54 protein-coding genes (1 of these 54 only partly in view) are annotated in these 57531 nt (G+C 50.1%); 28 read left to right on the top strand and 26 right to left on the bottom strand.

The genetic code is table 11. From position 1 onward, the window contains the following. The 3 genes in view from KG631_RS00400 to trxB are tightly spaced (at most 27 nt apart) and all read right to left on the bottom strand, a layout consistent with a single transcriptional unit that may run on beyond the window. Nucleotides 1-64, bottom strand: the start of a protein-coding gene (locus KG631_RS00400) for an arginyltransferase (protein WP_213994695.1). It extends 665 nt beyond the left edge of the window; the window shows 64 of its 729 coding nt (coding positions 1-64); it begins with the start codon at nucleotides 62-64; its stop codon lies beyond the left edge, outside the window. Further along, complete coding sequence (aat, locus tag KG631_RS00395; protein ID WP_213994694.1) at nucleotides 57-773, bottom strand: leucyl/phenylalanyl-tRNA--protein transferase; 717 nt, start codon at nucleotides 771-773, stop codon at nucleotides 57-59. The genes KG631_RS00400 and aat overlap by 8 nt, the downstream gene beginning before the upstream one ends. A 27-nt stretch (nucleotides 774-800) precedes the next feature. Further along, complete coding sequence (gene trxB / locus KG631_RS00390) at nucleotides 801-1757, bottom strand: thioredoxin-disulfide reductase (protein ID WP_213994693.1); 957 nt, start codon at nucleotides 1755-1757, stop codon at nucleotides 801-803. A 390-nt stretch (nucleotides 1758-2147) separates the two neighbouring features. Here trxB and KG631_RS00385 point away from each other — a divergent pair, with 390 nt between their 5' ends. Then, the gene (locus KG631_RS00385) at nucleotides 2148-3698 is read left to right on the top strand and encodes a S8 family serine peptidase (protein ID WP_213994692.1); all 1551 of its coding nucleotides are present in this window, start codon (nucleotides 2148-2150) and stop codon (nucleotides 3696-3698) included. A 345-nt stretch (nucleotides 3699-4043) separates the two neighbouring features. Here the strand turns inward: KG631_RS00385 and KG631_RS00380 are convergent, their stop codons facing one another. Continuing rightward, a complete protein-coding gene (locus tag KG631_RS00380) occupies nucleotides 4044-5009 on the bottom strand; it encodes a transposase (RefSeq protein WP_213994691.1) in 966 nt (321 codons plus the stop codon). A 169-nt stretch (nucleotides 5010-5178) separates the two neighbouring features. Then, nucleotides 5179-5826 (bottom strand): hemolysin III family protein, encoded by a 648-nt coding sequence (locus tag KG631_RS00375; protein ID WP_213994690.1) that lies wholly within the window; start codon nucleotides 5824-5826, stop codon nucleotides 5179-5181. A 167-nt stretch (nucleotides 5827-5993) separates the two neighbouring features. Here KG631_RS00375 and KG631_RS00370 point away from each other — a divergent pair, with 167 nt between their 5' ends. Then, nucleotides 5994-7244, top strand: coding sequence for a glycosyltransferase (locus KG631_RS00370; RefSeq protein WP_213994689.1), 1251 nt, complete (start codon nucleotides 5994-5996; stop codon nucleotides 7242-7244). Between the two features lie 28 nt (nucleotides 7245-7272). Here the strand turns inward: KG631_RS00370 and KG631_RS00365 are convergent, their stop codons facing one another. Then, nucleotides 7273-7671 carry a hypothetical protein gene (locus KG631_RS00365; RefSeq protein WP_213994688.1) on the bottom strand — a complete coding sequence of 133 codons (399 nt, stop codon included), beginning with the start codon at nucleotides 7669-7671 and terminating at the stop codon, nucleotides 7273-7275. Nucleotides 7672-7810: 139 nt separating this feature from the next. Between KG631_RS00365 and KG631_RS00360 the strand changes: the two genes are divergently transcribed. Further along, nucleotides 7811-8572 (top strand): Nif3-like dinuclear metal center hexameric protein, encoded by a 762-nt coding sequence (locus KG631_RS00360; protein ID WP_213994687.1) that lies wholly within the window; start codon nucleotides 7811-7813, stop codon nucleotides 8570-8572. After that, on the top strand, nucleotides 8569-9354 hold the full coding sequence (locus KG631_RS00355) for a methyltransferase (protein WP_213994686.1): 786 nt from the start codon (nucleotides 8569-8571) through the stop codon (nucleotides 9352-9354). Before KG631_RS00360 ends, KG631_RS00355 begins: the two co-directional genes overlap by 4 nt. Before the next feature lie 10 nt (nucleotides 9355-9364). Here KG631_RS00355 and KG631_RS00350 read toward each other — a convergent pair whose 3' ends face one another. Both KG631_RS00350 and KG631_RS00345 read right to left on the bottom strand, forming a co-directional pair. After that, nucleotides 9365-12997, bottom strand: a complete 3633-nt coding sequence (locus KG631_RS00350) for a translocation/assembly module TamB domain-containing protein (protein WP_213994685.1) — start codon at nucleotides 12995-12997, stop codon at nucleotides 9365-9367. After that, entirely contained in the window at nucleotides 12994-14706 is a 1713-nt protein-coding gene (locus tag KG631_RS00345; protein WP_213994684.1) for an autotransporter assembly complex family protein, read from the bottom strand. The genes KG631_RS00350 and KG631_RS00345 overlap by 4 nt, the downstream gene beginning before the upstream one ends. Nucleotides 14707-15043: 337 nt before the next feature. On the opposite strand from KG631_RS00345, the gene KG631_RS00340 reads away from it, so the two are divergent. Then, nucleotides 15044-16162 (top strand): beta-ketoacyl-ACP synthase III, encoded by a 1119-nt coding sequence (locus tag KG631_RS00340; RefSeq protein WP_213994683.1) that lies wholly within the window; start codon nucleotides 15044-15046, stop codon nucleotides 16160-16162. 70 nt (nucleotides 16163-16232) lie between these two features. On the opposite strand, the gene KG631_RS00335 is transcribed toward KG631_RS00340, so the two are convergent. After that, a complete protein-coding gene (locus tag KG631_RS00335; protein WP_213994682.1) occupies nucleotides 16233-16541 on the bottom strand; it encodes an isoamylase early set domain-containing protein in 309 nt (102 codons plus the stop codon). A gap of 484 nt (nucleotides 16542-17025) precedes the next feature. On the opposite strand from KG631_RS00335, the gene KG631_RS00330 reads away from it, so the two are divergent. The 4 genes from KG631_RS00330 to KG631_RS00315 all read left to right on the top strand — a co-directional run bounded on the left by KG631_RS00330 (nucleotide 17026) and on the right by KG631_RS00315 (nucleotide 23791). After that, the gene (locus KG631_RS00330; protein ID WP_213994681.1) at nucleotides 17026-18270 is read left to right on the top strand and encodes an efflux RND transporter periplasmic adaptor subunit; all 1245 of its coding nucleotides are present in this window, start codon (nucleotides 17026-17028) and stop codon (nucleotides 18268-18270) included. A 1-nt stretch (nucleotide 18271) separates the two neighbouring features. Further along, a complete protein-coding gene (locus tag KG631_RS00325; protein ID WP_301003505.1) occupies nucleotides 18272-21793 on the top strand; it encodes an efflux RND transporter permease subunit in 3522 nt (1173 codons plus the stop codon). A gap of 38 nt (nucleotides 21794-21831) precedes the next feature. After that, nucleotides 21832-23463, top strand: coding sequence for an L-lactate permease (locus KG631_RS00320; RefSeq protein ID WP_213994680.1), 1632 nt, complete (start codon nucleotides 21832-21834; stop codon nucleotides 23461-23463). A 67-nt stretch (nucleotides 23464-23530) separates the two neighbouring features. After that, entirely contained in the window at nucleotides 23531-23791 is a 261-nt protein-coding gene (locus KG631_RS00315; protein ID WP_213994679.1) for a DUF2007 domain-containing protein, read from the top strand. A 24-nt stretch (nucleotides 23792-23815) separates the two neighbouring features. Here the strand turns inward: KG631_RS00315 and KG631_RS00310 are convergent, their stop codons facing one another. The 5 genes from KG631_RS00310 to pabB form a co-directional block, all read right to left on the bottom strand. Next, nucleotides 23816-25198, bottom strand: coding sequence for an L-serine ammonia-lyase (locus KG631_RS00310; protein ID WP_301003504.1), 1383 nt, complete (start codon nucleotides 25196-25198; stop codon nucleotides 23816-23818). 458 nt (nucleotides 25199-25656) lie between these two features. Beyond that, complete coding sequence (locus tag KG631_RS00305; RefSeq protein WP_213994678.1) at nucleotides 25657-26169, bottom strand: hypothetical protein; 513 nt, start codon at nucleotides 26167-26169, stop codon at nucleotides 25657-25659. Nucleotides 26170-26209: 40 nt separating this feature from the next. After that, nucleotides 26210-26698 carry a hypothetical protein gene (locus tag KG631_RS00300; RefSeq protein ID WP_301003503.1) on the bottom strand — a complete coding sequence of 163 codons (489 nt, stop codon included), beginning with the start codon at nucleotides 26696-26698 and terminating at the stop codon, nucleotides 26210-26212. A 25-nt stretch (nucleotides 26699-26723) separates the two neighbouring features. Further along, nucleotides 26724-27326, bottom strand: a complete 603-nt coding sequence (locus tag KG631_RS00295; RefSeq protein WP_213994677.1) for a CoA pyrophosphatase — start codon at nucleotides 27324-27326, stop codon at nucleotides 26724-26726. After that, the gene (gene pabB, locus KG631_RS00290) at nucleotides 27316-28704 is read right to left on the bottom strand and encodes an aminodeoxychorismate synthase component I (protein WP_213994676.1); all 1389 of its coding nucleotides are present in this window, start codon (nucleotides 28702-28704) and stop codon (nucleotides 27316-27318) included. Before pabB ends, KG631_RS00295 begins: the two co-directional genes overlap by 11 nt. A 97-nt stretch (nucleotides 28705-28801) precedes the next feature. On the opposite strand from pabB, the gene KG631_RS00285 reads away from it, so the two are divergent. From KG631_RS00285 to bktB, 3 genes are all read left to right on the top strand, one after another. Continuing rightward, nucleotides 28802-30334, top strand: coding sequence for a fumarate hydratase (locus KG631_RS00285; RefSeq protein ID WP_213994675.1), 1533 nt, complete (start codon nucleotides 28802-28804; stop codon nucleotides 30332-30334). Nucleotides 30335-30403: 69 nt separating this feature from the next. Next, nucleotides 30404-32437, top strand: a complete 2034-nt coding sequence (locus tag KG631_RS00280; RefSeq protein ID WP_213994674.1) for a S9 family peptidase — start codon at nucleotides 30404-30406, stop codon at nucleotides 32435-32437. Between the two features lie 115 nt (nucleotides 32438-32552). Then, entirely contained in the window at nucleotides 32553-33740 is a 1188-nt protein-coding gene (gene bktB / locus KG631_RS00275) for a beta-ketothiolase BktB (protein WP_213994673.1), read from the top strand. An 18-nt stretch (nucleotides 33741-33758) separates the two neighbouring features. Here bktB and KG631_RS00270 read toward each other — a convergent pair whose 3' ends face one another. Both KG631_RS00270 and KG631_RS00265 read right to left on the bottom strand, forming a co-directional pair. Then, nucleotides 33759-34403, bottom strand: coding sequence for a DsbA family oxidoreductase (locus KG631_RS00270; protein ID WP_213994672.1), 645 nt, complete (start codon nucleotides 34401-34403; stop codon nucleotides 33759-33761). Nucleotides 34404-34501: 98 nt separating this feature from the next. Beyond that, nucleotides 34502-35371 (bottom strand): LysR family transcriptional regulator, encoded by an 870-nt coding sequence (locus KG631_RS00265; RefSeq protein ID WP_213994671.1) that lies wholly within the window; start codon nucleotides 35369-35371, stop codon nucleotides 34502-34504. Between the two features lie 313 nt (nucleotides 35372-35684). Here KG631_RS00265 and KG631_RS00260 point away from each other — a divergent pair, with 313 nt between their 5' ends. From KG631_RS00260 to KG631_RS00240, 5 genes are all read left to right on the top strand, one after another. Further along, nucleotides 35685-36797 (top strand): S-(hydroxymethyl)glutathione dehydrogenase/class III alcohol dehydrogenase, encoded by a 1113-nt coding sequence (locus tag KG631_RS00260; RefSeq protein ID WP_213994804.1) that lies wholly within the window; start codon nucleotides 35685-35687, stop codon nucleotides 36795-36797. Nucleotides 36798-36937: 140 nt separating this feature from the next. After that, nucleotides 36938-37789 (top strand): S-formylglutathione hydrolase, encoded by an 852-nt coding sequence (gene fghA / locus KG631_RS00255; protein ID WP_213994670.1) that lies wholly within the window; start codon nucleotides 36938-36940, stop codon nucleotides 37787-37789. A gap of 128 nt (nucleotides 37790-37917) precedes the next feature. After that, the gene (locus tag KG631_RS00250) at nucleotides 37918-38331 is read left to right on the top strand and encodes an HIT family protein (protein WP_213994669.1); all 414 of its coding nucleotides are present in this window, start codon (nucleotides 37918-37920) and stop codon (nucleotides 38329-38331) included. 41 nt (nucleotides 38332-38372) lie between these two features. Then, a complete protein-coding gene (locus KG631_RS00245; RefSeq protein WP_213994668.1) occupies nucleotides 38373-39815 on the top strand; it encodes a diguanylate cyclase in 1443 nt (480 codons plus the stop codon). Nucleotides 39816-39954: 139 nt separating this feature from the next. After that, on the top strand, nucleotides 39955-41967 hold the full coding sequence (locus tag KG631_RS00240; RefSeq protein WP_213994667.1) for a 5'-nucleotidase C-terminal domain-containing protein: 2013 nt from the start codon (nucleotides 39955-39957) through the stop codon (nucleotides 41965-41967). Here KG631_RS00240 and chrA read toward each other — a convergent pair. Further along, complete coding sequence (chrA, locus tag KG631_RS00235; RefSeq protein WP_213994666.1) at nucleotides 41964-43316, bottom strand: chromate efflux transporter; 1353 nt, start codon at nucleotides 43314-43316, stop codon at nucleotides 41964-41966. The genes KG631_RS00240 and chrA overlap by 4 nt on opposite strands. 10 nt (nucleotides 43317-43326) lie before the next feature. Next, entirely contained in the window at nucleotides 43327-43791 is a 465-nt protein-coding gene (locus KG631_RS00230) for an Lrp/AsnC family transcriptional regulator (RefSeq protein WP_365867947.1), read from the bottom strand. A gap of 159 nt (nucleotides 43792-43950) precedes the next feature. On the opposite strand from KG631_RS00230, the gene KG631_RS00225 reads away from it, so the two are divergent. From KG631_RS00225 to KG631_RS00195, 7 genes are all read left to right on the top strand, one after another. Next, nucleotides 43951-45174 carry an aspartate aminotransferase family protein gene (locus KG631_RS00225; protein WP_213994664.1) on the top strand — a complete coding sequence of 408 codons (1224 nt, stop codon included), beginning with the start codon at nucleotides 43951-43953 and terminating at the stop codon, nucleotides 45172-45174. Between the two features lie 3 nt (nucleotides 45175-45177). Continuing rightward, complete coding sequence (astA, locus tag KG631_RS00220; protein WP_213994663.1) at nucleotides 45178-46218, top strand: arginine N-succinyltransferase; 1041 nt, start codon at nucleotides 45178-45180, stop codon at nucleotides 46216-46218. Between the two features lie 78 nt (nucleotides 46219-46296). Then, nucleotides 46297-47100, top strand: a complete 804-nt coding sequence (locus tag KG631_RS00215; protein ID WP_213994662.1) for a DUF1338 domain-containing protein — start codon at nucleotides 46297-46299, stop codon at nucleotides 47098-47100. Between the two features lie 149 nt (nucleotides 47101-47249). Then, a complete protein-coding gene (locus KG631_RS00210) occupies nucleotides 47250-47672 on the top strand; it encodes a hypothetical protein (protein WP_213994661.1) in 423 nt (140 codons plus the stop codon). A 56-nt stretch (nucleotides 47673-47728) separates the two neighbouring features. Beyond that, nucleotides 47729-48982: a serine hydrolase gene (locus tag KG631_RS00205; RefSeq protein ID WP_213994660.1), complete on the top strand. Its 1254-nt coding sequence runs from the start codon at nucleotides 47729-47731 to the stop codon at nucleotides 48980-48982. A gap of 56 nt (nucleotides 48983-49038) precedes the next feature. Beyond that, entirely contained in the window at nucleotides 49039-49839 is an 801-nt protein-coding gene (locus KG631_RS00200) for a transporter substrate-binding domain-containing protein (RefSeq protein WP_213994659.1), read from the top strand. Nucleotides 49840-49970: 131 nt separating this feature from the next. Continuing rightward, nucleotides 49971-51434 (top strand): VCBS repeat-containing protein, encoded by a 1464-nt coding sequence (locus tag KG631_RS00195; protein WP_213994658.1) that lies wholly within the window; start codon nucleotides 49971-49973, stop codon nucleotides 51432-51434. A 37-nt stretch (nucleotides 51435-51471) separates the two neighbouring features. Here KG631_RS00195 and KG631_RS00190 read toward each other — a convergent pair whose 3' ends face one another. Genes KG631_RS00190 through KG631_RS00180 form a run of 3 tightly spaced genes read right to left on the bottom strand, consistent with a single transcriptional unit; the run spans nucleotide 51472 to nucleotide 53699 of the window. After that, nucleotides 51472-51867 (bottom strand): CBS domain-containing protein, encoded by a 396-nt coding sequence (locus tag KG631_RS00190; RefSeq protein WP_213994657.1) that lies wholly within the window; start codon nucleotides 51865-51867, stop codon nucleotides 51472-51474. Between the two features lie 9 nt (nucleotides 51868-51876). Beyond that, nucleotides 51877-52227 carry a transcriptional regulator gene (locus KG631_RS00185; protein WP_213994656.1) on the bottom strand — a complete coding sequence of 117 codons (351 nt, stop codon included), beginning with the start codon at nucleotides 52225-52227 and terminating at the stop codon, nucleotides 51877-51879. Then, nucleotides 52224-53699 (bottom strand): DUF1538 family protein, encoded by a 1476-nt coding sequence (locus tag KG631_RS00180; protein WP_213994655.1) that lies wholly within the window; start codon nucleotides 53697-53699, stop codon nucleotides 52224-52226. The genes KG631_RS00185 and KG631_RS00180 overlap by 4 nt, the downstream gene beginning before the upstream one ends. 191 nt (nucleotides 53700-53890) lie before the next feature. Between KG631_RS00180 and KG631_RS00175 the strand changes: the two genes are divergently transcribed. From KG631_RS00175 to KG631_RS18670, 4 genes are all read left to right on the top strand, one after another. Further along, a complete protein-coding gene (locus KG631_RS00175; RefSeq protein WP_365867943.1) occupies nucleotides 53891-54292 on the top strand; it encodes a CrcB family protein in 402 nt (133 codons plus the stop codon). Then, on the top strand, nucleotides 54286-54693 hold the full coding sequence (locus KG631_RS00170; protein ID WP_213994653.1) for a CrcB family protein: 408 nt from the start codon (nucleotides 54286-54288) through the stop codon (nucleotides 54691-54693). Before KG631_RS00175 ends, KG631_RS00170 begins: the two co-directional genes overlap by 7 nt. A 7-nt stretch (nucleotides 54694-54700) precedes the next feature. Further along, on the top strand, nucleotides 54701-55282 hold the full coding sequence (locus KG631_RS00165) for a hypothetical protein (RefSeq protein WP_213994652.1): 582 nt from the start codon (nucleotides 54701-54703) through the stop codon (nucleotides 55280-55282). Between the two features lie 130 nt (nucleotides 55283-55412). Further along, entirely contained in the window at nucleotides 55413-55535 is a 123-nt protein-coding gene (locus KG631_RS18670; RefSeq protein WP_301003502.1) for a hypothetical protein, read from the top strand. 51 nt (nucleotides 55536-55586) lie between these two features. On the opposite strand, the gene KG631_RS00160 is transcribed toward KG631_RS18670, so the two are convergent. The 5 genes from KG631_RS00160 to KG631_RS00140 form a co-directional block, all read right to left on the bottom strand. Then, complete coding sequence (locus tag KG631_RS00160; protein ID WP_213994651.1) at nucleotides 55587-55865, bottom strand: hypothetical protein; 279 nt, start codon at nucleotides 55863-55865, stop codon at nucleotides 55587-55589. Between the two features lie 97 nt (nucleotides 55866-55962). Next, nucleotides 55963-56283: a hypothetical protein gene (locus KG631_RS00155; RefSeq protein WP_213994650.1), complete on the bottom strand. Its 321-nt coding sequence runs from the start codon at nucleotides 56281-56283 to the stop codon at nucleotides 55963-55965. A 92-nt stretch (nucleotides 56284-56375) separates the two neighbouring features. After that, nucleotides 56376-56645: a hypothetical protein gene (locus KG631_RS00150; protein ID WP_213994649.1), complete on the bottom strand. Its 270-nt coding sequence runs from the start codon at nucleotides 56643-56645 to the stop codon at nucleotides 56376-56378. Nucleotides 56646-56733: 88 nt separating this feature from the next. After that, nucleotides 56734-56961, bottom strand: a complete 228-nt coding sequence (locus KG631_RS00145) for a hypothetical protein (RefSeq protein WP_213994648.1) — start codon at nucleotides 56959-56961, stop codon at nucleotides 56734-56736. Nucleotides 56962-57067: 106 nt separating this feature from the next. Further along, nucleotides 57068-57531: hypothetical protein (locus KG631_RS00140; protein ID WP_213994647.1), on the bottom strand; the 464-nt coding region annotated here is incomplete at its 5' end.

Genomic DNA, 57531 nt, shown 5'->3' with positions numbered 1-57531 from the left:
AAGGGCTGGGTTGGGTTAAGCCAAACCGTAACGGACGCTTTATTAACGAGGAAGACTCAGTCACGCTGTAAGCTCAGCAGCTTTGGCTGCCAGTGGCCTGTTGGGCTGTTAATCGTTGCCTGTTGCTGCAACAACTGTAAATAGTGGGGCCGGCTAATAGCTTCGGCGCCTAATTGCAGTAGAAAAGGGTTGGGCATCTGACAATCTATCCAGCCAGGGGCATAGTGCCGAAGATGTTGTTGCAACGCCAGTAACGCAAATTTAGCAGCATCGGTCACCCTGTTAAACATCGACTCGCCACAGAATAAGCCGCCGACCACAACACCATACAAGCCGCCGACCAGCTTATTTTCCTGCCACACTTCAATGCTATGGGCGTGGCCTTGCTGATGCAGCCGTTGATAGGCTTGCTGCATAGCAGGTAATATCCAGGTCTGAGGTTGGTTTTTTCGTGGCGCGGCGCAGCCCTGAACGACGTCAGTAAAGGCATGATTGAGGGTCAGGCGCAGCCCGCCGCGCTGCCATTGTTTACGAAGGGTACGGTTAAATCGCAGGCTGGCCGGCGGAAATACCGCCCGGACGGCCGGGCTCCACCATAACAAAGGGTCTCCCTCGCTGAACCAGGGGAAGATGCCACTTCGATAGGCCAGGGCCAGACGGTCAACCGATAAATCGCCGCCCATCGCCAGTAAGCCATCTGGCTGCTCAAGCGCCTGCTCAACCGGCGGAAACGACAGTTGTGCAGGGTCAAGTTCAGGCAAATAAATGGCCATATTAACTGGCGTAAGCAGCGACGATAATTATTTAACCAGGCCGTCCAGATAACGTTCAGCGTCCAGAGCAGCCATACAACCAGTACCCGCAGAGGTTATCGCCTGACGATAAATATGATCAGATACATCGCCGGCGGCAAATACGCCGGGAATACTGGTTTGGGTCGCGTTGCCTTCAGTACCACTGACCACTTTCAAATAGCCGCCGTTCATTTCCAGCTGGCCTTTAAAGATATCAGTATTGGGCGAGTGACCAATGGCGATAAATACCCCCTGCAGTGCCAGTTCAGTTGCGGCTTCGCCTTTGGTTGAACCTAAACGGACGCCAGTTACGCCCATTTCGTCGCCCAGCACTTCTTCCAGCACGCAGTGGGTGTGCAGCACGATTTTGCCTGAGGCGACTTTTTCCATTAAACGGTCGACCAGTATTTTCTCCGCTTTAAAGGTATCACGGCGATGGACCAGATGGACTTCACTGGCAATGTTCGACAGATACAATGCTTCTTCTACTGCGGTATTGCCACCCCCGACAACGGCTACTTTCTGATTCCGATAGAAAAAACCATCGCAGGTGGCACAGGCAGATACGCCACGGCCGCTGTATGCTTCTTCTGAAGGTAAACCCAGATATTTAGCAGAAGCACCGGTACAGATAATCAGCGCATCACAGGTATAGCTGCCATTGTCACCGGTCAGGGTAAAGGGACGCTGCTGTAAATCAACCGTATGAATATGGTCGAAGATAATTTCGGTATTAAAGGCCTCGGCGTGAGCCTGCATCCGCTCCATCAGCACCGGCCCGGTTAAGCCATGAGCGTCTCCCGGCCAGTTTTCAACTTCGGTGGTGGTGGTCAGCTGGCCACCCTGTTGCATGCCTGTTAGCAGCACCGGTTTTAAATTAGCTCTGGCAGCATAAACTGCGGCGGTATATCCGGCCGGGCCTGAACCCAGAATTAGTAACCGACAATGCTTGCTGTTTGACATCTTTTACTCCAAAAAACGACTTAGTGAAAACGCAATGGGGATGATTCTAAAAGAATGCAATGACCATAGAAAGATCTGCTTGCTAATTAGTTCGGTGCTGGCTGTAAACTTCGCGTGCAAAATGATATTTCTTAAACATATAAGTCAGACGTTTTAGTTATATGAGAGGCTGTTAATTTTCCTGAAAAAGGGTATTTGTTTCTAATCGTTGAATTTTTTTTCTGAAATAGGGTGGGTGTTTTTTTTTATAATGACTTTGTAAGATTTTTGTAATTGTTGTTTTTCTGAGCAGCTGGTTAGTTAGAGGCCGCAGGACGCAGCCAATGAACAGGGATGTCTGTTAATTAATAATTGAACAACCAAATTATTAAAAAATTAAAAGGTACCACAATGAAAACAACTAAAACCCTCTTAGCACTTAGCGTTGGTAGTTGCTTCGCATTATCTTTAACCGCTCCGGCAATTGCCAACAGTCTGGTCGACGCCGGCGATGAGAGTAGCCGTTATATTATTAAGTTCAAGCCAACAGCCGCGGTAATGAGCAGCAATAATGGCCAGAGCGAATTTTCAACTCAGCAGGCTGAAACTGTATTACGTGGCCACCGGGTTGATGCTGTTATGCACTTAAAATCGGCCAATGCCAGTGTGGCGAAGTTATCAGCCAAGCAGTTAAAAGCATTGCAGGCTAATCCAAATGTCGAGTATGTGGAAGAAGACACCAAGCGCTATCTGATGGATGTTATCAGCCCAATGGCACAATCAACACCCTACGGTATTAATATGGTGCAGGCAAACCAGGTTAGTGATGGCAGTGCCGGTAATATTAAAGTTTGTGTTATCGACACTGGCTATACTTCTGGTCATGAGGATTTACAGAGCTCAGGTGTTACCGGTTACGCGTTCTCAGGCCATGGCAACTGGTATTCCGATGGCAATGGCCACGGTACTCATGTAGCAGGCACTATGGTGGCGCTGGACAATAACTCTGGCGTAGTAGGAACAATTGGTTCAGGCCAGGCTGGGGTACATATCGTTAAAATATTTAATGATTCAGGTAACTGGACTTATGCATCCAACCTGGTGCAGGCGATCCAGTCCTGTCAGGATGCAGGAGCGAAAGTAGTAAATATGAGTCTGGGTGGTGGTTCGTCAAACCAGACTGAAAATACTGCGATGAATAACTTCTACAACAACGGCATGTTGCTGGTTGCTGCCGCGGGCAATGCTGGCAACACCAGTTTGTCGTATCCTGCCTCCTATAATGCGGTAGTGTCAGTAGCGGCAGTAGACTCTAGCCGTAACCTGGCCAGTTTCTCGCAGCGTAACTCGCAGGTAGAAATTGCCGGCCCGGGCGTGAATGTCAGTTCAACCTGGAACAATGGCGGCTATAACAGTATTAGCGGTACGTCAATGGCGTCACCGCATGTTGCTGGTGTTGCCGCGCTGGTATGGAGTAACCACCCGTCCTGTACTGCCCCCCAAATTCGTAACGCCTTAAATGTGACAGCGCAAGACCGCGGTGCAGCTGGTCGCGACAACTCTTACGGTTTTGGTATCGTCCAGGCGAAAGCGGCAACTGACTGGATCACCAATAATGGCTGTGACGGCGGTGGTGATGGTGGCGATGGCGGTGACGGTGGCGATGGCGGCGGTGCAACCTTCCCGAATCTGTCGGCTTCAACCGGTCAGTGGCTGCGTGGCAGTTATGATATACCATCAGGCGTCTCGCAAATTACCTTCCAGATCTCCGGGGGTACTGGTGATGCTGACTTATACGTGCGTTATGGCAGCCAGCCAAGCACCAGCGCTTACACTTGCCGGCCATACTTAAATGGTAATAACGAAGTCTGTACCATTAACAATCCGCAAGCCGGTACCTGGCATGTCGGCATCCGCGCTTACAGTGCCTTTAGTGGTGTTACGTACAGTTATCAGTACTAAGCTGTAACTAACAACCAGTAAAGTTGTTAACAGGGTTGCGCCAGCAGCCCTTTTTATTGTCAATCTTAAACCACCTCCTATGGAGGTGGTGCCGAAAATTGGACATGCACAACATGGAGAATGCCTAAAAAATGAAAATTGGACAGGCACAACATGGAAGATGCGAGCAGTCTATCTATCCAGCGACATAGGTGCAGCACTAGTGGGGTAAAATAGCGGCTCAGGGTGTTATAGCGTTAAATGACCGCACCTGATGTGTCTTTTACGATATTGTCAGGCATAGCAGTTCCCGGATTTCAGATTGCTGTCCGCTGAGTGTGCCAGAAAGGGATTGATAGCAATAAGTCAGGCTGTGTCGCGATGGGCGCGTCGGCTAAAAAGAGTGGTGTAACGCGCTTCGAATTGAGTAGCGCGTATTAGCAAGTCCTGCTGGCTGAGATTAAGTCGCCGCAGGATGGGCGGCAGTTGTCTTTTAATGGCGCCGCGTTTTTCAGGACGGATAGTACGACCAGTATAGTCCACCAGTTGCAGATAGTCGTGTAGGCTGAACTGAATACCGTGTTGTTGCTGGTCAACCAGCGCGCCCTCAAAGTGAAGCAGTGGCTTGAGCGGGTGGCCGAAGTGATGCAGATTGCCTTGACGAGTTTGTTCGGTAATAGTGTGTGCTAAATCGAATGTGGGCGTCAGCCGCTCTTTGATGCTAGTGTAGTCTGAGCCTTCCGGTGTTTCGGCGATATTGGCGCGTATAGGGTTTAAGTCGACATAAGCCATGCAGGATAGCAGCGCCTCTTCAGTCAGCAGTGCCTGAGATTTGAATCTGGCTTCCCAGAAGTGGCCACTGCAGCCGTCTTCCTGATTGGCTTGGCGGGCAATGGGCTCGTTAAGGCATTTCATAAACCAGCTGAGGCTGGTAAGGCGCTGGCGGTATACGTCAATACAGCTGTGAACAGTATCGAGCTCAGCTGCACTGAGCGCACCACCGGCAAGATAACGCTGCACCAACAGCGTCCCTTTGTGAAGACTGGTCCAGCGCAACAACACGTCTTGTGTGCTCCAGTCTTTTGCCTCTTGCGGATGAAGCTTAACCACTATGTGTAAGTGGTTGGACATAACCGCATAGGCACAGATGTCGATAGCAAACAATGAAGCCAGCAGTCGAATGCGCTGCTCAATCCAGGTCCGGCGGTGCTCAAAGCTTTTGCCGGTATCGGTGTCAATGCCACATAAAAAAGAGCGGCGCACACAGCGGGATACGACATGGTAGTAGGGTGTGTCCTCGATGGCGATAAGGGCTTTGCGGGGTCTGGGCATACCACACCTGGTTACTGTTTAAATATACAGTAAAACTAGTTGCAGATTGGCAGGCTGTCAAGATTTTGATGGTTGTGCCTGTCCATTACTTTTCCCGTTTTGCCTGTCCATTACCTTTCTCCTTTTGGTTATCAGGGCTGCGCCAGCAGCTCTTTTTTAATAGTACATGCTACGCATGCGGCATAACATAAAGATATACCGCCAAAAAGTGCAGTATGCTGCCGGTGAGGACGAACAGGTGCCAGATCATATGGTGCAGATACAGGCTGCGCCAGATGTAAAACAGGACACCACCGGAGTAGGCGAGGCCACCGGCCAGCAACAACCACATTGCCGGCGCAGGCACGTTGGCCAGCATTGGTTTAATCGCCACGACGACTATCCAGCCCAGCCCCAGATACAGCGCCAATGACAACTTTTTATATTTAAGGCCGGTGGCAAGTTCTAACACCACGCCGACAATAGCGATTAACCAGATTATAGTAAATAACGTCAAGCCCCAGTCACCGCGCAGGCTTATCAGGGTAAAAGGCGTATAGGTACCGGCGATTAAAATAAAAATAGCGGCATGATCCAGCTGGCGCAGCCGGTATTTAATAAGCGGGTTGTGAATGCTGTGATACAGCGCTGAACTGCTGTACAGCAAAATAATACTGCTGCCATATATCAGGGCGCTGGCCAGCTGCCAGTTATCACCGTAGCTCAGGCTAAGGCGCAGCATCAGCACCAGACCCACCACGCCCAGTATTGCGCCAATGGCGTGACTGAGTGCATGCAGCTGTTCTTCGAGCAGGGTATACCGGCTTACACTGGACATAGCTTTTTCAGTTTCAATAACTAACAATGTTGAATATGGAGCATATCTTAACAACAACCAGCCTCAGGTAAACAACAACCTTAGCCTAAACGGTAAAAGCATTGGTATTTACCGGCAGCGGCGGTAAACTGCGTTTTTCAGCAAAACAGTCCAGCACCGCTAGTCTTATGCCACTACTTATAATTCTGGGTTATGTCTGGCCCGAACCCAACTCTTCTGCCGCCGGCAGCCGCATGCTCAGCTTAATTAAACTTTATCTGAGCTACGGCTGGCAGGTGCAGTTTGCCAGCCCGGCTGAGCTGAGCTCGCATCGTTTTATGCTGGCTGAGCTTGGTGTAGCTGAGCAACAGATTAACTTAAACTGCGATAGTTTTGATAGCTGGATAGCGAGCCAAAACCCGCAAGCGGTGCTGTTTGACCGGTTTATGCTGGAGGAGCAATTTGGCTGGCGGGTAGAACAGGCGTGCCCGGCTGCGATGCGTATTCTGGATATGGAAGATTGTCATGCGCTGCGTCAGGCCAGGCAAAGCTGTCATACTTTACACCGACCGGTTGACGCTGAGGCGCTTAATTCTGAGCTGGCACTGCGGGAAATTGCCGCCATTTATCGCTGTGACATAACACTGGTAATTTCTGAGGCAGAAATGCAGATACTACAGCGGCACTATGGCGTGCCTGCGACGCTATTGTGTTATTGCCCTTTCTGGTTAGATAAGCTGCCGGCGACTGACAGCCCCGGCTTTAGCGAACGCCAGCATTTTATTGCCATTGGCAATTTTCGTCATGCACCAAACTGGCAGGCGGTGTTGTGGTTAAAACAACAAATATGGCCACAGATCCATAAACAGCTGCCAGCTGCTGAACTGCATATTTACGGTGCCTATCCGCCCCCAAAAGCCACGGCATTGCACAACCCGAAACAGGGCTTTTTAGTCAGAGGCTGGGTTGAGGACAGCGGCCAGGTGATGCGTCAGGCCAGGGTATGTTTAGCACCACTGGCATTTGGCGCTGGCTTAAAGGGTAAGCTACTGGAAGCAATGTGCCACGGTACGCCCAGTGTTACCACGGCGATTGGTGCTGAGGGTATGAGTATTGACAGCGGCTGGAGTGGCGCCGTTGCTAACGATAGTGCTGCTATTGCCAAGGCGGCGGTAGCGTTATACCAGGATGCGCAGGGTTGGCAACAGGCGCAGCAGCAGGGCTATAAGATACTTAACAGACGATTTGCACCACAGCAGGCGCTGCGGGTCTGGCGGCAGATGGAGCAGGTACGGGCAGATCTGGATAAACAGCGTCAGGCTAATTTTACCGGGTTAATGCTCAGGCATCATGCTTATCGTAGTACTAAGTTTATGGGGCAGTGGATAGAGGCGAAAAGTAAACTGGCGCAACTTGCGCCAGTATCGGGTAACGAATAACTAACTGTTAATACTAAAGGAAGTAGTATTAACGCGAACCACGTGGTGGCCGTTGCTTGCTATCGTTAATTTTTTCAGCCCAGAACGCAGCCGCTGCACCTGGGGTGGTTTTTGCCGGTTTGGCCGCCTTGGCTTTGCTTTTTACTGCGGGTTTAGCCGCCGCTTTAGCTGGTTTTTTCTCAGCTTTGGCAGGCTTGTCGGCTTTTTCAGCCTTGGCGGGTTTTTCTGCTTTCGCTGCAGCAGCCTTGGCTTTGCCACCTTTACTGTAGCTTTGGCCTAATTCTGCCAGCTCAGCCAGACGGATGTTCTTACCACCATCAACACTGAACCAGCCCGGCTTTTGCTCCAGCTCGGGTTCTTTACCAAATTTCGCTTTGTAAGCTGCGGTAAAATCAGCGACTACCTGATCTTTATCCAATTTTGTCATGCTCGGTACCTGTGCGTGAAAATTAATCGTTGCCCGCTATTTATACATCAAAACACAGGTAATAGACAAATCTGCCTGCTTTTTAACAGTTTTTAAGTACAATAGTGCCAATAACCGACGATATTTACCGGAGACTTCTATGCTGCAACGGCAACAACTGGCCAGCCTGTTATCAGAATTGCTGCAAACCGAGCGGGTTCGCGACTATTGTCCCAATGGTTTGCAGGTAGAAGGCAAACTGGAAATCAGACGGATAGTTACCGGGGTAACGGCAAGCCAGGCACTAGTGGATGCGGCAATTAGCTGGGGCGCGGATGCCATTCTAGTGCATCATGGTTACTTCTGGAAAAACGAAGCGCCAGAGATCACCGGCATGAAGAAAAAGCGTTTACAGGCGTTATTGGCCAATGACATAAACCTGTTTGCCTATCATCTGCCGTTAGATATTCACCCTAAGCTTGGTAACAATGCCCAGCTGGGCAAACTGCTGAAAGCTGAATCAATCACACCGCTAGCAACTATTGAGCCGGTTGGGGTGCTGATGCAGGGTGATTTTATAACGCCCAGAAGGTTAAGTGAGGTAGCCGCATTGTTGCAGCAGCAGCTGAACCGGGATGTGCTGACGCATGATGCCGGCAGTAATAAGCCGGTGCGCAAGCTTGCCTGGTGTACCGGCGGCGGTCAGGGCTACATTGAGCAAGCGGCCGCAGCCGGTGCTGACCTGTTTATCAGCGGTGAGGTGTCTGAACAAACCATTCATGTTTCTCGTGAGCTGGATATTCATTTTATTGCCGCTGGCCATCACGCCACCGAGCGTTATGGGGTTAAAGCGCTGGGTGAATACCTGAGCGCTAATTATCCGTTAGAAGTGCAGTTTATTGATATCGATAACCCGGCATGAACAAAGAAACCGATCGCAGTTTTGACGGTATTGCCGCCAAGTTTCAGCGCAATATTTACCAGAGCAGTAAAGGCGCTATTCGCCAGCATGTTTTATTACGTGATTTAACCACCTTGCCCGTGTTGCAAAGCCAATGTCAGGTGCTGGATGTCGGTGCAGGGCAGGGCCAGCTCAGTCTGGCGCTGGCAAAGATGGGGCACCATGTCCATTTAACTGATATTTCCGCTGAAATGCTGGCCATTGCTGCTGAGGCGGCCGCAGCACAAGGGCTGGCGGTTTCGGGGCCGGCAGCACAATTACGTTTCAGTAAACTGAGCCTGGCCGAATTAAGCCGGCAAACTCAGCAGCAGTATCCGCTGGTACTGTGCCATGCCATGCTGGAATGGCTGGCTCAGCCAGATGCTGCGCTTAATCAACTTTACCAGTTGGTAGCGCCGGGCGGCGTATTATCACTGATGTACTACAACAAAGACGCCAAGCGGCTGAGTAATATTTTGTATGGTAACTTTGACTATGTGGCGGCCGATTTTAAGGTAAAAAAGAAAGTCAGTTTAAGCCCGCAAAATCCACTGGAGCCAGTAATGGTTGAGCAGTGGTACCAGCAAGCCGGTTTCAGTTTGCTCAGTAAAACCGGGGTGCGCTGCTTTCACGACTATCTGCAAAATCGCAGTATGCAGCAAAGTCACTTTGCTCAGCTGCTGGAACTGGAGCTTCAGTATAACCGGCAGGAGCCGTACGCCTCGCTGGGACGCTATACTCATCTTATGCTGACCAGGCGCTGATCAACAGCGCTTAGTCAAACTCAAAGCGATACAGTAAGTCTACCGCGTTATCCAGCCCCGACACGGCTTCCAGATATAAACTCTGCATTAAGCGATAACGCAGCGTAAATTCACCAATCGGCTCAAAAATGCCAATACCGTATTTAATCTGTAAATCCCGGTTTAAATAACCACTAACTGTTACCTGCGAGCTGTCGCCGGAGCCGGCAGTGTCGAGCGTAAGATCGCTTACCCCGAACGCCTCGCCAATTTCGCCTACGAGGCTGCCGCTGGACGCGATGCTCATACCAATCAGGCTGGTGGTAACCGCATTGGCGGCGCTGCCAGATTCGCTGTCCAGATCGCGGCCGACCAACAAATAGGACAGGGCATTCGCCTGCGGCATTGCCGGTTCAGAAAAAATGTTAATTTGTGGCCGGTCTGCCGGGCCGGTCACCCGGATCCCTGCTATCACGTTATCTTCCATATTGGCCGGGTTACGAATGGCTTCCACATTCAGATAAGGTTGATCCGGTGGTCCACTGAAGGTCATTTTGCCCTGGCGGATCAGTAAATCCTGGCCGTAAGAGCGGAAAGTGCCATCAACTAACCGGACTTCGCCATTAATGGTTTGTTTATTTTGCTTTTGCCGTACCTGCAGGCTGCCACGCAGCAAGGTTTCCAGGCCAAATGCATCCAGCTGAACCTTGTCCCCCAGTTCTACCCTGATATCGGCCTCAAGCGGGATAGCTGTGGCCTGTTGCTCTGTTACCGGTTCGCGTTCAGCAGTCAGAATAATGGTATCATTTGATAAGCCAATGGCATTTGGAGGCAGCTCGTCGATACTTAGCTGCGCACTGGGGATATCAATTTTGCCTGTCAGCCGGGTCAGTTTGGGGCTGGCGCTTATTTCCAGATCAGGTTTAACCTGCAACTTGCCCTGTGCAATCTGAACGCTCAGCGGATCGCCTTTCATTGCCAGTTGCGCCCGCCAGTCGTCCAGTTGCTGCCAATCAGCGTTACCTGTCAGCTTTACCTTGCCCTGTGGCGTGACAATATCACCCTGCAGATCAGCCTGTTCGCCGTTAAAATTTATCTGCAATGTGCCATCGTTAACATCGGTTGGCGCCAGTTTGCCTTTTACCCGCAGTTGTTGCAGTGCCAATTCGCCGGCCAGCAGCGGGCTTTCCACCGTGCCCTCGGCCGTAATATCAGCCGTTAGCACGCCTGCCAACTCACTGTATTCATCTAGTAAAGGTCGTAAAAATTCCAGGGTGAAGTCACTAAGCTGAACGCGGCCGGTTAATGGCCGGTCGCTGCTGCTGACATCATTAATTCCCAGCTCAGCGCTTAACTGCGCCTGTTCATTCAGACTGGCCTGCAGGGTAGCGCTTAGCTGGTCATCTTTTAACTGACTGCTCAACGTCAGCTGTTGCCAGCTTAATTCAACAGGCGGGTTCGTTTGCTCGGTTAACGCACCACTATTACTTTGTACCCTCAGCTCAACTTGCGGCGGCTGACCCGGTTGCCAGTTTGCGCTGGCGTCGGCACTGAGCTCACCACGTAAACTTACCGCAAGTGGCATAAACTCATTCAGACTGGCCAGGTTTAACTGTCGCAATTCAATATTTGCCGCCATACTTTGCGCGCTCAGCGTGGCGTCGTCGGTTAAACATAGCGACCCCGGGTCTTGCAGCCAGCAATGCTGGCTGATCTGCAGTTGTTGTTTGGCGTGGTTATAGTTTAATGCTACCGCTTGTTGCAGCTGCCAGGCGCCCAATGGACTACCTAATTCAGCACTGCTCAACTCGCCCTGCCAGATATTGCGATCAGTCAGTTGGCCGCTAAGCTCAAGATTGATATCGGATAGTGCGGATTGCAATGCCAGCTCAAGCTGATGCTGACTTTCATTGCCCGAGCCAGTGACAGTCAGCTCATCTATCTGGTAGCCTCGTACCCGGCCATCGCTGGCCCTTAGATCAAAGCTTGCCTGCAGTTGTTCTTTCACTTGTAATTGCAGCTCACCGGTAAGCTGCTCCAGCCTGTCAGCGCCATAGCGTAACGTTTTACCGTTAATACTGGCCGATAATTCCGGCTGGCGTTGTGGCCCACGAATGGTGATGTCGGCAGTTAGTTCGCCATTGGCTGAGGGCAGGCTGCTGCTTAAGTCCGCAATAGCGATTTTTGCATCCAGCTGCCACTGTTCAGCCAGTGAGCCGGTTAAGCTGATCTGGTTGTCACCATGTTGCAGAATCAGTTGTTCACTGCTGAACTGATAGCGATTGGCGGCCTGACGAAAGCTGGCCGTAACGTCGCCACTAACGTTAATGATTTCATCCCTTAGGCTGCCGTCAATCGCCAACTGGCTTAATTCAGTTTGCCAGCTGCCATCGCTACTGAAGGAACCCCTGTTTATCAGTTTGCCACTTAACTCGCCGCTCAGCTCTCCGTCAAGCGAGGGCCAGAATGTGGCGGGTTTAATTGCGTCCAGGTTAAGTTCTGCCTGCCAGCTTAGCGTTGGCGCCAACGCCACTCTGGCGTTGCCAGCGATAGTGCCCTGCAGCGTAGTAAGGTTAAAGCGGCTGAGCGTCAGCAATGATTCTGCTAACTGGTAATGGCCCTCGGCAGTCAGCTCAGTTGCTGGCACGGTGCGGTGGGACACGCCGGCATCAAGGCTAAACTGCAGCTGCTGTAAATCACCACTGGCAGTGATTTCACCGCCACTAAGTTGCCAGGCTTCAGTCTGTTCAGGCGGCCAGCTAAAAGCATCATATTGTATTGCAACGCTCAGTGGCAGCTGCGCCGTCAGTAGGGCCAGCTCCGCGTCGGCATTGGCATTGATAGTCCCGACCGCGCGGGCGTTAACTGCCAAATCAGCCAGGCTGCCACTCAGGCTGAGGTTCACTTGTTGCTCAGCCAACGGCGCCTGGTGGAATACGCTGCTCACGCGGCCACTGAGTGGATAATTGCCTTGCAGGGTAATTTCGGCGGTGGCACTGAGACTCGCTTGTTCATGGCTAGCCTGTAAGTCGAGCAACCGAATATTATGATCGCGCGCCTGCAGGCTGAAGGTGACATCTGGCAGTACTGTCTCGGTGTCCTGTTGCAGCAGGCTGGCATCGGTCAGGCTAAAGCCATTTATAAACACTGAGACGGGCAAGCTGATATCGTTTAGCTCTGGCGGCTGATAGTTAAAAGGTTCTGTTGCAGGCTCGCTGCTTTGGGCAAGTTTAATATTCAGCTGTTGCAACTGACTGTCGTTAAGTTGTACCTGTCGGCCCCATGCTTCAATAGCCGTGCTGAACCGGTTAAAACGCACAATCGTGTCGCCAAGCGTTAACTGAGCGTTGTTTAGTTCAACGTCGGTCAGGCAAAGTTTAAGCTGGAACAAGCAGGCGTTGTTGATGTCCAGTTTTAACTGTGCCAGCTCTAGTGTGACAGCGTCATCCTGCCAGCGGATATTGTCCAGTTGCATGCCACCCAGCAGGCTGCCTTTGTGTTCGCTGACAGCAAGCTGTGGCACATACTTTTCGCCCAGCCATAGTCCCAGCTTCAGACCGGTTGGCGTGTACAGCAAAATGACCAGCAGCAACACCACAACTAACAATGGCAGCAGCAACGTCCAGTTCAGCCATTTCAGTGTTTTACGCATAACCGGGCTCATAATTCAGGCCCCAGCGCAAAGTGAATTTGAAAAGCGTTGCGCTCGCCGCTGTCCAGGCCATAACCAAAATCAAGCCGCACCGGCCCTACCGGCGATCCCCAGCGAATACCCAGGCCAACCCCGCGCTTAAATTTGGGGCTGTCATTCCAGGCGCTGCCGTAATCAAAAAAGCCGGCTACCCACCAGTTACCTTTAACCCGGTACTGATATTCCAGTGAGGCGGCTGCCATATAGCGGCCACCAATCAGTTCATCATCACTATTTACCGGCGCAATGGTCTCATAACCATAACCACGAATATTATTGTCGCCGCCAGCGAAAAAACGTAACGAAGGTGGGATCTCAGTAATATCGTCAATCATCACAGCACCGGCATCCAATCGGGTAACAAACCGATGGTTGCGCTGATAACTACCAATCCAACCGGCGCGACCACGTAGTCTGATAAACGGCGTGTCAGAGCCCCAGGCGGGTTCAGAAAACTCTACTCCAAATAATAAGCGATCAGCGGAGCGAGGCATATTCCCCCAACTTTGTCTGGAGCGGCTAAAGCTGATCCCCGGCATAATCAGGCTGGAATTGGCGTCCTGATCAGCCTGAATAAAATCTTCATATAAGTAGCGTACTGACGCGGTACGATACCATTCATTGTCCAGCAACCAATGGCGTTCAAGGGCGATGTTAATTTCTTTACTGCGGGTATCGAGATTATCCCGGTTGCGTAAGCCCATTTGTAATTGGTAGTAGTCGCTGGGGGCGCTGCTCAGTGGCATCCGGTACGCTGATTCAATCGTTTGTTCAACGTCGGATATTTCAAATTTGTTTTGCAGGCTATGGCCACGATCATTTAACCAGGGTTTTAACCAGTTTACTTTCAAACGCGGACCAACCACATCAGAATAGCCAATACCGGTTTCCACACTATTGCGCAGCCTGGGTTCTAGTTTGACAATAATCGGCAGGGTATAATCGTCAATTTGCTCAGTATCACCTTCAATTGAGATTGAGGAAAACCAGTTGGTATTGGCCAGGGTCTGATTAAATTCACCCAGCTCACTAGCCAGATAAGGATCACCTGGTTTAAAAGGAATAAGAGATTGCATCCATTCATCGCGAATTTGCTGGCCACTGAACTGGACCTTGCCAAATTTGTAGCGGTTGCCACTGTCAAAATGCAGATGAATGTTGGCCTGGTTCAACTCGGGAATAACCTCTAAAGTACTGCGACTGAACTCAGCATCAAAATAACCCTTACGAAGCGCTACGCTGCGTAATTCGCTTTTTAAATTTTCATAGTTGCCGTGATGCAGCACATCACCAACTTCAGGTGCCTGGCGCCTTAACAACCAGCCGAACTGCCGGTCTTCAGTCGCATCGCCGCTAAGCTGAATATCCGCAGTGCTAATTCGGGTCGGCTCGCCAGCGATGACATCCACCTGTAGTATCGTTTTGTCAGATGTTTCTGTCAGGGTAAATTCAATTTCACTCTGGTAATAGCCCAGTGCCTGTAACGCTGTTTCAATATCTTGTTGTATTTTCAACTGAAAACGTAAAGAACCGGAAATATCCGCTTGATCATACGTAGCAATGTGGTTTTTAACATTTTGTTCCAGATCACCGCTCAGACCACGGATCTGCAGCTCAGTTTGTGCCTGAATACTGAAACTTGTCAGAAATAAAATACTTATTATGGTTCTGAATAGCGACATGCGGTTATTCTGGTATCCTGTTAACAATAGCAACTGTCGATATGTAACTGACAGGGTAAGGCTAAAATCTGTGAGAAATACTATTATGGCGTACAAGTAACGACAGTGTATACCGTCTTTACCGGATCCTGGCTTAACAAGCCTGCCATTGGCCAGGGTTTGGGTAATCCGCTAAACCTGATCTGGATTTTTCGTTATACTAGACGCCAGATACTACAGGCGGTCACAACGTAACAGCTTAACGTAAAGACGTAACTCAGGTAAAACTATAGCAAACGACCACCGTGGTATGACAACCCGATAATAAGATCGTTGCAACCGGACAAGGTGTAATTTAATGCAAAATATTGTAATAAGTGGCTCAGGGTTGTTTACCCCCAGCGCTATCATCAGCAATGCAGAGCTGGTTGCCAGCTACAACCAGTATGTCGATTTATTCAACCAGCAATATGCGAGCGAAATCAGCAGCGGCCAGTGTCAGGCTCTGGAGTATTCCAGCAGCGAATTTATCGAAAAGGCCTCCGGTATTAAAGCGCGGCATGTATTGTACAAAGAGGGCATTCTTGACCCGGCGATTATGCATCCGGTTTTTGTAAAGCGTGATGAAAACACGCCGCCGGAAATGGTTGAAATGGCCGTTGCTGCTGCCCGTGAAGCAATGGCGCAAGCTAATAAAACGGCAGCTGATATTGATTTAATTATTTGTGCCGCCTCAAATATGCAGCGGCCCTATCCGGCGCTGTCAATTGAGTTACAACAAATTCTCGGGGTCGACGGTTATGCTTTTGATATGAATGTGGCCTGTTCTTCCGCAACTTTTGCTATCAGTAATGCCGCCAATGCTATCCGCGGTGGCACCGCTAAGGTGGTGCTGGTGGTTAACCCGGAGTTTGCTTCACCGCAGGTCGATTATAAAAACCGCGACAGTCATTTTATTTTTGGTGATGTCTGTACCGCAACCATTATTGAAGCCCAAAGCAGTTGTACTGCCGACAACGCCTTTAATATTCTGGGCATGCGACTGAAAACCAGTTTTTCTAACAACATTCGCTGCGATATTGGCTATACCGAGCACTGTTTTGCCGAAACCGATCCTAAAGTACCATTTTTTAAACAACAGGGTCGCAAGGTTTTCAAGGAGCTGTTGCCCATTGTCGCAGACGTTATTCAGGAGGAGATGGCAGCCTTGAATATTGGCCCGGATCAGTTAAAACGACTCTGGTTGCATCAGGCTAATATTAATATGAATATTTTTGCGGCAAAGAAAATCCTGGGGCGCGATCCGTTACCAGAAGAGGCGCCACTGGTGCTTGACAGCTATGCCAATACCGCCTCTGCCGGTTCTATTATTGCTTTTCACAAACATAAAACCGGGCTGAGCAGCGGCGACAAAGCGGTGCTGTGCTCGTTTGGCGCCGGATACTCGGTTGGCTGCCTGATGCTGGAGCGCTGCTAAACCGGCGATGTCGAACGAACAGGCAGCAATGCTAAGGACAACTGCCTGTTTTTTGGCAATGGGTTAACCGTTATAAACGGATAACGGAATTATGGTCATACGATAGCGGCGATGGCAGATAGGCATCTGCTGCGTCGTCATTTAACCAGGTTCCGCCATTTACCAGATAGCGGAACTGATATTCCCGATCATTGTCCAGCGTTAGGCTGGCACTGAAATCACCTTTCTTACTTTTTTTCATCGGTAAGGCGCTGGGATCCCAATTGTTAAATTCGCCTAACAGGGCCACCGACTCGGCGTCTGCCAATTGTTCTGCGCTAAGTTTAAAGGTGACTTTGCAAACTGGCTTTGTCTTTAAGTATTGTTTGGTAATGCTCATGTTTATTCCCTCAATCTGGCTAGGTTGTTAGCCATTTTTAGCATGGTGCTGGTGCGATAGTGAGTACAACCAATAATACTAGCCGCAATTTATGACTGAAAAATGACCAATCTGATCACTACTGCTACCATAAATCAGTAGGGTTTAATCGGCAAATAACTTTAAGTTGTAGGGTTATAACTGGTAATCAAACAGCCGTTTTAATTATCTGGCTGTCCTGCGTTTGTAACAAAATATTATGCTGGCTGAATAATGCAGTTGTTACAAGCAGCCTGATTTAAAATGGCCGGCTACCCATCGCCTGAGGTTAAGCCCTGTTATTGCTGGCCTGAAGCTTAACCTGATGACTTTACCTCAGTTCAGTTCAGAAATTGTGCCAGTGTTAATTTGCTATTTCAGGATACAAAGATTAACAGTCGCGGCAATACAATTGCTGCAGTAACGATTATGATGCAACAAGTTAAAATTGACAGGTAGGTAAGTCATGTCGTCTTTCTTTGTAAAAGTAATACTTCCGGTAATTGTTGTCGTAATAGCCGTTGCAGCTGCAGTGGGCTTGGCGAAATTACGTCAGCCGCCGGAAAAAAACGATGAAAGCAGGCCGGCCATTCTGGTCAATGCCGCCCCCATCCAGCCAGATAATATTGTCTACCAAATTAAGTCGCAGGGCATGGTAACGCCCAAGCTGGAAACCAGTCTAATTTCTGAAGTTAATGGCCGGGTTGTCGCTGTGGCTGAGCAATTTGTTGCCGGCGGCTTTTTTAATAAGGACGATTTGCTGGTAACGGTGGAGCAAAGCGATTATCTAACCAACGTTAAAGCCGCGCAGGCCGCCCTGGCGAATGCGCAAGCGATGCTGGCAGAAGAAAAAGCCCGGGTAAGAGTAGCCGAGGAAGAATGGCGCTCGTTCACCGATGGTACCGCCCCTGCGCTGGGCTTGCGCCAACCTCAGTTAGCCAGTGCACTGGCCAGTGTTCAGTCCGCAGAGGCGGAACTGGAGCGCGCCCGGCGCGACCTGGCCCGCACTGAAATTCGGGCGCCTTATGATGGCATGGTACGCAACCGGCAGGCCAATCTTGGTCAGTTTATCAGCCGGGGCACGGTACTCGGTTCTATTGTTGGCACCGAAGTGGCTGAAATTCGTTTACCTCTGACCGATACCGATATGGCATTCTTGGCGATGCCCGGCGCGGTTGATGCAGACAGTAATAAAGTGACGCTAAGCAGTAACGTGGCTGGCCAGCAACTGGAATGGCCGGCAAAGCTGGTCAGAACCGAAGGCATGCTGGATGAGCGGAGCCGGGTAATTTATGTGGTGGCGGAAGTCACCGACCCTTACCAGCGTAACAGTCAGAGCAAGCCAGTACTCAACTTTGGCCGTTTTGTTGGCGCGACTATTCGCGGTAGCCAGGCCGAGCAGGTGGTAAAAGTGGCCCGGCATTTGTTATTACCGGGTAATCAAATTCTGGTTGTTGATAATGACAATACCCTGCAATTTCGCCAGGTCACTGTTGATCGGGCGACCAATGAGTTTGCCTATATAAAGGCCGGTCTGGAGCCGACGGATCAACTGGCTTTATCTGCTATTTCTAATCCACTGGCGGGCACGGTAGTGCGGGTAGCGGGGGCAGACAATGCTGAAGATGATAGCGCAGCGCCAACCCAGCTGGCAGATGCAGCTGCTAAAACAGCTGAAGCAGCCAAGCCAGACAGCGTGAAGGGGCAATAATATGGATACCAACACAGGTATTATTGCCTGGTTTACCCGCAATAGCGTTGCGGCAAATTTGCTGATGGCTATTATTCTGGTGGCGGGCATTGCGTCGGTGTTGACCATCAAAAAGCAGGCTTTTCCGGAAATAGAACTGGAAGTGGTGAATATCCGGGTGCCATATCTTGGTGCCGCGCCACAGGAAGTGGAAACCGGGGTAATTGATAAAATTGAACAAAGCCTGCGTGGGGTTAATGGCATTAAGCGTATTCGCTCCACTGCCGTTGAGGGGCTGGCGACTGTGCGGGTCGAAGTCGCGTCAAACTATGACGTACAGGAGGTCATGGATGAAATAAAAACTCAGGTGGGGTCTATTTCATCGTTGCCCGAGCAAACGGAGCGGCCGGTGGTGTACCGGGTCAGGTTTCAAAGCAATGTAATGTGGTTATCGTTATATGGCGATGCTCCCGAGCGCACCTTAAAGGAACTGGCCAAAGATATTCGTGATGAGATTAAAAAACGGCCCGGGGTCAGTAAGGTTGACGTGATAGCGGCCCGGGATTATGAAGTCGCCATTGAAGTATCCGAGCTGACATTAAAAGAATATGGTTTAACCCTGGATCAGGTGGTAGCGGCTATCAGGGCCAGCTCAGTCGATTTGCCAGGCGGAGCCATTCGCTCTGAAAGCGGTAATATTTTGCTGCGGACCAAAGGTCAGGCCTATAACCAGGCTGATTTTGACAATATTGTATTGTTAAAGTTTGCTGATGGCAGCCGGCTGACCCTGGGTGAAATTGCTAACGTAAATGATGGCTTTATTGAACGCAGCCGCCTTGCAACCTTTGACGGTAAAAACAGTGTGTCCATCCGGATTGACGCGGTTGGCGAAGACGATACGCTGCAAATTGCCGATACCGTTAAGCAATATGTAAAAGATAAAAAAGCCAGCCTGCCGCCCAGTGTCCAGTTAGATTACTGGGGGGATTCCAGCTACTACCTGCAAGGCCGGCTCGATTTGATGTCCAATAACTTGTTTTATGGTGTGTTACTGGTGCTGCTGGCTCTGACATTGTTTCTCGAGTTCCGGGTGGCATTCTGGGTAATGGTGGGTATTCCGGTCTGCTTTCTGGGCGCACTGGCAATGCTACCACTGCCAATGTTTGACGTGTCAATTAATATGATCAGTTTATTCGGCTTTATTCTGGTGCTGGGAATAGTGGTCGATGATGCGATTATTATCGGTGAAAGTGCCTACACCGAAATAGAGAAACGCGGTAAATCGACGGCAGCAGTTATTGCCGGTGCCAAGAAAGTCGCGATGCCGGCGACGTTCGGGGTATTAACAACCATTGCGGCGTTCGTGCCGATGTTAATGGTGGGCGGTGGCATGTCGGCTATCTGGGAATCGATTGCCTGGGTGGTCGTGCTGTGTCTGGTGTTCTCCATTATTGAATCGAAACTGATCTTACCGACCCATATTGCCAATATGGATACCAAGCCCTGGGATCCAGACAAAGGTGGCATTTATGCGGTTGGCCGTTTTGGCAGTAACCTGTTAAAGCGGGTGCGTGAGGCTGTTTCCCGCGGCTTGTTCCGCTTTATTCACAATACTTATAAACCCTTTATCGAACACTGTATTCGCTTACGTTATCTGACGATGGCGGGCTTTTTCGCCATGCTGATTTTAATGATTGGCGTGATGCAGGGCGGTTTTGTGCGCTGGGTATTTTTCCCGGATATTCCCAGTGACTTTATTCAGGCTAACGTGCAAATGGAAGAGGGCGCCTCGAACGAAGCGACCGTGCTGGCAATGCAGGAAATAGAAACTGCCTTGCTGCGGACCAACACTGAGCTGGGTCGGGAGTTTAATGAAGATGTGATTAAACACCGTCTGGTATTTTTAAACAGCGACACCGCCGGCCAGTTAGTGGTTGAGTTGGAAAAAAGCGAAAATCGCGAGATTGACGGCTTTGAAATCGCCCGGCGCTGGCGCGAACAGGTGCCGGAAATTCCAGGTTTAAAGTCGTTTAAAATTAACAGCTCAACCTCCGGCGGTGGCGGTGCCGATATTGCGCTGCAATTGCGTGGTACCAATTTGCAAAATCTGCAACTGGCAACCGAAGAGCTGAAAGCCAGATTGGCAGATTACGCCGGGGTATTTGATATTGAAGACAACCTGCTCGGTGGCAATGATGAAATTGTGCTGGCGTTAAAACCAGAAGCCGATTTACTGGGCATTAGCCTAGCTGATTTAGCCCGCCAGGTGCGTTATGGTTTTTATGGTGCTGAGGCACAGCGGCTGCAGCGCAACGGCGAAGAAATTAAAGTGATGGTGCGCTATCCGCGGGAGGAGCGCCGCTCCATTGGCGATTTAGAGAATATGCGTATTCGTACCGCCAATGGCGGCGAAGTGCCGTTTTCCCGGGTAGCCAGCTATACCATGCAACCCAGCTTCAGCGCCATTAACCGGGTAAATGGTGAGCGGGCAGTGACCATTACTGCTGCAGCAGACAAAACCCTGATTGAACCCAGTGTGGTGGTCCGGGAAATACAAAGCAACGTTATTAAAGAGCTGGAGCAAAAATACCTGGGGGTAACCGGTTCCCTTGATGGTGCCAGTCAGGACGAAATTGATGCCCGGGTTGACTTAATGAAAGCGGCGGTACTGGCACTGTTTGCCATTTATGCGCTGATGGCTATTCCGCTGAAATCCTACAGCCAGCCGTTAATTATTATGAGTGTAATCCCGTTTGGCTTAATTGGTGCAGTAGTAGGCCATATGCTGCTGGGGCTGAGCATGAGCATTATGTCAATTTTCGGTCTGGTAGCCCTGGCCGGGGTGGTCGTTAACGATAGCCTGATTATGGTCGACTTTGTTAACCGGGCCCGGGCGCAGGGTATCGCTGTCCGTCAGGCGGTGGTTGAAGCCGGTACCCAGCGCTTCCGGGCTATTTTGCTCACCTCACTCACAACTTTTGTCGGCCTGGCACCGATTGTACTGGAGCGCAGCTTACAGGCAAAAATAGTGGTGCCAATGGCAGTATCACTGGCGTTTGGTATTTTATTTGCGACGGTTATTACCCTGGTATTAATCCCGGCCTTGTATGTCATTCTGGAAGATACCAAGAAAACCGTCCCACAGGCTATGGCCAGTTTTGGCAGGGCGCTTCGCAGTTATGCCGTGTTTAATCAGCCCGATAGCCGCCGCGAATTCTGGCAGTTTTTCCTGGTGCATGTCATGCTATTACTGCTACTCCTGATCGTTGACACCATCGTTGCCAGCAGTGGCTTGCTGCCAAACGGTACCATTGCTTTGATGTATTTAATTGCGATGATCCTGCCGATAGCGGCGGCAATCTGCCGGCGACTGGTAGATTTACAGATCAGCCGCTGGTGGGCCTTGTTACTCATTATTCCCGTGCTGGGCTTTATTATTCTGTTAATAATAACTTTACAGCCAGGACGAAGTGAGACCACTGATACCGGTTTTGCAAAGCAAGCTGGTGCAGAGCAGCCGGCGTTGGGCGAAGGTGGTTTTTAGCAATACCTGCTGCGTTCAGGAGACGGTGGACTGAAGCAATGACCGGATTGCAATGGCTAACAGCGGCGATGCCGCTGTTAAGCGTGTTTATTTTATTAGTGCTGCTGCGCATGCCGGCACGCCGCGCCATGCCACTGAGTTTGCTTATTTGCGCAGTACTGGCCTATCTGGTGTGGCAAATGCCGGCAGTGCAACTGGCCGCGGCTGTTGTTGAAGGGCTGGTGATAGCGGCGACAATTCTATGGATAGTGTTTGGTGCTGTATTGCTACTAAACGTGCTACGCCAGACCGGCGCTATTGATGCTATAAAGGCCGGATTCAGCACTATTTCTGCCGATAAGCGGGTTCAGTTAATTATTATTGCCTGGCTGTTTGGCAGTTTTCTGGAAGGCGCCGCCGGCTTTGGTACCCCAGCGGCTATTGCCGCGCCATTATTAGTTGCCTTGGGTTTTAGCCCGCTTGCTGCGGTGGTACTGGCGCTGATTGCCGACTCCAGTGCCGTATCTTTTGGAGCGGTCGGCACACCGGTGCTGGTTGGTATTGCCCAGGGCGTGCCGGATATTGCTGCCGATGAGGTACTGCAGGTTGCGTTAACGGCTATTAGCATCGATATTCTGGTGGCCTCATGGTTGCCGCTGCTAATGGTCGTGATGTTAACCCGTTTTTTCAGTGAGCAAAAAAGCTGGCGTGATGGCCTGGCGATTGCGCCTTTTGCATTGCTAAGTGGTTTAGCCTTTACCGTGCCGGCGTATCTGGTTGCGTTATTGCTGGGGCCGGAGTTTCCATCTGTGCTGGGGGCGTTGCTTGGCCTGGCCGTGATCTGTGCGGCAGCCCGCTACCGGGTTTTATTACCTGCTAAGCCCTGGTTATTTGCCAGTCCGCTACCTGATACCTTGCCAGGTGAAGAGAGTATCGCTCAACAACCGGCTCAGTCAGGTCTGCTAAGCAAACCAGCCATGCCATTGTGGCAAGCCTGGCTACCTTATGGCCTGGTGGCAGCGTTGTTGGTCGTAAGCAGAGTGCCGGATTTACCGTTGAAGCAAAGCCTGCAGCAACTGGCCTGGCAATGGCCGGCTATTTTTGGCACGGAGCTTAGCGTCGCTGTCAGCCCATTATATTTGCCCGGTACGTTGTTTGTGTTGGTGGCCGTGGTTAGTTGTTTTTTGCTGCAAGGCTCAGCAGGAATGTTGCTGGCATCGTGTCGGCAAAGTGGCCGCATGTTGCTGCCTTCTGCTATTGCCCTGGCCGGGGCGGTGCCGATGGTACGGATATTTTTGCAATCCGAGGTTAATACTGCCGGCCTGCCCGCCATGCCGATAGCGCTGGCAACTGCGGCAGCGGATTATCTGGCCGACAGCTGGTTGTGGATAGCGCCTTTTGTCGGGGCGCTCGGCTCGTTTATTGCCGGCTCTGCTACCTTTTCAAATTTAATGTTTGGCAGCTTTCAGCAGGCCATGGCCATTGAGGCCAGCTTACCGCTGACTTTGGTATTGGCGCTGCAAATGCTGGGGGCCAACGCCGGTAATATGATTTGTGTCGTTAACGTGGTGGCCGCAGCCAGTGTCGTCAACTTGCAAGGCCGGGAAGGAGATATCATTCGCTATACCCTGTGGCCAATGTTATTTTACTGTATCGCTGCCAGTAGTGTGGCATGGGTGCTGTTGCAGTAAATCGATAGAGTAAACCGGTACAGCAGTTCTGGAAAGTAAAACGCTGAAGGCGCGTGATAAGGCAAATATGAAAATTATTTTTAACGCGAACGATATCTTAGAAGCGCATATTGTTGCCGGTATGCTGCAGTCTTTCGGCATAGAAGCGCATGTGGGTGGTCATTATCTGCAAGGGGCCGTGGGCGATGTGGCGCCGCTGGGTATCGCCACTATTCTGGTGCAGGATGACGATAGTGAGCAGGCGGAAAAAATAGTCGCCGAGTATCAGAATAACCCGGTTAGCCAGAGCGAACCGGACGACCCGCTGCTGGCAACCGAAGCTGACTAACGCTTACCGATACATCGTAAGCTATTAACACTCAATAATATTTACCGCCAGGCCGCCGCGCGACGTTTCTTTATACTTAGTTTGCATGTCGCGCCCGGTATCCCACATGGTTTTAATGACCTTATCCAGTGACACCTTCTGATCGCCGCTGCCGCGCAGTGCCAGCCTCGAGGCATTAATGGCTTTAATCGAGCCCATGGCATTGCGCTCAATACAAGGCACCTGCACCAGGCCACCAACCGGATCGCAGGTTAGGCCCAGATTGTGCTCCATGCCAATTTCGGCGGCATTTTCTACATGTAGCGGCGTGCCGCCTTGAATTTCGGTCAACGCAGCGGCGGCCATCGAGCAGGCTACGCCTACCTCACCCTGACAACCGACTTCAGCACCGGAAATAGAGGCATTTTTCTTGTATAAAATACCAATAGCGGCGGCGGTTAACAGGTAGCGGGTGGCAATTTCCGGGCTGACCGGTTGAATAAACTTGTCAAAATACATCAGCACCGCCGGAATAATGCCAGCAGCACCGTTGGTGGGGGCGGTTACTACCCGGCCACCGGCAGCGTTTTCTTCGTTTACCGCCAGCGCAAACAGGTTAACCCAATCCATTACCTGCAGCGGGTCACTGCTTTTCTCAGACATCAGGCGTTTGTATAGCGCCGGTGCCCGCCGTTTTACTTTTAAACCGCCAGGCAGAATACCCTCAGTTTTAATGCCACGTTCAATGCAGGCCCGCATGGTGAGCCAGATATTATTCAGCTCACTCTCAATCTGGGCTGGCTTACGCAGCACTTTTTCATTTTCCAGCATTAAACCGGAAATTGATAAACCATGTTCTTTACACAATGCCAGCAGCTCAGCGCCCGATTCAAATGGATAGGGTGGCGGGTTATCAGCGGCAAACTGACTGGCGGCTTCTTTTTCTTTGGCAAAGTCTTCAGCCTTCACTATAAAACCGCCACCAATCGAAAAATACACTTCGCGCAGCAATTCGTTTTTGCTGCTGTCAAAGGCGATCAGCTCCATGCCATTAGAATGCTCTTTCAAGGTTTTACGCCGGTGAAAGACAATGGCGCCTTCACGCGGGAATTTAACGCTGTGGCTTTGCGCCAGTTGCAGTTGCTGGCTGTCGAAAACTTGTTTTAATAAACCGTCGATGGTGTCCGGGTCGATAGTTTCCGGCAAATAGCCAGATAACCCCAGGATCACCGCTTTGCCGGTACCATGGCCGACGCCGGTCTGACCCAGCGAGCCATAAAGTTCAACTTTGATGGTGGCAACCTTTTCCAGTACGGCAGCCTGGCTTAAGTTATCGGTAAATTTTTTAGCGGCACGCATCGGGCCAACAGTGTGTGAACTGGATGGGCCTATGCCGATACTGAACATGTCAAAAGCACTGATAATCATATTGGGTATCTATTAGTTTACTTTATGAAATTGCGGCCATTGTAACGGAAGCGGGCCACTACTGTAAGCGGGTTGGTAACTGGTCGGGTGTTATTACAGCTTATAAAGGCGCCGGAACCGTGGGTAAGGATATTCGGACGAGAATCGGTTTGCTCTAAGCCAACCGTTGCAGCCCTGGACGGGCGGACAAACACGTAGGGAACGTATTTGGACAGCCCGCTGGCCCAAAGGGCAAGCAGCACGATGCTGCCCGCAAACGAGCCCCCAGGGATGGGTTCACGGCGTGTTGGCGTGAGCAAACCGGTTCGACTCAGCTCATGTAATGTATTTGGTATTAATGGTTCTAATCAGTTTTGTGTAAACTAAATATTACATTATGCCAATTGCAAGCTGAGCTGATGCTTTGCTTTAGCCGGTTCACTCCGGCCGCCCGCAAAGCTACTCAGTCAGCATATTGGCTACGGCAGGTTAACATACTCAATATACCAACCATCAGTTAAGGGCTTGGTGAAATGGAGTCTTTCGTTGGTATTACGATTGTCTTTGTGATGAATAGCGGGATTGTATTCGCTAAGTTTTGGTGGCTGGTAACTGTAGCCTAGATGGCTGCCGCCGTCAGAATGCCAGACAGCCCACTTCCTGATGAACAGCGAACAATCATCATCAGTAGCCTGATGGAGTATCATCTCATCAACACTGATTAGATTAAGTAAAGTATTCATTTTGGCCGCATACGGAGCAAGATGTTCTGGATAGGTTACCGCAGCATTTCGTCTTAAGCGATTGAAGCCAAGACTGGTAGTGGTTATATAAGCGCAGGCAGCACTGGCTAGTTCATTAAACTGGGCTTGATGTTGGTAGAAAAACTGGTTTAACTCATCGACATCAGCACGCTTTGGGACATTTTGTGCTTTGTTGCATCCAATGAGCAACAAACTTAAAAGCAGAACGAAATAAATAGTAAACTTCATTGGCTTGCCTTGTCGAGTGAGTAGCTAAAATCGAAAATACTTAGGGAATATTACGGTACTCAATATACCAGTTGTCAGCTAAGGGTTTGGTAAAGTGAATTTTCTCTCTAAAATTACGATTTTCTTTAAGATGAATGGCTGGATTGTACTCGTTTAATTCTGCTGGTTGATAGCTATAGCCCATATCACTGCCATCTCCAGCGAACCCAAAGGACCATTGAGGTATATAGAGTGAACATTCGGGCTCTCCATCCTGATGAATTACTATTCCTTTCGCATCTATTTTTTTCAGTAAAGCATTAATTTTTAAAAATTCTTTGGCTAAATGCTCTGGATACTTGAGGGCTGTATCTATTTTATAATGATAGAACTTAGTGTTAAGGATGGATTTTACTTTACAACTAATGTCCGCCAACTCTTTAAAAGTCGATTGGTGTGTAACAAAATGTTGAGTCAGCTCAGCGGTATCAAGCCGCTTGCTGCAGCCTGAAAGTAGTAGGCTTAGCATTAACACTGCAACAAACTTCATATTTGAATTCCTAAAAAACGTTACTTTATGCCAGTTGCAAACAGAGCTGATGCATAATGGCGGCGGTGGCGCCCCAGATAAACTTGTCCTGATACGGCATAAAATGCAGATCCCGGGTTTTACCCCGCAACGTTAGTGATAATTGGTGACGGTTTTGCTGTGGTAAGAAATGGCTAAGCGGTACTTCAAATACCGCCGCCACTTCCGATACCTGTAACTGAAAGCCGCGTTGCGGCTGCAACAGGCCAACCCAGGGTTCAATAATAAAACCGGTGGTAGTGTCTTGCGCCGGTAAGCGGCCCAGCAGGGTGACTTCAGTACTGGCCAGACCGATCTCTTCTTCTGCCTCACGCAGGGCTGCCTGAAAACTGCTTTCACCCGGTTCCATCCGCCCGCCCGGAAAGCTTATTTGTCCCGGGTGATGGCGCAGGTGCAGGGCGCGTTGGGTAAATAACACCTTAAGCTGATGACCGTAATCGACAATCGGCACTAACACCGCGGCATGTTGAGACGTTGAGCGGGCGTTGTTAGCTAACGGCACCGGGCCTTTTACCGCAGGCAGTGGTCCGGCTGCCGTCGCCGGATTAGGTGTTAATACAAAACGGCTGCAGAATTGCTCAGCCAGCATCTGCTAGTTCCTTCGCTCTGTTCAGGTTAAGTAGTACCGGTAATATCTTGTTTACTTTATCTAAGGTTTCCTGATATTCGCTGGCCGCTTCAGAGTCTGCGACAATGCCGCCACCTGCCCAGCAATGGATTACGCTTTCGCTGCAAACCAGGGTGCGAATGGCGATATTCGTATCCATATCCCCATTATTATTAATATAACCAATGGCGCCGCAATATACCGAGCGGCGGTGCGGTTCGAGCTGTTCAATAATCTGCATTGCCGCTACCTTGGGTGCGCCGGTAATTGAGCCGCCGGGAAAAGCAGCACGCAGTAAATCACAGGCGCTATACTGCGCGGCTAACTCGCCGGTAACGGTACTAACGAGATGATGTACCGCCGGGAAGCTTTCAACGGCAAATAATTGGGGTACCGCCACACTGCCAACTCGGCATACTTTGCCAAGGTCATTCCGCAGTAAATCAACAATCATTACATTCTCTGCCCGATCTTTTTCAGCCTGTTGCAGCTGTGCAGCAGCTTGCTGGTCTAACTCTGGGTTGCTATGCCGGGGCCGGGTGCCTTTAATCGGTTTGGTTTCCACCTGGCGGTTTTTTAACTGCAAAAAGCGCTCGGGTGAAATGCTTAATACTGCGCCTTGCTCCAGATTGATAAAGGCTGAAAAAGGCGCGGCATTGGCCTGGCGTAATGCCTGATAGGCTTGCCATTCGTCACCCTGATAGCCAGCACTAAAACGCTGGGCCAGGTTAATCTGGTAACAGTTGCCGTTTAACAAATGTTGTTGAATTTGCAAAAAGTGTTCAGTGTATTGCTGCTGGCTGAGATTAGCCTGCCAGTCGCCGGTTAGCTGAAATGGTGTTGCTGTTAAGGCTTGCGCCAACTGATACTGCAGTTTTTGCCACTGTATTTCGGCATTGTTATTATAATCGACACACCATAATTGCTGTTGCTGTTTATCCAGCACCAGTGCAGTGCTATATAAACCGATTGCCATATCCGGCAGTTGAATATCCTGCTCGCTGTCGCTGGGTATTGTTTCCAGGTAGCGGCCTAAATCATAACCAAAGTAACCCAGCGCGCCGCCGCTAAAAGGCAGCTCGCTGTCAGCCGGCTCTGGAAAATAGCGCTTTAATGCGCAATCTAATACGGTAAAAGGGTCTTGCGGGTAATCATGACTACCATGTTCATCATGTAAGGTGGTTACGCCGTTATTTGCTGTTAACGTAGCCAGTGGCTGCATAACCATGATCTGGTAACGGCTGTTCGGATGACCAGCGGCAGCTGAGTCGAGCAACATGGCCCAGGGCTGACTGGCAAAGTGGCCAAAAAATGTGGCTAAATCCGCTGGCGCGGTTTGTGGAATTAAATACTGCTGCATTGAAGGCTAGCCGCTGTTTTCGATGCGGGGTATCATACCAGTACAGGTTGCAATAGTTAATGATTAAGCCATTAATGGCATTAGAGGAAAAGTAAGCATGACGGTAATTCGCCAACAAGACTTTATCGAGAGTATTGAAGATGCGTTGCAGTATATCTCGTACTATCATCCGCTGGATTTTATTCAGGCGCTGGAGCAGGCTTACCACAAAGAGCAGAACCAGGCGGCTAAAGATGCTATTGCCCAAATTCTGATTAACTCGCGGATGTCAGCTGAAGGCCATAGGCCAATTTGCCAGGACACCGGTATTGTTACCTGCTTCGTTAAAATTGGTATGGACGTGAAGTGGGATAAAACCGACCTGACCGTGCAACAAATGGTGGACGAAGGCACCCGTCGCGCCTATTTAAACCCGGATAACCCGCTGCGCGCCTCTATTGTTGCCGACCCTGCCGGCGCGCGGAAAAATACTAAAGACAACACGCCATCAGTGGTGCATATCGATTTAGTCGCCGGTCACCACGTGGAAGTGATGATTGCCGCTAAAGGCGGTGGCTCTGAAAATAAAACTAAAATGGCGATGTTAAACCCGTCCGATTCTATCGTTGACTGGGTGCTGGAAACCTTACCAAAAATGGGCGCCGGTTGGTGTCCGCCTGGCATGCTGGGTATAGGTATTGGTGGTACCGCCGAAAAAGCCGCAGTACTGGCGAAAGAAGCGCTGATGGAGCCGGTCGATATTCAGGAATTAATCGCCAAAGGTGCAGAGACTGCCGATGAAAAACTGCGTTTAGAGCTGTATGAAAAAGTAAACAAACTGGGCATTGGCGCCCAGGGTTTAGGGGGCTTAACTACCGTAGTTGATGTGAAAATCAATAGCGTGCCAACCCATGCTGCCAGCTTGCCGGTAGTGATGATCCCCAACTGTGCGGCGACCCGCCATTTGCATTTTCACTTAGATGGCAGTGGCCCGGCCGATATTAAGCCGCCAAAACTGGAAGACTGGCCGCAGGTAACCTGGGAGCTGGGCAGTAAAGTGCGACGGGTGAACCTCGATACCATTACCCCGGCCGACGTGCAAAGCTGGCAGGCCGGTGAAACGGTGCTGTTAAGCGGCAAGATGCTGACTGGCCGTGATGCCGCCCACAAACGGATTGCCGATATGCTTAATAAAGGCGAAGGCTTACCGGAAGGCGTTGACCTTAAAAACCGCTTTATTTACTACGTCGGCCCGGTAGATGCCGTGCGCGACGAGGTAGTAGGCCCGGCCGGCCCGACAACCGCCACCCGGATGGATAAATTTACCGAAATGATGTTATCGCAAACTGGCTTGCTGGGCATGATTGGTAAATCCGAGCGTGGCGATCTCACGGTTGAGAGCATTAAAAAACACAAAGCGGTGTATTTAATGGCGGTAGGTGGGGCGGCTTATCTGGTATCCAAAGCCATTAAGAAATCCCGGGTCGTGGCGTTCGCCGATTTAGGCATGGAAGCCATTTACGAGTTTGAAGTAGAAGATATGCCTGTGACGGTAGCGGTAGACTCCAACGGTAATAATGTGCATAAACAGGGCCCGGCGATCTGGAAAGCGAATATCGCTGAACTGGACGCCAAGCTAAAAGCAAAATAATAATACGATAACAGCGCTGGTTTAACCCGGCGCTTTGCTTTGATTTTGATATCCTGAAGGGGAGCGACAATGAAATACTCACTGATGCTGCTAACTGCTTTAGTTGCAGCGCCATTGGCAGCACCACTGGCGGCAAAAGGGCCGTTAACGGTAGAACACCTGAACCAGTTTAATAAAATTAATGCCATCAGCCTGTCAAACGACGGCCGCTATCTGGCTTACGTACAGAGCAACGGCGGTTTTGCGCCGGCCGATACCAGCACTGACATCTATTTAAAAGATCTGCGCCAGGACAGCCCGGCTAAACGCTTAACCCAAAGTGCTGCCAGCGAGCGGGCACTGGCATTTGACAATGATGGCACTGCTTTATATTTTCTTGCTGATCGCAGCGGCAGCAGCCAGGTATGGCGTTTACCGCTAAATGGCGGTGAGGCGCTGCAACTAACCGATTTACCGCTGCCGGTAGAAGGCTTCCAGGTTGCGGCCGATGGTAAAACGCTGGCACTGGTCCTTGCGGTATTGCCGGAATGTGACAGCCTTAACTGCACTGTTGAGGCGAAAGCAGCTGAAAAAGAGCGTAAAGACAGTGCGCTGGTTTATGACAGCCTGATGGTACGGCACTGGGACCACTGGCGCGAGCCTTATCGCAGTCAGTTACACGTCGCTGCTATTGGCGAGGGTATGGTAACCGATGCCAAAAACCTAATCAGCGACTGGGATACTGATATCGCCGGGATCAGCCAGGTTGCCTTTACGCCGGATAACCAGCACCTGGTGTTCAGTGCCAAAGCGCCGGGTAACGATCAGGCCTGGCATACCAACTATGATATTTTTCAGGTATCGGTCGATGGTGGGGAAAAAGTTAATTTAACGGCAGACAACAAAGCCTGGGATGCCAGACCAAAATTTTCGGCTGACGGCCGTTTTATGGCTTACTTAGCCATGAGCAAACCCGGCGCTGAAGCGGACCGCTTTGGCTTAATGTTACTGGATATGGTGACCGGACAGCGCAAAGAGTTGGCGGCAGAGTTTGACCGCTCGGTCAGTGATTTTCAGTTTGGTCGCGACAACCGGACCATTTACGTCACCAGCCAGGATTTGGGGCAGTACAGTATCTTTGCCATTAACACCAGTTTTGGTGATGTACGCAAAGTCTATGGCAATGGCTACGCCGGGAACTTACAGGTCGCCAGCGACAAACTGGTGTTTACCAATCACCGGCTGGATATGCCGGCCGAGATATTTCAAATTAACACCGACGGCAGTCAGTTAAGCCAGCTGACCGACATCAACGTGAAATGGCGTGAGCAGGTGCAATTTGGTGATTACGAGCAATTCAGCTTTAAAGGCGCCAATGATGCAACGGTGTATGGCTATCTGGTAAAACCGTGGGATTTTGATGCCGGCAAAAAATATCCGATGGCATTTTTAGTGCACGGCGGGCCGCAGGGCAGTTTTGGCAATATGTTTAATGAGCGCTGGAATGCCCAGATGTATGCAGCCCAAGGCTATGCGGTGGTCATGGTCGATTTTCATGGCTCTACCGGTTATGGCCAGGCGTTTACTGATGCAATCAGCCGCGATTGGGGCGGTAAGCCCCTTGAGGATCTTAAGAAAGGCTTTGAATACATTGTTAAGGCCCAGCCCTGGATTGACGGTGACCGCGCCTGTGCCCTGGGGGCATCTTACGGCGGTTATATGATGAACTGGATTGCCGGCAACTGGCCAACGGGCTTCAAATGTCTGGTTAATCACGCCGGTTTATACGATATGCCAAGCTTTTACGGCAGCACTGAAGAGCTGTGGTTCCCGGAGTATGATTTAGGTGGTACGGCCTGGGATGCAGGATCTGATTATCAGAAATTTAACCCGGCTGCCCATGCGGATAAATGGCAAACACCGATGCTGGTAATCCATGGCTTAAAAGATTACCGGGTGCCGTATGCCCAGGGGTTAGGCGCCTTTACCAACCTGCAACGTAAAGGTATTGAATCGCGTTTAGTGATTTTCCCCGATGAGAACCACTGGATTTTAAATAAAGATAACCGGGTGCGCTGGTATAACGAAGTATTTGAGTGGCTGGAGAAGTACACTAAACAATAGCAGATGGCTTGCATGACGGTGCATACCTGACTGCAACGAGAAGGCCGGCTTGTGCTAACTGACACGGTGACAAAGCACCGGCCTTCTTTTTACCCCACTAAACGAGATATCCAGTATGAAATTATCTGATGTGGTGATTTTAGACGGCGCCCGCACGGCTATTGGTAGCTTTGCTGGTGCTCTGGCCAGTTTAAGCCCGGCAGAATTGGGCACAGCAGCCGCGACAGCAGCGATCAGCCGCAGCGCTGTGCCGCCAGCGGATATTGATCATGCCGTGTTTGGCCATATTATTACTACCGGACCAGCAGATGCCTATCTGGCACGGCATATTGCACTAAACAGCGGCATGCTGCCAAAGTCTGCCGCCTTTAATGTAAATCGCTTATGTGGCTCCGGCGTTCAATCGGTAATATCTGCAGCACAACAAATTCAGCTGGGCTATAGCAGCATAGCGCTGGCCGGCGGTGCTGAGAGCATGAGTAATGGCGCCTATTTATTGCCTAATGTTCGCCGTGGCTTGCGGATGGGCCATGCCAGCGTAACAGACCTGACTCTGGGGATCTTGACCGACCCGTTTGGCAGCGGCCATATGGGTGTTACTGCTGAAACTATTGCCAGCCAGTATGGTTTTAGCCGGCAGGATTTGGATACCTTTGCTGCCCAGAGCCATCAGCGTGCTGCCAGAGCACAACAACAAGGCTATTTTACAGAACAGATTGTACCTGTCAGTGTTAAAAGTGGTCGCAGCGAAAGTACAATTGCGCAGGATGAGCATATCCGGCCGGATACCAGTATTGACAGCTTAGCTAAGTTAAAACCGGCATTTAAAAAAGACGGTATTGTTACCGCCGGTAATGCCTCAGGCTTAAATGACGGTGCTGCAGCGATAGTATTAACCAGTATGGCTGAAGCAACCAAGCGCGATTTAAAGCCGCGGGCTCGTTTGCTAGGTTATGCCTTTGCCGGGGTGGAGCCTGGCGTAATGGGTCTGGGGCCGATACCAGCGGTGCAACAGGTTTTGGCGCAAAGTGGCATTAGCTTGAGCGAGATTGACGTAATTGAATCCAATGAAGCGTTTGCTGCTCAGGCGTTGGCGGTAAGCCAGGTACTGGGGTTAGACCCGGCAAAAGTTAACCCGAATGGGGGTGCTATTGCGCTGGGCCATCCGGTTGGGGCCACCGGCTCGATTCTGATCATTAAACTACTGGCTGAACTAAAGCGCACCGGCGGCCGCTATGGTTTGGTGACCATGTGTATTGGTGGTGGCCAGGGCATTGCGCTGTTGCTGGAGTCATTGCAATAGCGCTGCAGGCCTTAGCGCTTATCCGCTTTCGCCGGCGATCTGCTGCAATGCCTGGATCAGTTGTGCTGGCTCCTGGGCGCCGGAAATAAGGTATTTATTGTTAATAATGAAGGCAGGAACCGACGAAATACCGGCTTGCTGATATTTGGCAATATCTTCGCTTACGGTATTAGCAAAGTCATCAGTGTCCAGGATCCGCCGGGCTTCTGCTTTGTCCATACCGGCCTGTGCCGCGCAAGCCACTAACACCGCTTTGTCAGCAACATCTTTCGCTTCACCAAAATAGGCATCAAACAGTGCCAGCTTCATCTTTGTTGCTTTATTTTCGGTGGCCGCCCATTTCACTAAGCGATGTGCATCAAAGGTATTGCAGGTATAACGCTGCTGCATTTTATCAAAATTAAGCCCTAACTCACTGGCTATATTCATCATACTAGCCTGGGCAGCGCGCATTTCATCCTCGCTGCGACCATACTTACGGCTTAGTGCCGGCAGGATTGGCTCCTGTGGCGCACTTTTATCGGGGTTGAGCTCAAAAGCGTGCCATTCCAGCTCAATATCCAGCTCCGGCAATGAACTAAGTGCCTGCTGCAATCGGGCATAGCCAATAGCACACCAGGGGCAGGCAATATCCGATACCAGGTCAATTTTTAGGGTTGTCATAGTGATCTGTCTCTGTTCTTCTGGGCAATCGATACGTAATAGTTAAAACGCTAGCATAGCTTGGCACGCCAACCAAGTTTGCTGCTGTGAAAGTGCTATTAACTCAGTTCAGCGGCCAGATAATCAACCAACACCCTTACTTTGGCAGATAAATGACGGTTTTGCGGATAAACAGCCCAGACTCCATCGTCAGGTTGGCGAAGATCATTTAGCACAGCAATCAACTCACCACTTTGTAATTTTTCACTCACGTAATAGTCAGGTAACTGGACCAGTCCCAAACCTTTTAATGCGGCATCTAACAGTGCCATACCACTGTTGCAGATAATCCGGCCCTGTGGTTTAAACTGAATGACCTTTCCCTGCAGCATAAAACGCCATTGGTTAACGGTGCCTGTCAGGCACTGATGGTTGGCCAGCGCTGGTAAGCTCTCTGGCAGGCCAAATTGTGTCAGATACGCCGGTGAGGCCACCACATACTGGGTACGGTTGGCCAGTTTGCGGGCGATCAGACTGGAGCTTTCCAGCGGCCCTAAGCGGATGGCCAAATCGAAGCCGCCTTGTACCAGATCGAGTTTGTTGTTGGTTAGTTGTAAATCCAGCTCGGTATCAGGATATTGTTTCAGAAAATTATGTAGCAGCGGCGCAATCCGGGTTTCGCCATAAAATACCGGCGCAGTCAGTTTAATTAAACCGCGGGGAGTGGCCTTTAAGTTTGCCAGTGAGCGGTTAGCTTCTTCCAGGCTGCTCACCAGATGACGGCAATGCTGCAAATACAACAGGCCTTCCTCGGTTAAGCTGACGCTACGGGTAGTGCGGTACAGCAGCTTAATCGCCAATTGCTGCTCCAGCTCGGCAATATTGCGGCTGACCTGAGCAACTGAAATACCCAGCTGTTTTGCTGCTTTGGTAAAGCTCTGCTGTTCGGCTACTGCTACAAATTCGCTGATCCCTGTCCAATGTTTCATAAAAATCTCATAGTAGTTGCTTATTTATCCCAGGCTGCTTGCGTCAAAATAGCGCGACTCTGATAAGGCAGCGGTTGGAACCCCGTTTTGGTTGCCACAGAGTGTCTGAGTGAGCGCGCCAGCGTGAGCGAGTTGCTGTGGCAAGCCAGGGCGGGCGTTGCAACGCAAGCTGCCTGTCGGCCAACTATTGCAAATACACAAAACTGATTTGCAGTTTAACTACATTAACTGTGATATGGAAATAATAGAAAACACGTTATAGTTATAACCGTTAATAACTATCAGTATTTTCAAATAAGGACGCTGTATGAAGATGATTAAAACCCGCGCCGCCGTCGCCTGGGGCCCAGGCCAGCCGTTATCGATTGAAGAAGTCGATTTAATGCCGCCGCAAAAAGGCGAAGTGCTGGTCAAAATTGTAGCTTCCGGAGTCTGTCATACCGATGCTTTTACCTTGTCGGGCGAAGATCCTGAAGGTATTTTTCCGGCCATTTTAGGCCACGAAGGCGGTGGTATTGTTGAGGCGGTAGGTGAGGGGGTAACATCGGTAGCGGTTGGCGATCATGTTATTCCGCTGTATACGCCGGAGTGTGGTAAATGTAAGTTCTGTTTGTCTGGCAAAACTAATTTATGTCAGGCCATACGTGCCACCCAGGGCAAAGGCTTAATGCCAGACGGCACTACCCGGTTTTCAAAAGACGGTAAGCCAATTTATCACTATATGGGTACGTCTACCTTTTCGGAATATACGGTTCTGCCGGAAATCTCCCTGGCAAAAATTAATAAAGAAGCACCACTGGAAAAAGTTTGTCTGCTGGGCTGTGGCGTCACCACTGGTATGGGTGCGGTAATGAACACCGCTAAGGTGAAAGAGGGCGATACCGTAGCGGTATTTGGCCTCGGCGGAATTGGTTTATCCGCCATTATTGGCGCGGTAATGGCCAAGGCCAGCCGGATTATTGCCATTGATATTAACGAAGATAAGTTTGATATTGCCAAAAAACTGGGCGCAACTGATGTGGTAAACCCGCAGAAATTTGATAAGCCCATTCAGGAGGTGATTGTTGAGATGACCGATGGCGGGGTTGATTTCTCGTTTGAATGTATTGGTAATGTCAATGTGATGCGCTCGGCGCTGGAATGCTGTCACAAAGGCTGGGGCGAGTCGGTAATTATCGGTGTGGCCGGTGCCGGCCAGGAGATTTCAACCCGGCCATTTCAACTGGTGACCGGCCGGGTATGGCGTGGTACCGCCTTTGGTGGCGTAAAAGGACGCAGCGAATTACCAGATTATGTGGAGCGCTATTTAAACGGTGAGTTTGAGCTGGATACCTTTATTACTCACACTATGCCATTGGAGCGGATTAACGAAGCCTTTGATTTAATGCACGAAGGTAAGTCGATTCGTACTGTAATTCATTTTTAAGTTTATCGTAGGTAGGACGTATTACAACGCCCGCCCTGGCTTGCCACAGCAACTCGTTCGCGCTGGCGCGCTCGCTCAGACACTCTGTGGCAACCAGAACGGGGTTCTAATCCATCCTACTCAATTAAGGTGGTATCTTCATGCCTCAAATAGATTTAGTTAAGCAAAGCGAACAACTTTGCTTTGGTGGGAAACAAATCAGGTTTACCCATCAGTCAGCCGTAACCAACTGTGAAATGCAGTTCTCGGTATTTCTGCCGCCTCAGGCGCAAACCCGCAAAGTAGCGGCGCTGTACTGGCTATCGGGCCTGACCTGCACTGATGAAAATTTTTCAGCTAAAGCCGGCGCGCAGCGCGTAGCTGCCGAGCTGGGTATCGCTCTGATTATTCCTGATACCAGCCCGCGCGGCGAAGGCGTGCCGGATGATCCAGACGGCGCGTATGATTTTGGTTTAGGGGCTGGGTTTTATGTTAATGCTACCCGCGAGCCTTTCGTAAAACACTATCAGATGTATGACTACATCGTTAGTGAGCTGCCGGCACTGGTTGAGGCTGAACTGCCGGTATCAGCAGTACGGGCGATTAGTGGCCATTCTATGGGCGGCCATGGTGCCTTGGTTATTGGCTTGCGTAACCCTGAACGCTATCGCTCACTATCGGCTTTCTCGCCAATTTGTAACCCCGCACAAAGCCCGTGGGGCATTAAAGCATTTAACGGCTATCTGGGCGATGATCAAAGCCAGTGGGTTCATTATGACGCCTCAGAATTGCTGGCGAAAACCCAAAAAGCCAAGCCAATTCTGGTTGATCAGGGCACCTTGGATAACTTTTATCCACAGCAGCTGCGCACCGACACGCTAATAGCAGCAGCTGAGCGAAGCGGTGTTAAAGCCCAGATCCGGCTCCAGGACGGTTATGATCACAGCTACTACTTTATTGCCAGTTTTATTGAGCAGCACTTACGCTTTCACGCAAAATATTTAGTCGACTAACTTAAGTCTGAAAAGCGGCTGGAACCCCGTTTTGGTCGCCACAGTGTGTCTGAGCACTGGTATTTTTACTTTCGGTACTGGCATAATCAACTACATTTGCTGTAACGGCCCGCAACAAGGAGTAATGCATGAGCTACGATACCAACAATATTTTCGCCAAAATTCTGCGTGGTGAAATACCCAGTGTCAAAATATATGAAGACGACTACACGCTGGCCTTTATGGACATTATGCCGCAGGCTGATGGCCATGCGCTGGTGATCCCGAAATTTGAAGCCACCACCTTGCTGGACATTCCGGCTGACCAGCTTACTCATACCATGACCACTGTGCAGAAAGTAATGGCCGCGCAAAAATCAGAACTGGGGGCTGAGGGTGTGGTGTTAATGCAGTTAAATGGTGAAGGTGCTGGCCAGACAGTTCCTCATCTACATTTCCATCTTATTCCGGCTCATTTATCCCAGTTAAAACGCCATGGTGCCGAGCAAGGCGAAATGAAAAAAATAGAAGCAATCGCGGAAAAAATTCGCGCCGCGCTGTAAAGCGCAGTAAGCTTGGGTAAAACGACAATAATAAACAGCTTATGCCTTACCAAGCCGAGAACACACCAGCGTTATTGCCGTGGCGACCAAACTCAGTATTTCTGCGCCATAGCCTGCTATTTATATTATGGCTGGCAGTCTGGATGCTGGGTTTGCTTGTGGAATATACCGAACATGCCAGTGTCTGGTTTCCTGCTGCCGGCTTAACGTTTGCCGCGCTGTTTGTCATAGGTTTGCGAATAACACCTGTTTTGCTACTGGCCTGTGTCTGCATTACGTTCTGGGCCGTTCATTATTATCAGTTGCAACTGAGCATCTGGCAGACTTTGCAAGGCGGCTTGTTATTCGGAGTGGCGCATATTCTGCCTTACTACCTGGGTAGTTTGCTGTTGCGTCGACTGGCAGCGGCTGCACACTGTACCTTACCGTTGTTTGTAATCGGCTTTATTTTACTGGCAGCAAGCAGTGCCCTGGTTGCAACATTCAGTGGCATCGCTGCGTTAGTTTACGCCGGAATGATGTCAGCTACAGCGGTCAGTGCAACCTGGCTGCCGTTCTGGGTGGGCGATATGGCCGGGGTTATTGTTATCGCGCCGCTATTTGCCGCCATACTCAGTGTACTTTACCCGGCGGCGACTAATGTGCTGGGCCAATATGTCGGGCCAGCCCAGCGCTTTGCCAGCCGTTACTTTATTCACAAACTGCTGCTGAATCTGGTTTTGCTGAGTCTGGCAATGTTACTGGCCAACTATGCCGATACGCCGGAAAGTGCCTTCGCTATCTTTTTTCTGGTGATCCCCCATATGTGGATTGCCTGCACCGAATCAGCCTTTTATACCACCTTAAGCGTCGCCATCAGCAGCTTTGCCATTGCTTTGCTGGTCAACATCCTGGCATTGATGGACCATGTTATGGTGTATCAGTTCGCGATAGTGGTTATCGGGGCTAATGCTTTGTTTGGGTTGGCGGTGCCGACGTTAATGGCCTCTAACAATCAGTTACGGTTAGTGGCATCGACCGACAGCCTTACCCGGGTTGCTTCGCGCGATTATCTGCAACAGCGGGCAGAACTGGAAATCAGCCGTAGTTTGCAACAGGGCGAACAATTATGTCTGATGGTGTTTGATATTGATCATTTTAAGCAAATTAATGATAAATATGGCCATAGTACCGGTGATCAGGTGCTGTTACAGGCTTGTCAGCAAGCCCAGCAAATAATCAGGCCCATCGACGTGATTGGTCGCTATGGTGGCGATGAATTTGTGGTGATTTTACCGAACACGGCTAAAGAAGCCGTGGTTGCCATAGGTAACAGGATTATCGAACGGTTGCAGCAGATAGAATTAGCGCAGCAGTTAACGGTATCGGCCAGTTTTGGTGTGGCAGCATTGCAGCCGGGGGATAGCTTTCGCAGTTTGTTTGAACGGGCCGACGCCGCCTTGTATCGTGCTAAACAACAGGGGCGTAGTCAGGTCGCCTGGTAAACCAACGGTCTTGTTGCTCCTGCCGTTACGTTTGCAACTAATCAAGATAATTATTCGGGTTTGACGCTTTTTACTTGAGCCGAGGCGGCTTTGTGCTTAAGGTAAGCGCCATATCCTTTTTTGTGAAACGGACTTATTTATGTTGTTTTCCCAACGCGTTGTGGCGCTGGTTGTTGCTATGTCAATCGGCGCTGTAACAGCAGGTTGCAGCAGTCAGCTTGCCCCCGATCGTAACAGTGATCAGACTGATAGCCTGCGTCTTACCCTGGTTCATATTAATGACACCCATTCCCAGTTTGATGCCACCCCGGCAAAAGTGCGGGGGCCGGATGGTGAACCCTTATATACCTTTATCGGTGGCCACCCGCGGTTGCTGAGCAAAGCACAAGCGCTACAGCAGCAGGCCACCGATAATGGGGACGCATCACTCTTTTTACATGGCGGTGATGCCTTTAAAGGCAGCGCCTATTTTGAGCTGTTTGAGCAAACAATTAATATCGATATTCTGAACCGGATGGGTATCGATGCCATGGCACTGGGTAACCATGAATTTGACATCGGCCTTACTAAACTGGCTGACTTTGCTGCCAATATTAACTTCCCGTTGCTGGCGGCCAATGTTGAAACTGCTGCTGAGCCGGTGTTAGCAGATGTGGCTAACTTTAAGCGCTATCAGTTATTTACGGTTGATGGCACCGAACTTACGCCGGTAGCCGGCGTTAGCGATGCAGCCGGGAAAACCATTGTTGCGGTGTTTGGTTTAGCGCTTGAAGATATGCGCAGTATGGTGCCTGAGACCGGCGAGCTGGTGTTTGCCTCAGAAGTTGCTGCAGCACAGAACACGGTGAATTATCTGCAGGCACAAGGCATTACGCATATTATTGCCCTGACTCATTTAGGGCACCAGCGTGATGTAGCACTGGCCCGCCAGGTTAATGGTATTGATGCCATCGTCGGTGGCCATTCACACAGTTTACTGGGCGACTTTCGCCAGTGGTATCTGGGCCAGCAAGCGCCTTATGCTGAGCTTATTGCAAATCCGGACGGTATCGGCCAGACCTGTATTGTCCAGGCCGGTCAGTTTGCTCAGGCGGTGGGTGCTGCAGAGCTGATATTTGATCGCGCCGGACGTTTAAGCCAGTGCGCCGGCGAAAACACTTTACTGGCCAGCCGGGACTATTTCAGTTTGGCACTACGCAGTGAAAACAGCCGGATACCCCAGGCAGAGCAGCAAAAGACCGAAAATTATATTAATCAGCTGCAGCGCACTGCGATTATCGAAGAGGAGCCACAACTGCGTCAGCTAATAGATGATGTCTATCTGCCGGCAGTGCGCAAAGCCTATGGCGCCCAAATCAGTGCCACCGAGCAAACCATCCCGCATGTACGTTTGCCGGGCAGCGGTGGCAGTGATCAGCATGGTTCAGTTCTGGCCGGCCATATTACTGATGCCATGTATTATTGGTTAAACCAGCCGGCGGTGCGGGCGAAAACCAGGCGTCAGGTTGATTTCACCTTAATTGGTGCCGGTAATATCCGGGCTAATCTTGAAGCAGGTGCGATTTATGAAGGCCATATCCGCTTAGAAGTACTGCCTTTTGATACCCCATTAAGCATTCTCAGTATTACCGGTGCAGAGCTAACGGCTTTGCTGGCGGATGTGGTTGGGGCCACCCTGCCAGAAGGCGCCCATGCGGGTAAATTTCCTTATAGCAGCCATTTGCGCTATATCGCCCGTGAGACGGCCGATGGCGGGGCGGTGTTAGAACAGCTGCAGTGGTTGCAGGGCGAACGCTGGCAGGATATTCAGCCTGATGCAACTTACAGCCTGGCGACCACTAATTACCTGGCTAATGGCAATGATGGCTGGCAGCGGTTACAACAGGTACAGCAGCAAAGCACCGATCGGATTGACGTGATTATTGAACAGCAGCAACTGGCCATTTATCCGCTTAAGCGGGTAGAAGCTATAACCGACAGCAGCGGCCAGCAGGCCTTTGTGCCGCAGTATCAGCAGGCCGATGGCTTGCCTTGTAAAACCGCTGGCAACGACTGCAAGGTGGCAGCCGCTGCGATGATCGATTACTTAAAAGCCACGCCGACCCTGTGGCAGCAACAACGGCAACCAACCGTTACGCTTAACCGGCGTTAGAGCGGGCCCTGGATAAGGCTAAGCAGCATGCCGGCCACGGCTGCTGCGGCCAATACCCGCATAATACTTTGCTCAAATTTAAACAATGCCAGGCCGGCTGCTAAACCCAGTAATAACGCAATAATATCGAACTGGCCGCTGAAGCCCTCTGGCCACAGCACATAGTAGCCAAAAAACAGCGCCAGATTAACAATTACCCCGACCACCGCCGCAGTAACACCGGTCAGCGGCCCGGTAAAAGCCGCGTGCTGTCGGCTGGCTTCAACTAACGGCGCGCCGGCGATAATAAACAGAAACGACGGCAAAAAGGTGAAGAAGGTAACGATGGCCGCCGCCATCAACCCAGCTTGGATCAGGCTGTCCGGGCCGAACAATTGCTCGCTCCAGCCGGCCACGAAACCGACAAAAGTTACCACCATAATCAGTGGCCCGGGGGTGCTTTCGCCCAGTGCCAGGCCATCAATCATCTGCAGTGCGGTTAACCACTGATATTGCTCTACGGCGGCCTGGTACACGTAGGGTAGCACCGCATAGGCACCGCCAAAGGTGAGCAGTGCAGCTTTAGTGAAAAACCAGGCCAGTTGGGTTGGGGTGCTGTGCCAGCCATAAACGGCAGTCAGCAAGCTAATTGCCACCAGCCAGATGGCGAAGCCTATTGCCACTGCAACTAGCAGTTTGCGCCAGCTAAAGCGTTGCGCAGCAGGCGATGCACTGTCGTCATTAATAATGGCTGCAGTTTGCGCAGCACTGGCTGCTTGCGCTGTTGTTGAGTGCTGAGCTGCTGGCGCCTCAAGCTGCGCTGGAAACCACTTCATTAATACCCAACCTGCCATTGCAGCAGTTAAGATAATGAGCGGAAAAGGCAGGTTAAAGCCAGCAATAGCAATTAATGCCAGCAATGCTAACGCTGCCAGAGCAGGGCTATGCAGGGTTTTCTTTGCCAGGCGCCAGGCAGCAAACAGCACTATAGCGGTAACGGCCGGTTTAATGCCATATAGTACACCTTGCAGCAACGGTACATCGCCGTGCGCCAGATAAAGCCAGGCCAGTAACGACAAAATAAAGAAAGAGGGCAGAATAAACAGCAAGCCAGCGATAAAAGCGCCGCGTTTGCCATGCAGCAGCCAGCCGATGTAAGTCGCCAGTTGCTGTGCTTCCGGCCCCGGTAGCAGCATGGTGTAATTCAGCGCATGTAAAAACCGTTGTTCGGAAATCCAACGGCGTTTCTCTACCAGCTCCTGATGCATCATGCCCAGCTGGCCGGCCGGGCCACCAAAGCTGATAAAGCCCAGTTTCAGCCAGTATAAAAAAGCCTCACACAGGCTGACCTGAGTTTGCTGTTGTGACATCAGACGTTCCTTAACGTTTAAACTTGGTTTCCAGAATAACCGACGACGTGGTGCGCTCCACCCCTTCCAGGTTACCTATGTCATCCAGAATATGGCTTAACTGCTCGGTATTTTGCGCCTGGACTATGGCAATTAAATCATACTCACCACTAATGGCATACAACGCCGCCACCTGCGGTAGTTGTTTAAGCTCAATATTAGTGCGGGCAGTCAGTTTCTGGTGCACTTTAATACTGACATGGGCTGCTACCAGCGTGGCTAAATAGGCATCGCCGTACTCTACCGTATAGCCTTTGATGACACCGCTTAATTCCAGCTTTTGCAGCCGGGTTTGCACGGTAGAGCGTGACACACTGAGCTGACGGGCTAAATCAGAAATGCTGGCGCGGGCGTTATGCTGCAGTACGGCTAACAGCTTTTCATCTTCTTTGGTAATGGTGCTGCTGTTGCCAGCTTTAACCGAGTTATCTGACACTTTGCTAAATCCTTCCGTCAAAATGACGTATTTACTTGTAAAATTGTTAATAATGATACTGCACATTGCTTAAGCTCGCCAATATAATAGTGGTATTAATTCCGCTCCGACCAACTAACGATATAAACGGGGCCTTAGCTGACAGACAGAGGTTATAAAATGGTAGTAAGCAGAAGTTTATTTGATGAAGTGATGGTGCCTAACTATGCGCCGGCGCAGATTATTCCGGTAAAAGGCCAGGGGTCTAAACTGTGGGACCAGGCGGGCAAAGAATATATCGATTTTGCCGGTGGTATTGCCGTTAATTGTCTGGGCCATTGTCATCCGGCTTTAGTTAGCGCCTTAAAAGAGCAGGCCGATAAGCTGTGGCATTTATCAAATGTACTCACCAATGAGCCGGCACTGCTGCTGGCCAAAGCGCTGGTCGACACTACCTTTGCTGAAAAAGTCTATTTTGCCAACTCGGGCGCCGAAGCCAATGAAGCCGCATTAAAGCTGGCCCGCCGGTATGCCAAAGACAAATATGGCGAGCATAAAGATCAGATCATCTCGTTTAAACAGGGCTTCCATGGCCGTACGTTCTTTACCGTCACTGTTGGCGGTCAGCCTGCCTATTCAGATGGCTTTGGCCCGAAGCCGGAAGGCATCGAGCATGCTGAATTTAATAACCTGGATAGCTTAAAAGCGCTGATCAGTGCCAATACCTGTGCGGTAATGGTGGAGCCGATGCAGGGCGAGGGTGGTGTCGTGCCGGCCACCAACGAGTTTATTAGAGGTGTGCGTGAATTGTGTGATAAGCACAATGCCTTGCTGATATTTGATGAAGTGCAAACCGGCGTCGGCCGGACCGGCGAGTTGTATGCTTACATGGCCTATGGCGTTACCCCGGATATTCTTACTACTGCTAAAGCGCTGGGTGGCGGTTTCCCGATTGGTGCCATGTTAACCACCACCGAAATAGCCAAGCATTTAGTGGTGGGCACCCATGGTTCGACTTATGGCGGTAACCCACTGGCTTGTGCAGTGGCCCTGGCGGCGGTAGATACGGTAAACACCCCGGCGGTACTTAACGGCGTGCATAGCAAGGCAGCGCTGTTTAAGCAGGAATTGCAGCGGATCAACGATAAATATCCGATATTTAGTGAAGTACGGGGTATGGGCTTACTCATTGGTGCGGTATTAAATGCCGATTATGCCGGCAAAGCGCGGGATATTATGCTGGCCGGTGCTGAACACGGGGTAATGACGCTGGTAGCCGGGATGAACGTGGTACGTTTTGCACCGTCGTTAGTTATTCCGGATGCCGATATTATTGAAGGCATGGCACGGTTTGAGCAAGCGATTGCTCAGGTTGTGGCCGCGACACCGGCAAAGCAGGCGTAAATTATGTTGCTTATCAGGCCTATTACCTCTGCTGATTTTGCGGCATTAAAGCAAATTGCCATTGAATCCGGCCATGGCTTTACGTCTTTGCCGGTACATGATGCCCGCTTGACCCAGAAAATTAAGCATGCCGAGCAAAGCTTCAGTGCTGAGGTAACCGCGCCGGGTGATCAGGGCTATTTGTTTGTACTGGAAGACACTGCTAGTGGTGAAATAGTCGGTACTACCGGCATTGAAGCCGCAGTAGGCCTGCAAACGCCACTGTATCACTTTCAGCAAAACACTGTTATTCACCACAGTGCTGAGCTGAACGTAATGAACCAGCTGCGCACCCTGACCTTATGTAACGACTACACCGGCGCCTCAGAAATTTGCACGCTGTTCCTGCGCGAAAGCTACCGGCGTAATCATGCCGGTCGCTTTTTATCCAAGGTGCGGTTTTTATTTATGGCCGAACACCCTGAGCGTTTCGCCAGTAAAGTGATTGCCGAAATGCGCGGTGCTGCCGATAAAGACGGCCAGCCACCATTCTGGCACTGGTTGCAAAAGCTGTTTTTAACTATCGATTTCCCGACTGCCGATCAGCTGATTGGCGTGGGTAAAAAAGCCTTTATTGCTGAGCTGATGCCGCGCCATCCGATTTATGTCGGCTTGCTGCCAGAAAGTGCTCAGGCGGTAATTGGTCAGGTGCATGAAAACACCAAGCCGGCACTGCGGATGCTGGAAAAAGAAGGCTTCAGTCATCGTGGCTATATCGACTTATTCGATGCCGGGCCAACGGTTGAAGCGCCACTTAGCCAGATAAAATCCGTTGCGGCCAGCAAAAAAGTGCCGGTAACAGTGGCAGCGACAGCAGAAGAAGCGCAGGGTGAATTTACCCTGGCCGTCGCCAATACGGCGATTAAAGATTTTCGGGCCAGCTTTGGTAAAACCGCCCGTTTTGATGAGCAGAGCAATAGCCTGATTATCAGCCCGCAGCTGGCAGAAATTTTGCAACTAAGCGATGGTGAAATGGCCCGATTTATTAATCTGGATCAGGCCTGATAAAGCATCATTGCCGTATAATGTTTTTAGTTTATATAACCCTATTTAAAATTGTGATTCGACTAACCCGGAGTAGATATGCACACTGATGTAAATGCCCTGTTCGCCAACTTATGGCAAGACTATGTCGCAGTAACGCCGTCGGCCAGAAAGGTGCACGAGTTACTGGGTTCATCTCAACAGGATGATGTCATTAACGATCATATTGCCCTGCGCACCTTTAACCTGGAAAAAGTAGGCCTGGCAAAACTGGCTGCGCATTTTCTGGCTTTGGGCTATGAAGAGTGTGGTGAGTATCACTTTGCCGCAAAAAAGCTGTACGCCAAACATTTTGAGCACCCGGACCGCAACCAGCCGAAAGTGTTTATCTCAGAATTGCTGCTGGATCAATGTTCAGCCTTTTTACGTGACACCATCACCGAACTGGTTGCGCAAATTCCAGACGAAGCAGTAAGTGCAGATAACTTTTTATACAGCGGCACGCACTGGCAGGTAAGCCAGGCGACTTATGAAAAACTGCTGGCTGAAAGTGAATACGCGGCCTGGGTTGCTGCCTGGGGTTACCGGGCCAACCACTTTACCGTTAGCGTCAACGAGCTGGCCAGTTTCGATAGCTTAGAGCAGGTAAATACCGCGCTAAAGCACGCCGGCTTTTTACTGAATACTTCAGGCGGCGAGATTAAAGGCACCCCGGACGTGTACCTGGAGCAGTCATCTACCCTGGCTGACTTACACCCGGTACAGTTCAGCGATACGGTAGCGACTATTCCAAGCTGCTTTTACGAGTTCGCCCGTCGTTACCCATTAAGCAATGGCATGCTATACAGCGGTTTTGTTGCGGCATCTGCTGATAAAATTTTTGAAAGTACTAATTCTCGTTAAGAGCAGGCGCGTTAATTTGCATTAATGCCAAGCAATAAGCACTTTTCCCAAGGCCAGCACCCAGCTGGCCTTTTTTATATTTATCAGGCGGCATTTGTTCTATTCTTAGCTTATGTATTTTTAACTATGCTTTAGATAGTCAAATTAATATGAATCAACCGGAGTACTCGCTACTACAGCCGAGCCAACATAATGCCAGCACCTGGGTCGGCTTTCTGGCTCATTTGTTGTTTATTCTTGCCGCCTGGACGCTGTTTATTAAATATCTGTTCCCAATCGGCTATTCGCTGGCTTATGGTGAGCCGCTGACAAAATATATTTATTGGGATTTATGGCCAATAGCCCATATCTGGCTGGGTTGGGCGCTGCTGGCACGCCCGACATATACCCGTATGCTTGCGATTGCCATGTCTATTATTGAAATTGCCATTATCTGCACCTTGTTCGCCCGTTTTCTGGCCGAACCAGACTGGAGCATCTGGCGCACTAACTGGTTTGTTAATAAAGCTTTTGTGCTGAGCTGTTTTGCACTGATCCTGGGCACTGCTCTTTATCGTCCCGACAAGCTTTGAGAATGTGATTGCTGTCCGTCAGATGCCTGTTAATTGTATAAAAGGATTAAAATTCGATGTTTAATTCCAAATTTGTAACTCCTGCCACCTTAGTTATTTTATTGAGCGTCTGTAACTTTACATCGGCAGCTGACACCGAGAGTGCAGCGGATACAAAGATCGCCGCAGAAACAGCCTATCGCCATGCCAATGAACCTATTGGCACGGTGCGCCAGGTGTATGATGGCAAGTTGTATCCGGATATTCAGGTAAACACCTTTCGTAATATTGACCGCTTATTTCCAACCCGCACGGTGGCGCGGGGTGAGGCGGTGAGTGCAATACCAGTAAGTGATAAGCCGTTGCAAGAGTTTAGCTACACCGTCGAAGATCAGACTTACGATTTATACGACGTGCTGGCCATGAACCGGGTCAGCGGTATGCTGATTATTCATAACGGTGAAATTAAGTTTGAGAAATACCTGCTGGGGAACGATCAGCAAACCCGCTGGATGTCGATGTCGGTGGTGAAATCGATAACGGCAATACTCATTGGTGCCGCGATACAGGACGGCCATATCAACAGCATTGATGACAAAATTGTCGATTACCTGCCACAGTTTAAAGACACGGCTTATGATGGCGTAACAGTCAAACACCTGCTGCAGATGAGCTCGGGTGTGGCCTGGAATGAAACGTACACCGACCCGGGCTCTGACCGGCGGCGGATGCTGGATGCGCAAATTAGTGGCAAGCCCGGCGCGGTGCTGGAGTTGATGGCATCACTGCCGCGCGCGGCAGAGCCGGGGAGTGTCTGGAATTACAGTACCGGCGAAACCCAGCTGGCTGGGGCGTTGGTGGGCGCGGCGACTGGTAAGCCGGTGGCAGAGTATTTATCGGAGAAAATCTGGGTGCCACTTGGCATGGAAAGCGATGCCAACTGGTGGCTGCAATCAGCAGATGGCCTGGAAGTCGGGGGCAGTGGTTTATCGGCGACGCTGCGCGATTATGGCCGCTTTGGCTTGTTTATGCTAAATGAGGGCGTCATCACTGTTGATGGCAAGCCACAGCGGGTATTGCCAGAGGGCTGGATGCAAGCGGCCAGCACCCGCCAGGTGATTGGCGGTAAGACCGTTAATTATGGCTACATGTTGTGGCCAATGCATGGCAACAGTTATGCTGCCGAGGGGATTTTTGGCCAGTATGTTTTTGTCGACCCCGACACCAACTTAGTGGTGGTGCAGTGGGCTGCGCAACCCAAACCGCTGTACCGGGCCGGACTCGATGAATATCGTTTTTTTCGAGCGCTTTCAGATCATTTCGCGTTATAGTTTACGCACTAACCGGCGCAAACGTCCTGGTAACGGCTTAACAGAGACCCTAGTAAATGCTATTTAAGAAGTTACAGCTTTTGTCAGGCTTGCTGTTGTTGGCAATGCTACTGCCACTAAGCCCCCGTTTACTGGCTGAGCCGACGTCACCTTGTCAGTTTAGCGTCCGGGTAGAGTCAGAGCGCCAGCACGACGCCGCGGGCTCGCACAACGACACCCGGGTATCGCAGCAGTTTTATGCGTTGCTTGATGGGCTGGCAGCAAAAGTAAACTGCACGGTTCAGCCTATTGCCTTGCCGGCTGGTCGGGCAATAAAAATGCTGGAGCAAGGCAAACTGGATGTAATGGTCGGCATGTCGGAAACAGTGGAGCGGGCAAAGTACAGTTATTTTGTCGGGCCACACCATAGTGAGCGAATGGTGGTTTTTGGTTCGCGTCGTATCGCCGACTCTGTGACTGATCTTAAGCAGCTGCTGGCGCTTGACGGTGTTATTTCTATAACCGAAGGGGCTTATTATGGCCCAGAGTGGCAACAATTATTGCAGGACAATCCGGCGTTGCAGTCGCGGTTATTTGCCGCCTCCGGTAACCAGCAAAAGCTGGCGATGCTGGTATCGGGCCGGGTGATGGCGTCACTGGAAGATGAAGCCATTGTTGATGAGCTGCTTAAACGGGATGATCTGAAAAGCCAGTACCGTAAGCTTTTTGTTATTCATGATAATCCTGTCTATTTTGCATTCAGCCGCCAATCGGTTAATCAGGCGTTGTTATTGCAGTTACAACAACAGTGGCAGTTAATGCAGGCGTCAGGTGAAGTCGATCGTATCAGACAGCAACTGCCGAAAGCACTGCCATAGCAGATTGATCCGGCCGGTAGTTTACTCAGTATTTCTTACTAAGTAATTGTTACTAAGTTATTGTTACTTAAAGCCAGCTGGTGTTGCTGGCCGATATCGCGCTTGTATTTTATTCAGGGATGTTATTGCTTATGTACTCTTCGTTACCGTTAGCCTTAATCAGTGTAGCGTTAATCAGTGCGCCATTAACTGCCAAACAGCTGGACAAAGTGACCATCCCTCTGGGCCACCCGGCCAATGGCAATATGGTGCACCTTGATGATGAAAAACTGCTGGCAGTGTCCGGCTTTAGTCAGTTTGAGCGCTGGTTAAGCCTGGTAAATTTAGGTGGCGATTATCAGGTACAGCCGGTGGCAATTCCGGCCAATGCCCAGTATTTCAGTCAGGCCAGGTTGATGACAGCAGATAACCAGCTTCAGCAGGCGTTAGTATTCTTAACCCTGGACGGTGTCAGCTGGTACAACCCGGTTAGCGGCGACGTTGAGCCGCTGCTGCAGAGTCCTTCAATTTACCGGGTGCTGGATAAAAACCGGCTGCGCCGTAGCGATTTTGTGCTGGAACTTGGCAGTGAAGCTGCCGATTTTCTGTTGCCTGACTTTAACCAGAGCCATGTATTCCGGCAGCAGCCGGATGGCAGTTTCAAGCAATACTCGTTAAAGATTGATGCGTTGGTAACCAGCTGGCGCGACAATCCGAGCTATGAGCCTCGCCGTCATTACATTGTTGACGTCGATTTAGATGGCCGGCTCGATTTAGTTTTTATTGCTAACGGTAAATTCCAGGTATTTTACCAGTTAGCCGATGGTGCTTTTAATTCTGAACCGGTCGCCCAGAACTGGCCGGTGGCATTATCAACTGAACAGGAAGCCGACCAGCGCAATGATGCTGGCCGTAGTTACAGCGGCCAGAATATTGATAGTGTGCGGGATATTACCGACATTGATGGTGATGGTATTGCCGATATCGTGGTAAACCGTGAGCAGCTGGCTGATGCGCTGGAACGCAACAACAGCTTTAGGGTGCACTTCGGCAAGCAAACCGCTACCGGCTTAAGCTTTAATGCAGAGCCCGATACCCGGATCACTACCGATACCTCACCAATTGCCGTGATGATTGACGATTTTAATGCCGATGGCCGCAAAGACTTTTATATTTCCAGCACTCACTTTGGCGTTGGCACTATCGTGCGGGTGTTACTGCGGGGCAGTGCTAAACTCGATATTGATTTTTACTTGTTAAACGAGCAGCGCCAATACAGCAGCAAGGCTGATTTTAAACAAAGCGCCACTATCGATGTCAGCATCAGCAACCTGCGTTACGATATGCCGTTATTTGAGTTGGCGGATCTGGACGGTACTGGTCAGCAAAGCCTGGTAGTCGGCGAGGGTGGGGATGAACTGCGGTTTTACAGTCCGGAAGCCGGCCGCTTATTCAGCCGCCGCTCTGAACGGCTAAAACTTACCCTGCCACGCGATGCCCGCAAGGTACTGGTCGCTGATTTAACTGGCAATGGTAAAGACGATATCGTGCTGCCGTTTGACGCCCAGGATGCAGAGTCACAGCGTAACCAGTTGCTGTTGTTGCTTAACCCTTAGCCATCAGATTAGCTGACAGCCTGCTGGTTAGGCAGGGTTAGTCAATCAGTTGCAGTATATCGCTTATCATGTCGTCCATGGTTAGCAAGCCGACCAATTTATTGTCACTGGTAACCAGTAAGCGTTTTAAACGATGCTGGCTCATTAAATCTGCAGCGTGTTTAACCGCCATTTCCTGGCTAACGGCAATAGCCGGTTTAATGCAGACATCGTACACATTGATTAAATCAATATCGCCTTCTTCGGCAATAATGGTTTTTAAAATATTGGTGTAGGTGATCAGGCCATAGGCATCGTGCGGGCCCTGCCGGTCGACCACTAAACACTTAATATTATGTTTTTTCATCATGCTCAGCGCTTCGCGCAGGGTGCTGAATGGAGAAATGCAGATAACATTGGTTACCATCAGCTGTTTTACCAGTTTTACGGCCATTTTTAGCTCCTAATCATTTTGCTCGCGCAGATGTTGTTCAAATTTTAATACCTGGCTCATATCCAGCCCGGTTAAATGATCAATAGGTACCGTAAAGGCGATACCGCGGGAATTACCGTCGTCCAGCAGCAAGGCCTGCATACTTTTTAAAATTGGCAGAGATAAATGCTTCGCTACCACCATAAGCAGTACCGTCTGGCTGCCTTCGAAGGTCATACCCAAAAATGTTTTGCGATTGTCGGCAGCAATGCCGCGGCCGGATAAGATAGTAATGCCGGTAGCACCTGCCTTCTTTGCCTGACTGATGGCTTGCTCTTCCAGCTCATCCGGGGCAATAACCACTATTGCGGAAAATTTCATGTTGGATCACTCCTGACTTGGCTAAACCGCTCTACCACTATGGCGTAAAGCATAACGGTTATGATCGGAAAAATAGAGGCAAAGGCAATTAAGCCAAAGCCATCAATTAGTACATTGCGCCCTTCAATTGAGCTGGCCAGGCCAATGCCCAGCGCGGTTACCAGCGGCACCGTAACCTCAGAGGTGGTAACACCGCCTAAATCAAAGGCCAGGGCCACAATATACTTAGGGGCGAAGGCGGTGAGGATTACCACCAGTAGATAACCGGCCATAATATAATAGTGAATAGAGTCACCACTGATAATCCGGTATACGCCAATGGTAATACCCATTGCCACACCAAAAGCGACAATCAGCCGGATAACTGAACCCTGCAATTTACCTCGGGCGGCTTGCTCTGCCTGGTTACCAATGGCAATCAAAGCCGGCTCAGCCATGGTAGTGGCAAAGCCAATCATAAAAGCAAACAGTAAAATTAAGCTGTTGTAACCTTTGTCAATTAACTGCTCGGCCATCAGGCTGCCTACCGGAAACAAGCCCAGTTTCAGCCCCAGTACAAAGGCGTACAGGCCCAGCAATACCATAGCGAAGCCAACAATAACTTTAACCGGATGGGCCAAAGGCCGGCGTAAAATAAGGTATTGGAATATCAGTACCACCAAAATCATTGGTAGAATATCTTTAATCATGGTAGCTAAATCGAGCAGGGCTTTGACTAACCAGTGCAACTGACTGGGTGTCGCGGCTACCTGGCTGATAGCAGTGGTGCTGCTAAAGTTATATACCCAGATACCATAAACTTGAACGCTGATCATTGGCACCATTACTGCCAGCGCTACCAGGCCAAAGCCGTCAGTCAGTGGGTTACGGCCTTTGATTGAACTGGCCAGGCCTAAACCTAAAGCGGCAATAAGCGGTACGGTAACAATATTGGTGGTAACGCCACCCGAGTCATACGCCAGGCCGACAATCTCTGCCGGGGCAAAAAAGGTCACCAGTAACACCACGATATAGCCGGCAATCATCAACCAGTGAATAGGCCAGCCTAAAATTATTCGTAATACGCCCAGCGCCATCACAGTACCCACTGACAGCGCCACTATCAGCCTTAAGGTTAAGCCGTTAACCCGGCCCTGGCTAATTTGCTCGGCCTGCTCAGCCACGGCAATAAGTGCCGGTTCAGCAATTACCGCAGCAAAGCCGATAGCAAAACCAAACACCATCAATAACGGCAGAGATCCTTTACGGGCAAACTGGTTGGCCAGGTTTTTGCCAACCGGAAAGATACTCAGTTCCAACCCCAGTAAAAATAAGGCGATACCTACGGCAACAATAAATAAACCAATGGTAATACTTAGTGGATCACTGGGTAAACTCTGAAAAATAGCGAACTGAAAAAACAACACCACCAGCACTATTGGCAACAGGTTTTTCAAAGCATGCAAAAGTTGCTGTAAAAATTGTTGCAGCACTTTAACTCCTGAATTTTTGCTGGCGGTAATCGTATAAGTGTAAGGTAAAGTAGCAACAATCCCAATTTAAAAACCATATTAATGAATTGATATACCGCAAGATGTTTGGGCAAAAGCCTGCCAGTAGCTGCTTGACAGGCTCTGGCTAGCCGGTTAGTGTCAGCAGCATTCTCCCTGGCATTAATTTAAGTTTGCGCTTGAACGACATCATCTTGTCCGGTTCGTTAGTTTTGCCATTAGCACTTGCAGCCGCTGCAGGGGGCATGCTGCGGTTTGCTGTTTCTAATCTCACCGCCAGGCGGTGGGGAGTGCAATTTCCGCTGGGTACCCTGATGGTAAACAGCACTGCGGCATTGATGATGGGTATGCTGGCAGCCTGGCCGACTGCATTTGCGGATCGCGCCGTCTGGGCGCAGTTGATGGCTGTCGGCTTGCTGGGTAGTTACAGCACGGTATCGTCTTTCAGCCTGCAAACCCTTATCTTGTGGCAAAGCCACCATTACCGCCAGGCATTGCTGAATATTGGCTTATCATTTGGCTTATGTTTAAGTCTGGTATTCGCCGGTTTTAGCCTGGGTAATCTGATATGGTAAGGCCCGGGTTATATGTGGCAGTAGGCGTTGGTAGTGCGGTGGGTGCTTTGCTGCGCTTTAGCTGCTCGTTATTGCTGATGACGCCGGGCACCGCTTTACCCATCGCTACCTTATTGGTGAATATTGCCGGTTCATTCTGGATTGGCTGCTATGTCAGCCTGACCGGGCCGGATGGCCGCTGGCAGGTATCGGACTGGCAAAAACAGTTTATGCTAAGCGGTGTCTGTGCCGGTTTTACCACTTTCTCGGTATTCAGCCTGGAGTTTATGCAATTGCTGCAGGCCGGGCAGGTGCTGCTGGCATCGGCTTATGTTGTTTTGTCATTATTACTCTGGCTGCTGGCCTGCCTGGCAGGTTTAACGCTTGGCACCAGAGCCAACCGGCTAAGATCGTCGAATTAAGGTGAGAATGGTGTTGAAATTTTTAGTTGCTGCTGCAGCTTTACTACTGTTTACCGCTTGCGACAAAATGCAAACCTTGTCTGAAGCAGAGCAAATTGAGCGGACTATCCGCCAGGAGGTCAGCCGCGATGTTAAAGGGTTAAATGCTTTAACAGCCGCAGCTGATACCACGGAATATGATGGCTTTGCCTGGCGTCGCGGTGAAAAAATTCAGATAAGGCAGCGCCAGAGTGGCGAGCTGGTTTTACTGGAGCAGGCCGAAGCGCCCGATGTTATCGCCACAGCGGTAGAACACCGCATTCCCAGTTTTAGTCTGGTACGGTATCAGCAAGGCTGGCTGGTGGTGTTTCGCACCTATGTCAGCAGCCATTGCCAGGTGGTTTACGCCTACGCCTACCGTGGCAGCTTACCCGATACGCCGAAATGTGCAGAGGATTTATTCGCCAGCCAGGCCAACGGCAAATGCCAAAGCCCGATTAATGACGACTGGCAGGTATTTAAAGAATGGTTTTTTGCTGAATCACTGCAGGCTGAAGGCAACCCGGTTTGTGTTGCCAAAGCAGAGCAGGGCTGGCAGGCACCGCAATGACCGGCCGATTGAAATAAAAGTAATGGCCTGAGCTGGCGGCTATTGCGCTTTGGGTAATAAGGGCCATACTGCTAACTGTATGGCGCCGCGGGCCCTTACGTTAAGCTTATTTCCAATACAGGTGATTATAATGAGTAAAGGCCAGGACAGTAAAAAAGACGTGAAAAAGAAACCCCTGTTAACCGCTAAAGAAAAGAAAGCGGCTAAATCGTCGAAGAAAAGCGAGAAAAATATACTAGGGCATCAGAACTAGTAAAACCACTTTACAGTGCTTCGCCGACAAAGCCGAATTTTGCCGGCGTCATTATTTTCCATACTTTAATTCAAATAACCGTCTTATCAAATCAGTTCGCTGCACATTAGCATGACCAACAGTGGCAATGGATATCGCAATTAATATGATATGGATCGGTGACCACGCTACAGCCGTCCAGGTACACCAAACCGCCCAGGCAATTAGAAAAGCACATGAAGTGGCAGGCACAAAGCTAAGCCGGTGTATTTTTTTCTCGATACGCTCAATTTGCTTTACGGTTTGGTACTCATTAAGCGCTTTTACATCTTCAATCGAATTAAGCTCCATTTTTAGCATCTCCTTCACTTACGTAGGCTGATTATTATGCCGACAACTGTGTCTTATATAAATCGGCTGCCAGCAGCCACATTTTTGATAGTAGAAATTAAACACTATTAGTTCTATCTGAAAACGCTACGCTAACCCGGGCTATAAATGCCGCACATATTATCCAAAAAATAACTATAGATAACATAACTATAGCCGGAGCATCCATCATTCCAAATTCACCATATACGATATTGGAGTTTCCGAACAAACCATCTAAGCCGGCGAATAAAGGCACATTTGCCCACAGCCCCAGCGCAACCAGCAACACTATTGGCTCCAGGCCTATATTGATGAAAATGGGGGTAATCACCGGCGGAAGATTAAGCAGTATTGCGATAATAAGAAACCGTTTGATAAACACTTTTGTTTTAAACATTTATAGATCCTTCTAATAGCAGAAAACGGCATTCAGCGGTGTTACTATACTGGTCTCGCTGTGGCTGGTGCTAACCGGCTTTGTTAAATTTATCAGGCATCACTGATGTTGATTGACGCAAAGGCGCCACTTAGAAACTCAATAAACATTCCGAGCACTTCAAAATAATCTCCTGAGCGATGGCAGCGTATGCTAGAGCCTTCAACCTTAATCTCAAAGTTCATTTTCTGAGAATTATGCTCCGTTATCACCCAGATATTATCTTTCTTATAGCTCGTAAAATCAGCGCAGAACTCTTCGATAGATTCTTTTAACTGCGCCTCGGATGCTGACTCAACGATAATCTCTTGGGCTAAACCCATACTCTCTCCGAAATTCAATGCCAAGCTTCGGGCTGCTGAATTTAGCGTAATCCATTTCAGCTACGACAGTGGCCACAACAGCGCCTTGTCATGTATTGAGTTGAAGCTGCGCATTCACTTTGCCCGATAATACTTTGTGTATTGCATCATCCCAGTCACTTTTTGCGGCTGGATCTGCACTGCCGCCGCCGGGCAGTAATGATAAACCGCCAAGTAAAGCCCCAATTTCATCTGCATTAGTTAATGAATAATAGTTTTCAAGAAACGCAATCATTGCCAGGTATGCCTGCTCGGTTGTGATTTTAATTTCATCCATAATTCATCAACTACTCTTGGTTAAACTGAACACCCGCCACAAACGCGAGCAACTTGTTGCGAGTCGAGCGACCAACGGGCGATACTGGCTTGCTTTGTAATGCTTTTTAGTCATGATAAAAAGCCTCAGAAACATAAAAATCGCAGAAGGACTCAATATCGTCTTTTTCTCCTGACTCGAGTGCTCTGGCTCGTAATTTGTAGCCACGAACAATTCGTCTGTTATTTTCAATGGCGAATAGAGCCAACAAATCATTGCTATTAGAATCAAGCCTCTCCAACGCAGCTTTTGCTGACTTTGCATTAACTTTTGTAAATACAGTTTCCTTCATTTGCATATCAGGCTCAATACGCAATTCCCTGTGTTGGCACAGCGGTTTATTCTCTGTAGCTTGCACATGAAAGGAACATAGAATGGCTATGGCAGCTAGAAGCTTCATAATACTTCCGTAGGCATAACGCAAAGCACGCGGGCGACGAGCCGCGCAGCGGGTTGGCGTCCCAGCGGCCGCAGGCCGCAAGTGATGCAATAACATGGACTCCCCCTCACTATCCGGCATCGATGTGCCAA

This window comes from Arsukibacterium sp. (genome assembly GCF_018402695.1).
Classification (GTDB): domain Bacteria; phylum Pseudomonadota; class Gammaproteobacteria; order Enterobacterales; family Alteromonadaceae; genus Alishewanella.
Note: the sequence above shows the minus strand (reverse complement) of the source record. Positions and strands in the feature narration are given on the sequence as shown.

What these genes read in the sequence shown, in the direction of transcription:
- bktB (WP_213994673.1), top strand. Translation starts at nt 32,553, where the DNA reads ATGAAATTATCTGATGTGGTGATTTTAGACGGCGCCCGCACGGCTATT.
- KG631_RS00370 (WP_213994689.1), top strand. Translation starts at nt 5,994, where the DNA reads ATGCCACTACTTATAATTCTGGGTTATGTCTGGCCCGAACCCAACTCT.
- KG631_RS00330 (WP_213994681.1), top strand. Translation starts at nt 17,026, where the DNA reads ATGTCGTCTTTCTTTGTAAAAGTAATACTTCCGGTAATTGTTGTCGTA.
- KG631_RS00350 (WP_213994685.1), bottom strand. Translation starts at nt 12,997, where the DNA reads ATGAGCCCGGTTATGCGTAAAACACTGAAATGGCTGAACTGGACGTTG.
- KG631_RS00315 (WP_213994679.1), top strand. Translation starts at nt 23,531, where the DNA reads ATGAAAATTATTTTTAACGCGAACGATATCTTAGAAGCGCATATTGTT.
- KG631_RS00345 (WP_213994684.1), bottom strand. Translation starts at nt 14,706, where the DNA reads ATGTCGCTATTCAGAACCATAATAAGTATTTTATTTCTGACAAGTTTC.
- aat (WP_213994694.1), bottom strand. Translation starts at nt 773, where the DNA reads ATGGCCATTTATTTGCCTGAACTTGACCCTGCACAACTGTCGTTTCCG.
- KG631_RS00295 (WP_213994677.1), bottom strand. Translation starts at nt 27,326, where the DNA reads ATGCTGGCTGAGCAATTCTGCAGCCGTTTTGTATTAACACCTAATCCG.
- KG631_RS00305 (WP_213994678.1), bottom strand. Translation starts at nt 26,169, where the DNA reads ATGAAGTTTACTATTTATTTCGTTCTGCTTTTAAGTTTGTTGCTCATT.
- KG631_RS00265 (WP_213994671.1), bottom strand. Translation starts at nt 35,371, where the DNA reads ATGAAACATTGGACAGGGATCAGCGAATTTGTAGCAGTAGCCGAACAG.
- KG631_RS00205 (WP_213994660.1), top strand. Translation starts at nt 47,729, where the DNA reads ATGTTTAATTCCAAATTTGTAACTCCTGCCACCTTAGTTATTTTATTG.
- KG631_RS00190 (WP_213994657.1), bottom strand. Translation starts at nt 51,867, where the DNA reads ATGGCCGTAAAACTGGTAAAACAGCTGATGGTAACCAATGTTATCTGC.
- KG631_RS00300 (WP_301003503.1), bottom strand. Translation starts at nt 26,698, where the DNA reads ATGAAGTTTGTTGCAGTGTTAATGCTAAGCCTACTACTTTCAGGCTGC.
- KG631_RS00380 (WP_213994691.1), bottom strand. Translation starts at nt 5,009, where the DNA reads ATGCCCAGACCCCGCAAAGCCCTTATCGCCATCGAGGACACACCCTAC.
- KG631_RS00210 (WP_213994661.1), top strand. Translation starts at nt 47,250, where the DNA reads ATGAATCAACCGGAGTACTCGCTACTACAGCCGAGCCAACATAATGCC.
- KG631_RS00385 (WP_213994692.1), top strand. Translation starts at nt 2,148, where the DNA reads ATGAAAACAACTAAAACCCTCTTAGCACTTAGCGTTGGTAGTTGCTTC.
- KG631_RS00250 (WP_213994669.1), top strand. Translation starts at nt 37,918, where the DNA reads ATGAGCTACGATACCAACAATATTTTCGCCAAAATTCTGCGTGGTGAA.
- KG631_RS00185 (WP_213994656.1), bottom strand. Translation starts at nt 52,227, where the DNA reads ATGAAATTTTCCGCAATAGTGGTTATTGCCCCGGATGAGCTGGAAGAG.
- KG631_RS00310 (WP_301003504.1), bottom strand. Translation starts at nt 25,198, where the DNA reads ATGATTATCAGTGCTTTTGACATGTTCAGTATCGGCATAGGCCCATCC.
- KG631_RS00260 (WP_213994804.1), top strand. Translation starts at nt 35,685, where the DNA reads ATGATTAAAACCCGCGCCGCCGTCGCCTGGGGCCCAGGCCAGCCGTTA.
- KG631_RS00145 (WP_213994648.1), bottom strand. Translation starts at nt 56,961, where the DNA reads ATGGATGAAATTAAAATCACAACCGAGCAGGCATACCTGGCAATGATT.
- astA (WP_213994663.1), top strand. Translation starts at nt 45,178, where the DNA reads ATGTTGCTTATCAGGCCTATTACCTCTGCTGATTTTGCGGCATTAAAG.
- KG631_RS00335 (WP_213994682.1), bottom strand. Translation starts at nt 16,541, where the DNA reads ATGAGCATTACCAAACAATACTTAAAGACAAAGCCAGTTTGCAAAGTC.
- KG631_RS00195 (WP_213994658.1), top strand. Translation starts at nt 49,971, where the DNA reads ATGTACTCTTCGTTACCGTTAGCCTTAATCAGTGTAGCGTTAATCAGT.
- KG631_RS00355 (WP_213994686.1), top strand. Translation starts at nt 8,569, where the DNA reads ATGAACAAAGAAACCGATCGCAGTTTTGACGGTATTGCCGCCAAGTTT.
- KG631_RS00375 (WP_213994690.1), bottom strand. Translation starts at nt 5,826, where the DNA reads ATGTCCAGTGTAAGCCGGTATACCCTGCTCGAAGAACAGCTGCATGCA.
- KG631_RS00225 (WP_213994664.1), top strand. Translation starts at nt 43,951, where the DNA reads ATGGTAGTAAGCAGAAGTTTATTTGATGAAGTGATGGTGCCTAACTAT.
- KG631_RS00160 (WP_213994651.1), bottom strand. Translation starts at nt 55,865, where the DNA reads ATGGAGCTTAATTCGATTGAAGATGTAAAAGCGCTTAATGAGTACCAA.
- KG631_RS00215 (WP_213994662.1), top strand. Translation starts at nt 46,297, where the DNA reads ATGCACACTGATGTAAATGCCCTGTTCGCCAACTTATGGCAAGACTAT.
- KG631_RS00155 (WP_213994650.1), bottom strand. Translation starts at nt 56,283, where the DNA reads ATGTTTAAAACAAAAGTGTTTATCAAACGGTTTCTTATTATCGCAATA.
- KG631_RS00360 (WP_213994687.1), top strand. Translation starts at nt 7,811, where the DNA reads ATGCTGCAACGGCAACAACTGGCCAGCCTGTTATCAGAATTGCTGCAA.
- fghA (WP_213994670.1), top strand. Translation starts at nt 36,938, where the DNA reads ATGCCTCAAATAGATTTAGTTAAGCAAAGCGAACAACTTTGCTTTGGT.
- KG631_RS00340 (WP_213994683.1), top strand. Translation starts at nt 15,044, where the DNA reads ATGCAAAATATTGTAATAAGTGGCTCAGGGTTGTTTACCCCCAGCGCT.
- KG631_RS18670 (WP_301003502.1), top strand. Translation starts at nt 55,413, where the DNA reads ATGAGTAAAGGCCAGGACAGTAAAAAAGACGTGAAAAAGAAACCCCTG.
- KG631_RS00365 (WP_213994688.1), bottom strand. Translation starts at nt 7,671, where the DNA reads ATGACAAAATTGGATAAAGATCAGGTAGTCGCTGATTTTACCGCAGCT.
- trxB (WP_213994693.1), bottom strand. Translation starts at nt 1,757, where the DNA reads ATGTCAAACAGCAAGCATTGTCGGTTACTAATTCTGGGTTCAGGCCCG.
- KG631_RS00240 (WP_213994667.1), top strand. Translation starts at nt 39,955, where the DNA reads ATGTTGTTTTCCCAACGCGTTGTGGCGCTGGTTGTTGCTATGTCAATC.
- KG631_RS00150 (WP_213994649.1), bottom strand. Translation starts at nt 56,645, where the DNA reads ATGGGTTTAGCCCAAGAGATTATCGTTGAGTCAGCATCCGAGGCGCAG.
- KG631_RS00270 (WP_213994672.1), bottom strand. Translation starts at nt 34,403, where the DNA reads ATGACAACCCTAAAAATTGACCTGGTATCGGATATTGCCTGCCCCTGG.
- chrA (WP_213994666.1), bottom strand. Translation starts at nt 43,316, where the DNA reads ATGTCACAACAGCAAACTCAGGTCAGCCTGTGTGAGGCTTTTTTATAC.
- KG631_RS00200 (WP_213994659.1), top strand. Translation starts at nt 49,039, where the DNA reads ATGCTATTTAAGAAGTTACAGCTTTTGTCAGGCTTGCTGTTGTTGGCA.
- pabB (WP_213994676.1), bottom strand. Translation starts at nt 28,704, where the DNA reads ATGCAGCAGTATTTAATTCCACAAACCGCGCCAGCGGATTTAGCCACA.
- KG631_RS00285 (WP_213994675.1), top strand. Translation starts at nt 28,802, where the DNA reads ATGACGGTAATTCGCCAACAAGACTTTATCGAGAGTATTGAAGATGCG.
- KG631_RS00165 (WP_213994652.1), top strand. Translation starts at nt 54,701, where the DNA reads ATGGTGTTGAAATTTTTAGTTGCTGCTGCAGCTTTACTACTGTTTACC.
- KG631_RS00280 (WP_213994674.1), top strand. Translation starts at nt 30,404, where the DNA reads ATGAAATACTCACTGATGCTGCTAACTGCTTTAGTTGCAGCGCCATTG.
- KG631_RS00170 (WP_213994653.1), top strand. Translation starts at nt 54,286, where the DNA reads ATGGTAAGGCCCGGGTTATATGTGGCAGTAGGCGTTGGTAGTGCGGTG.
- KG631_RS00245 (WP_213994668.1), top strand. Translation starts at nt 38,373, where the DNA reads ATGCCTTACCAAGCCGAGAACACACCAGCGTTATTGCCGTGGCGACCA.
- KG631_RS00320 (WP_213994680.1), top strand. Translation starts at nt 21,832, where the DNA reads ATGACCGGATTGCAATGGCTAACAGCGGCGATGCCGCTGTTAAGCGTG.
- KG631_RS00325 (WP_301003505.1), top strand. Translation starts at nt 18,272, where the DNA reads ATGGATACCAACACAGGTATTATTGCCTGGTTTACCCGCAATAGCGTT.